General features: G+C 47.6%; 56 protein-coding genes. 29 read left to right on the top strand and 27 right to left on the bottom strand.

Annotation, left to right across the window (positions count from 1 at the left end):
- Positions 1-255: 255 nt before the first annotated feature.
- Positions 256-492: a hypothetical protein gene (locus ACKFKF_RS19420; RefSeq protein WP_446869216.1), complete on the bottom strand. Its 237-nt coding sequence runs from the start codon at positions 490-492 to the stop codon at positions 256-258.
- Positions 493-687: 195 nt separating this feature from the next.
- On the bottom strand, positions 688-1,449 hold the full coding sequence (locus ACKFKF_RS19425) for a response regulator transcription factor (RefSeq protein WP_446869217.1): 762 nt from the start codon (positions 1,447-1,449) through the stop codon (positions 688-690).
- 274 nt (positions 1,450-1,723) lie between these two features.
- Here ACKFKF_RS19425 and ACKFKF_RS19430 point away from each other — a divergent pair, with 274 nt between their 5' ends.
- Positions 1,724-1,966: a DUF6761 family protein gene (locus ACKFKF_RS19430; protein WP_446859997.1), complete on the top strand. Its 243-nt coding sequence runs from the start codon at positions 1,724-1,726 to the stop codon at positions 1,964-1,966.
- 74 nt (positions 1,967-2,040) lie between these two features.
- Here the strand turns inward: ACKFKF_RS19430 and grxD are convergent, their stop codons facing one another.
- From grxD to ACKFKF_RS19445, 3 genes are all read right to left on the bottom strand, one after another.
- Positions 2,041-2,364, bottom strand: coding sequence for a Grx4 family monothiol glutaredoxin (gene grxD, locus ACKFKF_RS19435; RefSeq protein ID WP_446859996.1), 324 nt, complete (start codon positions 2,362-2,364; stop codon positions 2,041-2,043).
- 50 nt (positions 2,365-2,414) lie between these two features.
- Positions 2,415-2,675, bottom strand: a complete 261-nt coding sequence (locus ACKFKF_RS19440) for a BolA family protein (RefSeq protein WP_446859995.1) — start codon at positions 2,673-2,675, stop codon at positions 2,415-2,417.
- Between the two features lie 75 nt (positions 2,676-2,750).
- Positions 2,751-3,590 (bottom strand): alpha/beta hydrolase, encoded by an 840-nt coding sequence (locus ACKFKF_RS19445; protein ID WP_446869218.1) that lies wholly within the window; start codon positions 3,588-3,590, stop codon positions 2,751-2,753.
- A 263-nt stretch (positions 3,591-3,853) separates the two neighbouring features.
- Between ACKFKF_RS19445 and ACKFKF_RS19450 the strand changes: the two genes are divergently transcribed.
- The gene (locus ACKFKF_RS19450) at positions 3,854-4,576 is read left to right on the top strand and encodes an intradiol ring-cleavage dioxygenase (RefSeq protein ID WP_446869219.1); all 723 of its coding nucleotides are present in this window, start codon (positions 3,854-3,856) and stop codon (positions 4,574-4,576) included.
- Positions 4,577-4,591: 15 nt separating this feature from the next.
- On the opposite strand, the gene ACKFKF_RS19455 is transcribed toward ACKFKF_RS19450, so the two are convergent.
- On the bottom strand, positions 4,592-6,277 hold the full coding sequence (locus ACKFKF_RS19455; protein WP_446869220.1) for a caspase family protein: 1,686 nt from the start codon (positions 6,275-6,277) through the stop codon (positions 4,592-4,594).
- 224 nt (positions 6,278-6,501) lie between these two features.
- On the opposite strand from ACKFKF_RS19455, the gene ACKFKF_RS19460 reads away from it, so the two are divergent.
- The 4 genes from ACKFKF_RS19460 to ACKFKF_RS19475 all read left to right on the top strand — a co-directional run bounded on the left by ACKFKF_RS19460 (position 6,502) and on the right by ACKFKF_RS19475 (position 10,369).
- Entirely contained in the window at positions 6,502-7,140 is a 639-nt protein-coding gene (locus ACKFKF_RS19460) for a hypothetical protein (protein WP_446869221.1), read from the top strand.
- 312 nt (positions 7,141-7,452) lie between these two features.
- Positions 7,453-7,650 carry a heavy-metal-associated domain-containing protein gene (locus tag ACKFKF_RS19465; RefSeq protein ID WP_446859990.1) on the top strand — a complete coding sequence of 66 codons (198 nt, stop codon included), beginning with the start codon at positions 7,453-7,455 and terminating at the stop codon, positions 7,648-7,650.
- 36 nt (positions 7,651-7,686) lie between these two features.
- On the top strand, positions 7,687-9,981 hold the full coding sequence (locus ACKFKF_RS19470) for a heavy metal translocating P-type ATPase (RefSeq protein WP_446869222.1): 2,295 nt from the start codon (positions 7,687-7,689) through the stop codon (positions 9,979-9,981).
- Positions 9,982-10,153: 172 nt separating this feature from the next.
- Positions 10,154-10,369, top strand: a complete 216-nt coding sequence (locus ACKFKF_RS19475) for a hypothetical protein (RefSeq protein WP_446869224.1) — start codon at positions 10,154-10,156, stop codon at positions 10,367-10,369.
- Here the strand turns inward: ACKFKF_RS19475 and ACKFKF_RS19480 are convergent.
- Positions 10,366-12,531: a PAS domain S-box protein gene (locus ACKFKF_RS19480; RefSeq protein WP_446869225.1), complete on the bottom strand. Its 2,166-nt coding sequence runs from the start codon at positions 12,529-12,531 to the stop codon at positions 10,366-10,368. The two genes, ACKFKF_RS19475 and ACKFKF_RS19480, sit on opposite strands and share 4 nt — an antisense overlap.
- Positions 12,532-12,796: 265 nt before the next feature.
- Between ACKFKF_RS19480 and ACKFKF_RS19485 the strand changes: the two genes are divergently transcribed.
- The 3 genes from ACKFKF_RS19485 to ACKFKF_RS19495 all read left to right on the top strand — a co-directional run bounded on the left by ACKFKF_RS19485 (position 12,797) and on the right by ACKFKF_RS19495 (position 14,837).
- Positions 12,797-13,027, top strand: coding sequence for a hypothetical protein (locus tag ACKFKF_RS19485; protein ID WP_446869226.1), 231 nt, complete (start codon positions 12,797-12,799; stop codon positions 13,025-13,027).
- A complete protein-coding gene (locus ACKFKF_RS19490) occupies positions 13,024-13,563 on the top strand; it encodes a Rieske 2Fe-2S domain-containing protein (protein WP_446869227.1) in 540 nt (179 codons plus the stop codon). Before ACKFKF_RS19485 ends, ACKFKF_RS19490 begins: the two co-directional genes overlap by 4 nt.
- Positions 13,564-13,661: 98 nt before the next feature.
- Positions 13,662-14,837, top strand: a complete 1,176-nt coding sequence (locus ACKFKF_RS19495) for an MFS transporter (RefSeq protein WP_446869228.1) — start codon at positions 13,662-13,664, stop codon at positions 14,835-14,837.
- Here the strand turns inward: ACKFKF_RS19495 and ACKFKF_RS19500 are convergent.
- The 7 genes from ACKFKF_RS19500 to ACKFKF_RS19530 form a co-directional block, all read right to left on the bottom strand.
- Positions 14,806-15,834, bottom strand: a complete 1,029-nt coding sequence (locus ACKFKF_RS19500) for a heme-dependent oxidative N-demethylase family protein (RefSeq protein WP_446869229.1) — start codon at positions 15,832-15,834, stop codon at positions 14,806-14,808. The two genes, ACKFKF_RS19495 and ACKFKF_RS19500, sit on opposite strands and share 32 nt — an antisense overlap.
- A 17-nt stretch (positions 15,835-15,851) precedes the next feature.
- Complete coding sequence (locus ACKFKF_RS19505; RefSeq protein ID WP_446869230.1) at positions 15,852-16,325, bottom strand: protein tyrosine phosphatase family protein; 474 nt, start codon at positions 16,323-16,325, stop codon at positions 15,852-15,854.
- Positions 16,326-16,516: 191 nt separating this feature from the next.
- On the bottom strand, positions 16,517-16,894 hold the full coding sequence (locus ACKFKF_RS19510) for a clan AA aspartic protease (protein ID WP_446859982.1): 378 nt from the start codon (positions 16,892-16,894) through the stop codon (positions 16,517-16,519).
- On the bottom strand, positions 16,891-17,163 hold the full coding sequence (locus ACKFKF_RS19515) for a hypothetical protein (protein WP_446869231.1): 273 nt from the start codon (positions 17,161-17,163) through the stop codon (positions 16,891-16,893). The genes ACKFKF_RS19510 and ACKFKF_RS19515 overlap by 4 nt, the downstream gene beginning before the upstream one ends.
- A 401-nt stretch (positions 17,164-17,564) precedes the next feature.
- Positions 17,565-19,574, bottom strand: a complete 2,010-nt coding sequence (gene speA / locus ACKFKF_RS19520; protein WP_446869232.1) for a biosynthetic arginine decarboxylase — start codon at positions 19,572-19,574, stop codon at positions 17,565-17,567.
- Between the two features lie 160 nt (positions 19,575-19,734).
- Positions 19,735-22,005: a CHASE2 domain-containing protein gene (locus ACKFKF_RS19525; protein ID WP_446869233.1), complete on the bottom strand. Its 2,271-nt coding sequence runs from the start codon at positions 22,003-22,005 to the stop codon at positions 19,735-19,737.
- 22 nt (positions 22,006-22,027) lie between these two features.
- A complete protein-coding gene (locus ACKFKF_RS19530) occupies positions 22,028-22,186 on the bottom strand; it encodes a hypothetical protein (protein ID WP_446869234.1) in 159 nt (52 codons plus the stop codon).
- Positions 22,187-22,297: 111 nt separating this feature from the next.
- On the opposite strand from ACKFKF_RS19530, the gene ACKFKF_RS19535 reads away from it, so the two are divergent.
- The 6 genes from ACKFKF_RS19535 (at position 22,298) to ACKFKF_RS19560 (ending at position 31,016) form a co-directional block, all read left to right on the top strand.
- A complete protein-coding gene (locus ACKFKF_RS19535) occupies positions 22,298-23,146 on the top strand; it encodes a response regulator (RefSeq protein ID WP_446869235.1) in 849 nt (282 codons plus the stop codon).
- Positions 23,147-23,416: 270 nt separating this feature from the next.
- On the top strand, positions 23,417-24,049 hold the full coding sequence (locus tag ACKFKF_RS19540; protein WP_446869236.1) for a hypothetical protein: 633 nt from the start codon (positions 23,417-23,419) through the stop codon (positions 24,047-24,049).
- A 343-nt stretch (positions 24,050-24,392) separates the two neighbouring features.
- Positions 24,393-26,570: a BON domain-containing protein gene (locus ACKFKF_RS19545; protein WP_446869238.1), complete on the top strand. Its 2,178-nt coding sequence runs from the start codon at positions 24,393-24,395 to the stop codon at positions 26,568-26,570.
- Entirely contained in the window at positions 26,570-27,136 is a 567-nt protein-coding gene (locus ACKFKF_RS19550) for a Rab family GTPase (RefSeq protein WP_446869239.1), read from the top strand. The genes ACKFKF_RS19545 and ACKFKF_RS19550 overlap by 1 nt, the downstream gene beginning before the upstream one ends.
- A gap of 147 nt (positions 27,137-27,283) precedes the next feature.
- Entirely contained in the window at positions 27,284-29,656 is a 2,373-nt protein-coding gene (locus ACKFKF_RS19555; RefSeq protein ID WP_446869241.1) for an ATP-binding protein, read from the top strand.
- Between the two features lie 196 nt (positions 29,657-29,852).
- Positions 29,853-31,016: a SpoIIE family protein phosphatase gene (locus ACKFKF_RS19560; protein ID WP_446869242.1), complete on the top strand. Its 1,164-nt coding sequence runs from the start codon at positions 29,853-29,855 to the stop codon at positions 31,014-31,016.
- Positions 31,017-31,233: 217 nt separating this feature from the next.
- Here the strand turns inward: ACKFKF_RS19560 and ACKFKF_RS19565 are convergent, their stop codons facing one another.
- The 11 genes from ACKFKF_RS19565 to ACKFKF_RS19615 all read right to left on the bottom strand — a co-directional run bounded on the left by ACKFKF_RS19565 (position 31,234) and on the right by ACKFKF_RS19615 (position 43,153).
- The gene (locus tag ACKFKF_RS19565) at positions 31,234-31,704 is read right to left on the bottom strand and encodes an ATP-binding protein (RefSeq protein WP_446869243.1); all 471 of its coding nucleotides are present in this window, start codon (positions 31,702-31,704) and stop codon (positions 31,234-31,236) included.
- A gap of 100 nt (positions 31,705-31,804) precedes the next feature.
- A complete protein-coding gene (locus tag ACKFKF_RS19570) occupies positions 31,805-32,791 on the bottom strand; it encodes a sugar transferase (RefSeq protein WP_446869244.1) in 987 nt (328 codons plus the stop codon).
- A gap of 92 nt (positions 32,792-32,883) precedes the next feature.
- The gene (locus tag ACKFKF_RS19575) at positions 32,884-33,393 is read right to left on the bottom strand and encodes a glycosyltransferase (protein ID WP_446869245.1); all 510 of its coding nucleotides are present in this window, start codon (positions 33,391-33,393) and stop codon (positions 32,884-32,886) included.
- A gap of 25 nt (positions 33,394-33,418) precedes the next feature.
- The gene (locus tag ACKFKF_RS19580) at positions 33,419-33,901 is read right to left on the bottom strand and encodes a hypothetical protein (RefSeq protein ID WP_446859750.1); all 483 of its coding nucleotides are present in this window, start codon (positions 33,899-33,901) and stop codon (positions 33,419-33,421) included.
- Positions 33,901-34,935, bottom strand: a complete 1,035-nt coding sequence (locus ACKFKF_RS19585) for a glycosyltransferase family 2 protein (RefSeq protein WP_446869247.1) — start codon at positions 34,933-34,935, stop codon at positions 33,901-33,903. The genes ACKFKF_RS19580 and ACKFKF_RS19585 overlap by 1 nt, the downstream gene beginning before the upstream one ends.
- 32 nt (positions 34,936-34,967) lie before the next feature.
- Positions 34,968-36,830 (bottom strand): hypothetical protein, encoded by a 1,863-nt coding sequence (locus ACKFKF_RS19590; protein ID WP_446869249.1) that lies wholly within the window; start codon positions 36,828-36,830, stop codon positions 34,968-34,970.
- A 210-nt stretch (positions 36,831-37,040) separates the two neighbouring features.
- Positions 37,041-38,321: a lipopolysaccharide biosynthesis protein gene (locus tag ACKFKF_RS19595; protein ID WP_446869250.1), complete on the bottom strand. Its 1,281-nt coding sequence runs from the start codon at positions 38,319-38,321 to the stop codon at positions 37,041-37,043.
- Positions 38,322-38,405: 84 nt separating this feature from the next.
- A complete protein-coding gene (locus ACKFKF_RS19600) occupies positions 38,406-39,398 on the bottom strand; it encodes a glycosyltransferase family 4 protein (RefSeq protein WP_446869251.1) in 993 nt (330 codons plus the stop codon).
- Positions 39,367-40,671, bottom strand: a complete 1,305-nt coding sequence (locus tag ACKFKF_RS19605) for an O-antigen ligase family protein (protein WP_446869252.1) — start codon at positions 40,669-40,671, stop codon at positions 39,367-39,369. The genes ACKFKF_RS19600 and ACKFKF_RS19605 overlap by 32 nt, the downstream gene beginning before the upstream one ends.
- A complete protein-coding gene (locus tag ACKFKF_RS19610; RefSeq protein WP_446869253.1) occupies positions 40,668-42,110 on the bottom strand; it encodes a GumC family protein in 1,443 nt (480 codons plus the stop codon). The genes ACKFKF_RS19605 and ACKFKF_RS19610 overlap by 4 nt, the downstream gene beginning before the upstream one ends.
- On the bottom strand, positions 42,110-43,153 hold the full coding sequence (locus ACKFKF_RS19615) for a polysaccharide biosynthesis/export family protein (RefSeq protein WP_446869254.1): 1,044 nt from the start codon (positions 43,151-43,153) through the stop codon (positions 42,110-42,112). Before ACKFKF_RS19615 ends, ACKFKF_RS19610 begins: the two co-directional genes overlap by 1 nt.
- 381 nt (positions 43,154-43,534) lie before the next feature.
- Between ACKFKF_RS19615 and ACKFKF_RS19620 the strand changes: the two genes are divergently transcribed.
- Positions 43,535-43,867, top strand: coding sequence for an STAS domain-containing protein (locus ACKFKF_RS19620; RefSeq protein ID WP_446859742.1), 333 nt, complete (start codon positions 43,535-43,537; stop codon positions 43,865-43,867).
- A gap of 69 nt (positions 43,868-43,936) precedes the next feature.
- Here ACKFKF_RS19620 and ACKFKF_RS19625 read toward each other — a convergent pair whose 3' ends face one another.
- Positions 43,937-44,584, bottom strand: a complete 648-nt coding sequence (locus tag ACKFKF_RS19625; protein WP_446869255.1) for a hypothetical protein — start codon at positions 44,582-44,584, stop codon at positions 43,937-43,939.
- A 773-nt stretch (positions 44,585-45,357) separates the two neighbouring features.
- Here ACKFKF_RS19625 and gvpA point away from each other — a divergent pair.
- From gvpA to ACKFKF_RS19680, 11 genes are all read left to right on the top strand, one after another.
- Positions 45,358-45,576, top strand: a complete 219-nt coding sequence (gene gvpA, locus ACKFKF_RS19630) for a gas vesicle structural protein GvpA (protein WP_446859740.1) — start codon at positions 45,358-45,360, stop codon at positions 45,574-45,576.
- A gap of 90 nt (positions 45,577-45,666) precedes the next feature.
- Positions 45,667-46,773, top strand: coding sequence for a hypothetical protein (locus ACKFKF_RS19635; RefSeq protein ID WP_446869256.1), 1,107 nt, complete (start codon positions 45,667-45,669; stop codon positions 46,771-46,773).
- 29 nt (positions 46,774-46,802) lie between these two features.
- Positions 46,803-48,089 carry a gas vesicle protein GvpN gene (gvpN, locus tag ACKFKF_RS19640; RefSeq protein ID WP_446869257.1) on the top strand — a complete coding sequence of 429 codons (1,287 nt, stop codon included), beginning with the start codon at positions 46,803-46,805 and terminating at the stop codon, positions 48,087-48,089.
- A complete protein-coding gene (locus ACKFKF_RS19645; RefSeq protein WP_446869258.1) occupies positions 48,086-48,496 on the top strand; it encodes a gas vesicle protein in 411 nt (136 codons plus the stop codon). The genes gvpN and ACKFKF_RS19645 overlap by 4 nt, the downstream gene beginning before the upstream one ends.
- Entirely contained in the window at positions 48,493-48,687 is a 195-nt protein-coding gene (locus ACKFKF_RS19650) for a hypothetical protein (protein ID WP_446869259.1), read from the top strand. The genes ACKFKF_RS19645 and ACKFKF_RS19650 overlap by 4 nt, the downstream gene beginning before the upstream one ends.
- Before the next feature lie 56 nt (positions 48,688-48,743).
- Positions 48,744-49,202 (top strand): gas vesicle protein K, encoded by a 459-nt coding sequence (locus ACKFKF_RS19655; RefSeq protein WP_446859735.1) that lies wholly within the window; start codon positions 48,744-48,746, stop codon positions 49,200-49,202.
- A gap of 18 nt (positions 49,203-49,220) precedes the next feature.
- Positions 49,221-49,958 carry a gas vesicle protein GvpF gene (gvpF, locus tag ACKFKF_RS19660; protein ID WP_446869260.1) on the top strand — a complete coding sequence of 246 codons (738 nt, stop codon included), beginning with the start codon at positions 49,221-49,223 and terminating at the stop codon, positions 49,956-49,958.
- A 14-nt stretch (positions 49,959-49,972) separates the two neighbouring features.
- Entirely contained in the window at positions 49,973-50,164 is a 192-nt protein-coding gene (locus ACKFKF_RS19665) for a DUF6888 family protein (RefSeq protein ID WP_446859733.1), read from the top strand.
- Positions 50,161-50,388: a DUF6887 family protein gene (locus ACKFKF_RS19670; RefSeq protein WP_446869261.1), complete on the top strand. Its 228-nt coding sequence runs from the start codon at positions 50,161-50,163 to the stop codon at positions 50,386-50,388. Before ACKFKF_RS19665 ends, ACKFKF_RS19670 begins: the two co-directional genes overlap by 4 nt.
- A 5-nt stretch (positions 50,389-50,393) precedes the next feature.
- Entirely contained in the window at positions 50,394-50,636 is a 243-nt protein-coding gene (locus tag ACKFKF_RS19675) for a gas vesicle protein GvpG (protein WP_446869262.1), read from the top strand.
- A gap of 31 nt (positions 50,637-50,667) precedes the next feature.
- A complete protein-coding gene (locus ACKFKF_RS19680; protein WP_446869263.1) occupies positions 50,668-51,318 on the top strand; it encodes a DUF2301 domain-containing membrane protein in 651 nt (216 codons plus the stop codon).
- Between the two features lie 18 nt (positions 51,319-51,336).
- Here the strand turns inward: ACKFKF_RS19680 and ACKFKF_RS19685 are convergent, their stop codons facing one another.
- Positions 51,337-51,534, bottom strand: a complete 198-nt coding sequence (locus ACKFKF_RS19685) for a hypothetical protein (protein WP_446869264.1) — start codon at positions 51,532-51,534, stop codon at positions 51,337-51,339.
- A 61-nt stretch (positions 51,535-51,595) separates the two neighbouring features.
- Here ACKFKF_RS19685 and ACKFKF_RS19690 point away from each other — a divergent pair, with 61 nt between their 5' ends.
- Entirely contained in the window at positions 51,596-51,724 is a 129-nt protein-coding gene (locus ACKFKF_RS19690) for a hypothetical protein (protein WP_446869265.1), read from the top strand.
- A 120-nt stretch (positions 51,725-51,844) separates the two neighbouring features.
- Positions 51,845-53,167, top strand: coding sequence for a vanadium-dependent haloperoxidase (locus ACKFKF_RS19695; RefSeq protein ID WP_446869267.1), 1,323 nt, complete (start codon positions 51,845-51,847; stop codon positions 53,165-53,167).
- The last annotated feature ends 243 nt before the right edge of the window (positions 53,168-53,410 follow it).

Consider the following 53,410-nt stretch of genomic DNA (forward strand, 5'->3'; position numbering starts at 1 on the left):
TACCAAGACTATTCCAATGCGGATCTGACCGTTTTTCTAATCATGCAACAAAGCCCTTATCATTTCTAGCTTTTTGCACCAGTAAATAATGGGTTATCTTGCCATCCGGGATAACCGCATCTTCTGGAATCTTCACCCTGAAATCTCTCCCTCCCTACTTAAACCAATTGCAAGACGAAAGGTAAAGCGTTATGGACATAACACCCCACTGACAACTTGCCAACTCCGCCAACCAGCACTATTTGGTAGCTATGATTAGAGTTTCTCTAAAACAACCACAACCCAACAACACCCAAGTCCAGTAACCCCACCAGCACCAATTCCACCACCACTAGCAACCCCACCACCACCAGCAGTAATTAGTTTGATTTGCCAGCCAGCAGCCAAAAAATCTCCTAAATGCTCTTCTACAACACCGTGGCTTTCACTGGGTGATTCCTTCCCACGTCGATAACCTTCTCGATCGAGATAAATTGTGACCAGCTTCTGCATGGAAAATCACCTTGTTTCTTTCAGCCACCACCTTAACAGGCTAATACTATTTAACCTGTTTCAACGGGCTTTGCACTCCTAGCTTCAACCTCTGGTCACACATGAAACTGCAATGGAGCGAGAATATTCATCAAAATAGTCTTAAAGAAATGAAAGATTCAGAAACAGCTTCATCCCTCATCCCTTTTTCCATCCCTAGATCCGCCGATCGCCCAGTGCCATTCGAGCCGCTACCGTTTTGCGATGTCCATTGCCATTCTGAATAGTTGGCGCATTCAGGACTTCTAGATTCAATCGATAGCCCACATTGCGAACCGTTTGAATCAGATCAGGCTGACGGGGATCAATCTCAACTTTTTTGCGAAGCGAGAGAATATGGGTGTCAACCGTTCGGGGATTGTCGATCGCATCCGGCCAGGCCCGTTGCAATAATTCTGGACGACTCAGCGGATTTCCTCCGGCCTGCGCCAAAACATAAAGCAAACTAAACTCCTGGGGCGTTAGCTCAATCAACTCACCCTTAAAGCGCACCCGCCGATGCACCAGATCGATCTTCAAATCGCCATAATCGAGATGGGCCGGAGGGGCCGCCACGCGACTTCGACGAGTCAACGCCTCCACCCTAGCAAGAAATTCCTGCATCCCAAACGGCTTTTTGAGATAGTCATCTGCACCCGCTCGCAACCCTTCTACAATGTCAGACTCCGTAGCCCGCGCTGAAAGCATTAGCACGATCGCCTGTTGCTGCCTGAGCCATCGACAAAACTCAATCCCGTCACCATCTGGTAACTCTGAATCAAGAATCACAAGATTGGGTTGTCGGCTGATAAAGACCTCTCGCGCTTGATGCAGGTCTGCCGACTGATGTACTTGATGTCCCGCCTGCTGTAGGTGCCAACCGAGTAGCGATCGCAGATGCGGGTTCCCTTCGATAATTTGGATATTTACGGCTCCCACGGGGGCTTAATCCTCAGACTGCTTGCTCTTCAGAGTATCAAAGCACTTGTCATGGATTTGTAACGACTGCTACCCAGACTTTCATAGACTTTAATAATCGGTGATCGCGGCTAGAAATTTCAATCCCTATCCAATAGATCCTCACAAAGGCAGGGAGCAGAGACCCCCTTAATGTTAAGATTAAACAATCTTTAGTTAACCAACTTAGACCTCTATCAGGCCTTTTAGACTCTATTCATTGGTTCGAGAATTATTTACGCTCTAGCACTTAACTATGCTGCAAGACACGCAAACGATTCGTTACTACCAGAGACTATCTGACAGTTTGGTAGAGTTGTGGAATCGAGGCTATCGGTTTGACGACCTCCGACTGTTTTTAGATGGTTATCTCTCAGCGCTCAGGCACAGCAATACGCTTGAGCCAATTCAGATCAATCGTTTAGAAGAAGAAATTACTCGATTCATATACGATCGCTCTAATTTTGACAATACTCAGACTCAGCCAGACTATCGATAAATAAAAGGGGTGCGTCGATCGACACACCCTTTCTTTTTGAGTCACGCTTTTTGAGGCGCAGATTGCTTCGGGGTTTAGGAAGCCAGGGCCACCTCGACCATCTGTTGGAGTTCGCCTTTCTGATATAGCTCGATCAAGATGTCAGATCCGCCCACAAACTCTCCATTCACGTAAACCTGGGGAATGGTCGGCCAGCTTGAGTATTCTTTGATGCCCTGGCGGATTTCGGGATCATCTAACACATCCACGGTTTCGTAAGGGACACCCAGCGTGTTGAGAATTTGCACCACATTGTTAGAAAAACCGCACTGGGGCATGAGCTTGTTACCCTTCATAAACACCATGATTTTGTTTTGCTTGACGAGCGTATCAATGCGATCGTGAGTAGCTTGAGTCATGTTCTCTCCTGAGAATGGGTGGATAGTCGGTAAATCAGAAGTTTAGAATTTTAGACCTTTTGCCCGGCGGCTGACCACTCTTCTGGGGTAAAGGTATTTAAGGCTAGGGCGTGAATGGCTTCGCTGGCCATGGCTTGATTGACAGCACCGTAGACTAATTGATGCTGCTGGACACGCCGTTTGCCCTCAAACAGAGACGAAACGACCGTAACCTGGTAATGGTCTCCACCGCCTGTCAGATCTTGCACCTGCACCTGAGCATCCGGCAAACCAGACTTGATCATTGCTTCAACCTGATCGGGGCTAATCATCCAGTCTCCTTTGGGTACTGCAACGCGATTCTTTTAGTCTAACTGTTTGGGGTGCTTCCTTTGGTGAATCAGACGTTAACGATCGCTCACCACCCGCTTGATAAAGTCTCGAATCACATTCAAATTTTCTGGCTGGTCAAACTCAGCTTCTACATGGTTGTGTCCGGCATTGGGGATCAGCAGCAGTTGTTTCGCCTGGGGAGCGGCATCGTAAAGGGTTTGCGCCATTGAGACGGGAACGAGCGCATCAGCCGTGCCGTGAATGAAGAGCGTGGGCATTTTGAGCCGTCGTACCTTGCCAAGCGAGTCAAATCTTTGGGTGAGAATCTGAGCGATCGGAAGCAGCCGAAATTTCCAATCCTGGGCAGCCATTTGTTGCATTGAGGTGAAGGTGCTGGAGACGATCAATCCTGCGAGGTTTGGAGTTTGGCTGGCGAGCTGGATGGCGATCGCACCTCCGAGCGAATGACCGTACACGACAATTTTTTTAGGAGAAATTCGCCGTTCTCGGACAAGGTAATCCCAGGCGACTTGAGCATCTTGATAAACCGTTGTCTCCGAGGGAAAGCTGCCCTGACTGCGCCCATAGCCCCGATAGTCAATCAATAAAACCGACAAGCCCAATTCATAAAAGCGTTTAGCCTTGACTTCGACTGTGATATTGCCGCCGTTGCCGTGTAGATAGAGCAGCGTGGCGAGAGGGCGATCGTGTCCAATCCACCAGCCATGAATGCGCTCGACGTTGCCATTTCCCACGGTGACAGGTAGCCAGACTTCTTGATAAGGCAAATTGAGGGCGGCTAGATTTTTGTAATCGCGATCGGAAGGAGCAAAGATGAGACGACTCTGTGCAAAGAATAAAACGAGGCAAATGGTCAGATAAGCGATCGCCAAAAACTTGCCAAGATGCAACATTTTGTGGAGATTGAACAACGGTCTGTATTCCTCGCCTGAGAATTACTCAATTTAACAATAGGCGAGTTTGATGAAGTTTTTTCGCTTTGGTGATTGGTGCCTCTGCCCCCACCCCCAAACTTTTGGATAAGATCTTTGGTTCATAGTTTCGTCACTGATGGGGAATTTGTGGAACAGTCCGACTCTGTAACTAACGCAAAAACTTTCGTGGAATTCACGCGATTTCACTCAACTCATTCAAGGGCATCAAAACTATGAACCTCATGAATCGTTTCATTCATCACAGAGTAAATCGTCGAAGCGCACTGCTACTGATGCGATCGGCGGCCACTGCTCTCCTCGTGGGCTGTTTACCTAGAAAAATCAGCGCTGCCTCATCCCAAACGACACCCGGCTGTGTTGTGCGCCCTCAGCAAACCGAAGGCCCATATTTTGTTGACGAAAAGCTGAATCGATCGGACATTCGCTCAGATTCTAAAACTGGTTTGGTCAGAGCGGGAGTTCCCCTTCGCTTAAACTTGCGCGTGACTCAGGTGAACGATCAGCTTTGTACCCCAGTCAAAGGCGCGATCGTCGATATTTGGCACTGTGATGCTTCGGGCATTTATTCAGATGTGGCTGATCCTCGTTTCGATACAAAAGGACAAAACTTTTTGCGAGGCTATCAAACCACCGATGCAAGTGGAAACGTTCAATTTTTGACGATTTATCCAGGGTGGTATCCAGGTCGAACGGTACATATTCACTTCAAAATTCGCACCGCTTCTGAGCAGAGCCACGAATTCACGTCACAACTGTACTTTGATGATGCGATTAGCGATCGAGTTTATGCCCAGGAACCTTATGCCAAAAAGGGAGCGCGATCGGTCAGAAACGATCGAGATGGCATCTTTCAGCAAGGGGGAACTCAACTCCTGCTATCGCTTTCTCCGATCGATCAAGGCTATGCGGCAACCTTCGAGCTTGGGCTGCAAAAAACCTCATAGCCTTGGGGCATTCATCTAACGAATACGTTTTTGCCACTCTGCGATCGCCTTCTGAGCCTCTGCATACACCTGGGGACGCTCTTTAGGAACCAATTGTGCCGCCGCGATCGCTTGTCTAAAAGATCTCTCAGCCGCCCGTTTTCTAGCAATCTCTAGAATGTCTCGACTCCAACGATCGATATCCTGTTGGGCTTGATCGTAAAGCGGATCGCCCGGAGGAATGCGCTGGGCCCGCTCGATCGCTTTGTTGGCATCCGAGGCTAAGGTGGGCTTGATCAGCGATCGGGCTTCATTCAACAGCGCTTGAGAATTTTGAGGCTGAGAGGGCGGTGCGGTAGTCGGCTTGGCAGTCGGAGAGGCGATCGCTTTTGCAGGCGTGACGGCAACAGGTTTTGGCTTGGTCGTCGGCTTGGTCGTTGGCTTAGGAGATTGGCCACCGGGAGTAGTCAGTTGAGTAGATTTGGGCGTAACGGATGGAGAAGGATTGTTTGCGGTCTGCTGCCCTGTAAACGTTTGCCAATTGCGAAACAGCACCCCCAACAACAACAGCAGCAAAACCGCCCCACCCCCAAAGAGAATTCGCTCCCAAAACATCTGATCTGGGGCAGGCTCAGCAGGAATCGATCTCTTCGAGTTACCCGCAAGGGGTCGCTGCTCGGTCGGCAGTTGGGGCGAATCGATCGCCAGATTAGGTTCAGCGTCCGAAAAGACTGGCTCCTCTAGTTCGAGATCGGGGACTGGGGGCGCTGGCAATTCGTCTGGCAGATCGTCAAACGGGTCGCGGTAGGCATTGATCGGCGCAGCGGGTTCTAAATTGGGTTCTAAATTGGGTTCTAAATTGGGTTCTAAATTGGGATTGGTAGAAGCCACGTCATCGTCGGGCAGCGGCGGCACAAAAAAATCAGCTTCGAGATCAAACGGATTGCTCTCAACATCATTCCAGGCTTCCATTTCTGCCCAATCGACAGGGGTCGTGACTTGATAAAGCTGATCAGGTGAACTGACCGCCAGAACGGGATCTTGAGGGGGACGATCGTGATGATCACACAATTCGGGCAGCCGCTCTTTGAGAAAATCCTCTAGATTAGCCAGGGTTGAACATTGATGCGATCGCAGCGCTTCGAGCAGTGCCGCTGTAAATAAGCCGTGTCCCAATGTCGATGACTCGTGAGAAAACTGTTCTGGCTGAGACGAGAAAACAGTCGGAATCCGAGACCCATTGGCCAATTCTGTCGTCTGAATGCCAAATTTTTCGCCCGACACGGCCGCCTGACTGCGATTGACATCCAGCAAAACTAGAATGCGATCGGTGGGCAAATTTTTCAAACTGTCGTAGAGCGATCGCAACGGAATTCCCGTCTCAGACACATTCACCGGATCGGCTTCGATCGGCATCAAATAATCCTGACCCTGCCAGCAAACCCCATAGCCACTAAAGAAAACCCACAACCAATCATCGGGCTGCACCAGATCTTTTTTGAGATAGTCTAGCCAGCCTTGCAGATTGCCCCGACTCGGATAGGTCGATCGGTTGAGCACTTCGGGCGAAGTATCGGTAAACAAAAGACAGCGATCGGGCAAAAACCCTGCCTCGCTAACCAAACACTCGCACAACTCCTGTGCATCCTGTTGGGCAAACTGTAAAGGCTGAAGAAACTGATAGTGGTCGATCCCAACTGCAACTGCCCAGTGATTGGTCATTACAGACACCTCAAACGAATTAGCAAATCTCACGTTTAGAACGCCGTGCAAACATAATAAGAAAAATCTGCTTTCCTGGAACTAATATTTTGGCAAGCGTGGGGAAGTTTGAAGTTTGAGTGTTGAATTTTGAGTTAAAAGTAAAAAGTTCTCAGACCAAGAATTCAAAAATCCCAAGCTTTAAAGTCTCAATCCCTACTCACCCCTTTAGAGGAGTCACTGAAATGATTGTCGATCGCCTGCTTCAGTTCCAATTTCGGCGCATTTTTTCGCTCGGCACCTCTGCAACCGGGCTGGCGATCTTGCTGGGGGGCGGCGGACTGTGGATGATCAACGCTGCGATCGTTCCGCAACAGGTTCGAGCCTATGAGACACGGGTGGATGTGGGACTCGATCGCTTACCCAATGAAGCCTACCAAACTTTGGTGCAGCGAGCCGAGCAGGTCGCCAGAGCAGCGGCCCAGAGGAGCTTCGATCGCGATATTCTCATCAGTCAGGTTTCTGTGATTGTCATTGGGCGCAATCAGGGGGCAGAGGCTCCGATTTTGACGCTGGATGTCAGCCGAGTTGAGTGGAAAAACCGCCCCGATACGCGACGTTGGGCGACTTATTACAGAACGGCTCCAGCGTTGTTAGGGTTTGATGGCTCCACGCCAACGGTCTTTAGTCCTCCAGCCCAACCTGTCCCTGCACCAGTGACCGCCCCCGTCACCCCACCTGTTCAGGCTGTCCCAAGCACTCCTCAATCTCCGGTGCCGCCGGGGGTCACACCTCCAACCCAACGAGTAACGCCCCCCGCACAGACGACGGACGAGAATGGGAATACGGATGAGGTGGAGCAGCCGGAGGATGAAGAGCAGTAAAGCCGGAGGATGAGGAGCAGTAAGAGGGATGGAGGATGAGGGAGAACTTCGATGATCTGTTCCCCCTTTGGGGGTAATCCGCTTCGCGAGAGGGATGAGGGATGAGGGAGGATTAGACAAGAGTTCTGAAGCGCTTGTGTGTCGATGATGCTGGCGATCGATTCGTGGGCATCAAGATTTAACAGTTCTCTAACAATCTTCCTTGACTCTCTAGTCTACTGGAGACCTAACAATAGGAGTCAGCAGATTGGTTTTCTCCAGATTACTTTTCTCCACATTACTTTTCTCTACATTGCTGAAGCTTAAATCCTCATGACTCTTCAACTGACTGTTCCCAATATGGCCTGTTCTGCGTGTGTTACGACGATTACTGAGGCGATCGCTCATATTGATGCTACTGCGACCGTCGAAGCTGACCCCAGAACCAAACAGGTCAAAGTCGAAACTCAACAGCCTGAAACAGCGATTAAAGCGGCGATCGTAGCAGCAGGCTACACCGTTACTCCGTAGTTCCATTTCAACCTAAAACTGAATCTGAGCAAACTCATGGAAACCATTACACTCAAGCTGCAAGGGATGAGTTGTGCTGCTTGTGCCAGCCAGATCGAATCGGCCATTCGAGTGGTTTCGGGGGTCAGCGTCGCGACGGTTAACTTTGGAATTGAGCAGGCGATCGTCACCTATGATCCTCAAAAAACCGATATAGAAAGCATTCAAAAATCTGTCAGCGAGGCGGGCTATTCTGCGTTTCCGCAACGGGACGAGGTTGGCGAAGACGAGTCCGAACAAGCCAATCGTCAGGCAGTTTCTCGACAGCTAAAGCGACAAATTTTAGTGGCAGGCAGTCTCAGTACGATCGTGGTGATTGGCTCGATTCCCATGATGACGGGGGTGCAGGTGCCCTTCATTCCGATGTGGCTGCACAATGCTTGGGTACAGCTTGTCTTGACCGCCCCGGTGCAATTTTGGTGTGGGAGCGCTTTTTTTGTCAATGCCTGGAAAGCCTTTAAACGACACACCGCTACAATGGATACGCTGGTGGCGATCGGAACGGGGGCCGCTTATCTCTATTCACTGTTTGCCACGCTGTTTCCTGGCTTCTTCGTCACACAGGGATTGCAGCCAGAAGTCTACTACGAAGCGGCTGCGGTGATCATTGCGCTGATTTTGCTGGGTCGGTTTTTAGAACATCGCGCCAGAGGAAAGACCTCGGATGCCATTCGTCAATTGATGGGACTGCAAGCGCGGGACGCTCGAATCATCCGTAACGGTCAGGAAATGCAGGTTCCGATTCAGGCGGTTCAGATTGGCGATATCGTCGTGGTGCGTCCGGGTGAAAAGATTCCGGTGGATGGGCAGATCGTAGAAGGGGCTTCGAGCCTGGATGAGTCGATGCTCACAGGCGAAAGTATGCCTGTCAAAAAGCAAGCTGGAGACGACGTGATCGGGGCGACCATTAATCAGACTGGGAGCTTTAAGTTTCGGGCGACTCGCGTGGGCAAAGACACGATGTTGGCTCAGATTGTCAAACTTGTGCAGCAAGCTCAAGGGTCAAAAGCGCCGATTCAACGATTAGCCGATCGTGTCACTCGTTGGTTTGTGCCCGTTGTCATTGCCATTGCGATCGCCACGTTCATTCTCTGGTTTGTCGCCTTCGGAAACTTGACGCTGGCTTTGATTACAACGGTTGGCGTGCTGATTATCGCCTGTCCTTGTGCTTTGGGATTGGCGACACCGACTTCGATCATGGTGGGCACGGGCAAAGGAGCCGAAAACGGAATTTTGATCAAGGGTGCCGAGAGTCTCGAACTGGCGCATAAAATCCAAATGATCGTGCTAGATAAAACCGGAACGCTAACGCAAGGAAGACCGACCGTTACAGACTTTATAACCGTGAAGGGAAGTACGGGCGAACTCAGGCTTCTACAACTCGCGGCCTCAATCGAACATCAGTCAGAACATCCTTTAGCGGCAGCCGTCGTTCGGTATGCTCAGTCTCAAGAGGTGGAATTGAACCAGGTAGAAAATTTTGCAGCGATCACGGGCAGTGGCGTTGAGGGAAGGGTCACAACGCTTTTGGTACAGATTGGAACCCAGCGCTGGATGGAAGAACTCGGCATTGAATCTCAACTGTTGCAGTCTCAAAAAGCGCAGTTAGAAGCGGCTGGCAAAACGGCGGTCTGGATTGCAGTCGAGGGCAAAATTGAGGGACTGTTGGGAATTGCCGATGCGCTCAAACCGTCTTCAAAACAGGTCGTCCGATCGCTCAAAAAACTTGGCTTAGAGGTGATCATGCTGACCGGAGACAATCGTCAAACCGCCGAAACGATCGCCCACGAAGTCGGGATTACGCGAGTGATTGCGGAAGTGCGCCCTGGTCAAAAAGCCGATCAAATTGCCGCCTTACAGTCAGCGGGAAAAATCGTCGCAATGGTGGGGGATGGCATCAATGACGCTCCAGCACTCGCCCAGGCACAAGTCGGCATTGCGATCGGAACCGGAACCGATATTGCTATCGCGGCGAGTGATATTACGTTGATCTCTGGTGATCTCCAGGGCATTGTCACGGCCATTCAACTGAGTCGCGCCACCATGAGAAATATTCGTCAAAACCTCTTTTTTGCCTTTGTTTATAACATTGCTGGCATTCCGATCGCAGCGGGTGTTTTATTCCCATTCTTTGGATGGTTGCTCAGTCCAATGATTGCGGGAGGGGCGATGGCGTTGAGTTCTGTTTCGGTGGTCACGAATGCGCTGCGTTTGCGAAACTTTCGGGTGAGGGAGGAGGGAGGAGGGAGGAGGAAGGAGGAAGGAGGAAGGAGGGATGAAAAAATATACTAATCGGATCTGTATGTCAGCATCGTTTTTAATATGAATTTGATGAAAGGCTTCGCTGCAATTCTTGTCTTTAAGTCTCCCAAAATTGGCAGCTTGGGGGACAGAAGGACAGCACAACGAAGCGAAGAAACTTCATCAAATTCACGCCCTTTTTGATAGCAGGAAACTATTTAGTATGAGCAGACGTAACGTTTTAGGATGTTTAGCAGGCTTGATGATGCTTTCTACTTCAGCAGCCAGGGCACAGATGCCACAGATGCCAATGGATTCGTCGAGTCAGTTTAAGCGGATCGAACAACCGATCGCTCTCAAAGCAGGAGTCATTGTGGGAGGCGTGGCGCTCATTGGACTGGAGCTTTGGTGGTTTTTGAGTAAGCCAGCTAATCGCTAATTATCTCCCAAGGTTTGACGAATGGGAATCTTGATCATAAATTCTGTCCCGTTGTCGGGAGATGAAATGCACTGTAATGAGCCTTTATGCTTCTCGGTGATGATCTGATAGCTGATAGACAATCCTAGCCCGGTGCCTTTGCCGATCGGCTTGGTCGTAAAAAATGGATCAAAAACTCGCTGTTTGGCGCTCTGTGACATTCCACAGCCGTTGTCAGCAATCCAAATGGTGACATCAGAGCAATCGATTTCTGTACGAATACGAATTACTCGCCAATCTCGATTGCCTTCGTTGAGCGCGTCGATCGCATTACTGAGAATATTCATAAACACTTGATTAAGCTGTCCCGCGTAGCATTCCACTAGCGGCAACTCTCCGTAGTCTCTGATGATTTGGATCGCAGAATAATTGGGTTGTTTTTTAAGTTGATTTTGCAGAATCATCAGCGTGCTGTCGATCCCTTCGTGAATGTTGACTGCTTTCATGTCAGATTCATCCATCCGAGAAAAAGTTCGCAGTGACAAGACGATCTCTTGAATGCGTTCTGCCCCCAGTTTCATCGAGGCCATTAGCTTGGGTAAGTCTGCCATAAGAAAATCGAGGTCGATCGCGTCTACTTCATGAGCAATCGCAGGGATTGGATCGGGATAGTGGGATTGATAAAGCGCAATCAGTCGCATCAGATCCTGAGTGTATTCATCTGCATGGTTAACATTGCCGTAAATAAAGCTAACAGGATTGTTAATTTCGTGAGCAACCCCAGCCACAAGCTGCCCCAGGCTTGACATTTTTTCGGTCTGGACGAGTTGGGCCTGAGCCTGTTTCAGGTCTTGCAACGTTTGTTCTAGCTGCTGGGTTTGCTGTCTTAGCTGAGATTCAGACTGACGAAGCGCGTCTTCTGCCTGTTGGCGTTGTTCTTCACCGCGCACGCGATCGGTAATATCGGTTGCAATGCCACAAATTCCATAGATCTGATTGTCATCATTGAGCAGAGGCACCTTGACTACAACGCTGGTATGAAGTCCATCAGCATGGGGAACCGTCTCCTCAATCTGAAACAGGTTGCCGCCTTCCATCACTTGTCGATCGTTGTCCCGCAGCGTTTTGGCAACGGAGTGAGGAAAGATATCATAGTCGGTTTTGCCATTGAGCCGTTTGCGATCGCAGTTAAATAGCGTTTCAAATTGACGATTGATTAATAGATAGGTGCCATCGGTGTGCAAATACTCTTTAACAAAAATGCAGGCACTGGTGTTGTCAATAATGCTTTGCAGAAGTTGTTGACTGTTTTGAAGTTGAGTCTCTGCTTTGGTGCGATCGCCGATTTCTGCCTGGAGTTGAGCAATTACCTGCTGCAATTCGACGGTGCGTTTTATAACGCTGGCTTCTAGTTTCTCATTGGCTTGCTGAAGGGTAATTTCTGCTTGTTGCCGACTGCTGACATCCACCACAAGCGAAGCGGCTCCGATCACTTGCCCAGCCGCATCAATGAGTGGAGTGTTGTACCATTCACAGGCGATCGTAGTTCCTTGTTTAGTAAGATTCTCATGGGTGCTGCGGTTGCCACCTTTTTGTGTGAGAAGCTGTTGCCAGTGATCAACGTGAGGTTTTGCCGTCTCAGTTAACAAAAATTCTGCGGTTTGCCCGATCGCTTCGTCACTGCTGTAGCCAAAAATCATCGCCGCCGCCAGATTCCACGCCACCACTTCAAACTGGGTGTTCCATTCAATCACACCGATCGGACTTTGTTGAATCAATAGAGCAAGCTTTTGTTGCGATCGTTGAAGTTCTGCTTCGGCTTGTTTGCGCTGGCTGATATCGTGCGCGACGACATAAAACAAGTGTTGTTCAGAAACGGCCGTTGCCGCCCAGGAGAGCCATTTATAGGAACCATCTCGACAGCGACAGCGGTTTTCAAACGAGACTGTCTCAATCCCTTGAGTGATTTTTTCCGCTTCTGCCAGCGTTGCAGCGCGATCGTCGGGATGCACAAATTCGATAAAAGGCGTTGACTGCAATTCCTCTAATGTGAAGCCCAAAGTCTTTTGCCAAGCTGGATTGAGTTGTTTCAGATATCCATCAAATCCGGCAATGCAGAGCAAGTCGATCGATAGCTGAAAGAATTGCTCTTTGGCGGCATCTGTCAATTTCTGAGTAGTCATGGGGCAGATCTAGAGAGAGCAAAAAGTTGAAAACGGGTGACTTGGGCTTAGCATAGATTCGAGACAAGGAGTTGCTGTGATGGTTTCTGAGTCAGAACACTTGCTCTAAAGTCGCTCAGAATGGGGAGTTAGAAAGCAAAAGTGCTGAATCGCGGACTCAGAATTTGTCGAATTCACATACCCTTAAAGTGCCCATCGTAGCTTAAAGGCTGACTAGAGAAAATATTTCAGGCGTTTTAACAAGCACTGATTTAAAGGTCTGCTGATGGTTTTTCAATCGATCGCAATGACATTGTTTTGGCGATCGCTGCATCTCCCGCAACAAGACAACTCCTATCTACACAAAGTCGGCGGCTTAAAATCCTGTCGGCTTACCACAGATTCAGCGACACTAGGGAGAGAGGGGTACATTTCGGACGCTGCAACCCTTCAATCTGGCCCGACTAAAAACTGCGTTACGCTACCCCTCGCAACTCTATCTTGGTTAAACCCTTGAATACTCTAAACCAGCGACGAAAATTTCTGAAGGCTCTCATTGGTGGTGGAATTGGCACGGTCACGATCGGCTTTCTCTTCCCCAAAACCAGTCAGAGTCAAACCGTGGGTCTTGAGACTTTATGTGCATCTTCCCCGCTCAATTCTCGCTGCAAAGATTATCTTCCGGGAGTGAGCGCCCTCGACCTCAAGGGCAAACCGATTCGCGCCGATGCTCTTTTGGCGACAAAACCCAATCAGCCGATTCCCGTCAAAGGGTTGAAGGACGATCTGGTTTATCTAGTTGTCACTCAGAAGGCAAAAATTGCAGAATACGCGATTCGGCCGGTCTGCACGCATCTGGGCTGCACAGTGGAATGGAAGTCCGATCGCCAGCAGTTTGTTTGCCCCTGTCACGGCTCACGGTTTGATGGTCAAGGTCGAGTCACCAACGGCCCAGCCCAGCGATCGCTGCCGATCGTCTCGGTGGTCGTCAAACAAAATCAGGTTCGACTAGTTGATCGCGCTCCAGCCATTGACCCTCGAAAAGCAGTGTAATCTGCCCCGATGAGAGCAGCGATTCTCACTCTTGGACAGAGGATGTAGACAGAGAATGCGTGGTAAGGTGCGTATGCCTTGTCATTGCTGCCCACTGTATGAATCGCACGTTTTGGATCACTGCTCTCATCTCTTTTATCAATGCGCTGAGTTTCACAATTTTAATTCCCGTTCTCTACTTATACGGGAGACAATTTGGGTTAACTGATTTTCAGACAAGCCTGCTGTTTTCGACCTATGCAGTCGCTCAGTTTTTTGCGACTCCGGTGATTGGGAAACTCTCCGATCGCTTTGGTCGAAAGCCGCTATTGATCATCAGTCTAGCCGGAACTGTCGTTGCGAATTTAATTGCAGGAACAGCGACAACAGCAGGGATTTTGTTTTTTGCGAGATTTTTAGACGGGATAACCGGGGGCAATGCGTCAGTTGCTCAAGCGATCATTTCGGATGTGACAACGCCTGCAAATCGGGCAAAAGGATTTGGCATTATTGGGGCAGCATTTGGGCTAGGATTCGTTTTGGGGCCAGCATTGAGTTTGTTGGCGCAGCAGATTTCTCTAGGCGCGTCATTTATGATGTCGGCAGCGATCGCGCTGATTGCTTTGGTGACAACGATCGTCTTTTTGCCTGAAACGCTACAAGTCAAAGCAGACACAGAACACAACCTTTTCGATTTGGGTTTAGAAAACTTGATCAAAGGATTGACAATTCCCAAAACTGGGATTCTTTTGATCATTAATTTCTTAACCGGAACGACGTTTACCATGTTTACTTATGCGTTCCAGCCTTATTTTTTGAGTGTTTTGAGTCAAGATAATCAATCTCTCACGATGATGTTCTTTTTGTTTGGCATTCTGGGTGTCTTTATGCAAACAAAAGGTGTTTCTCTTTTGACACGTAGACTCAATCTTGGCATGATTTTGTTTTTAGCGTTGTTTGTTCGCAGTCTTTCGTTTGTGATAATGCCAATCTGGTCAAACATTGTCTATTTTGTGATTGTCAGCGTATTCTTTTCACTGTTTAATTCTTTAGTTCAGCCGATGATTAGCACGTTGATCTCTCTAAATGCTAGACCTGAAGAACAAGGTACTGTAATGGGGTTAAATTCTTCTTATTTAAGTGTTTCTAATGCGTTTGGGCCAGTCATCGCTGGACTGATCGTAAATCAATCTCATCCTGAAACTTATGCTTACCCATTTTATCTCGCTGGTATTCTCACTTTTTCAGTTTTAGCGTTGGCAATTAAGACTCGCAGGCAATATCAGGTGACTTGAATTCTGAGTTTTTAAGCCAAGTTAATATCGCTTGCTGACTGTTAGACAATCCCTTGTATTCCAGTGACTGAGGACTCATGGAAGCGATCGCTGCTCTCAACTTTTCCCGCATTTCTCCATTCAACGACTGACAATCCCAAAAATAAGTACGAATCGTAAACAGGGCCGTCTCCAAATCTGGCAATCCCCAGATCACCTGCCGTTCTATTCTCAAATACAGCTTGGGGTCAGTCGGATCAAACTGCCTTCCCTGCCAGACTGCTTGAGAAATGTTAGGCGGCGGGATAGGGTGATGATTGAGGCGAGTATCGGTGGTCAGCCCCCAAGCAAAGCGCACCCACGGATCATGAGAGATCATCGTATTGACGATCGCCGCCGATCGCACATTCATTCGCTCCATGCCCGCCACAGGGGAATGAATTTCTGCAAATGTCTTCCCAATTTTTTGCTCTGCCGACCAATAGTTAGGGGCGCATAGATGAATCGCACTCAGCCAATCTCGATCACCTGTCCGACAAATCACCGCCACATCTTCTTGAATTTGAGCCGCCAGCGCATCGAGAGCAGAGACATAGGGAGGAGTGACAGAGGTGCGACTTGACAGTAATTTCAGATCTTGGTCAAAGTGCAAAGTCTCGTTTGTAAGAATGCAGTCTAGAGTAAATTCGTCTTCTGAAATTTGCAGATGGAACTGATCAGGATGTTCGTGAGTGAGACGATCAACCATCAAACGAGCGATCGCCGTGGCTACGTGATCCGAATAGTTACAGGTTTGATAATACTTTTCGAGGCGTTCTGAGCGATCGCGCAGCTTGACACATCGGTAGTCAGCAAAATTTTCGTCGAATTGAAACACCTGTCGATCGGCTTGCCCGTTACCAAAGTCAGTACCCAAGGGGAACAAACCAGGCTTAACTTCATAACGGCCGTTTGCAAGGGGAAAGTACCGCAGCGATTTTGTAACACCAATTTCCTGGAAGACTTCTTCTAGAATCATTGAATCAAAGTGTTAAATTACTGGTTCAAATTTTGGGCTTGATAGTGTTCGATCGCCTGTTGTATAAATTCCTGCCAATCATCATTCGGAGTCCAAATTTGGTATAAATCTTGTGATGCAGCTTCGTGGCTCATATGATCATTAATGCGACGATAAAGATACATAAAAGCTGACACTCTCATATTCATCGCACAGTGGACAAAGATGGGTTTTTCAGCGTTCGTATTCAGAATCGTAAAGAAGCGATCGAGGTCATCCAAAGTTGGCTCAGTCCAAATCACTGGAATGTGAACATATTCCATTCCTAACGATTGTACGATCGCAGGTTCATGGGCAATCGCGTTGGTGGATTCAGGCACCGCTAAGTTGATCACTACTTGATAACCCGCCTGAGCGATCGCCGGAAACTGTGCTTCGGTGGGCTGACCTGCTGTGGCGAGGCGATCGGACAGTTTGAGAAAGTTAAAAATCTCTTCAATTTGACCAGACATGCTGATTCTCCTTGAATTCTTCTCAGGTTTGCAGAGGACTTAATTCTACAATATTGTTCTATACCATTGGAGAAGTGAGCAATCGGCTCACCCAAACAAATCAACTTCTTTAGTGACAGTAAGCAGTGAAGAGGCTGTATCTTCTCAGACTCCGCAAAAGTGCTCAATAAGGTTGGTGTGCAGCGCACTTGTCAGACTGTTTTAACTTTGTAGAGTTCAACATGACCTCCTTCAAACACTTGCATCGTTAGCTGGTAGCCTTCCATAAGCAACATTCCCACCAGTGGTTCCGAATCAGCTTCATCAACTGGAATTGTTAGAAGGACTTTATCCCAAACAATAATTGCTTCGTAAACATTGAAAACACATTCACTCCCATCTCCAAGAATGGCTCGTCCTCGCCTTTTCCACTTCAGATCTAACTGGGCAATCAAATCTGAGGGGAGTGAAAGCCAACCGTTAAAACCTGTGTCTACGATCGCATCTTGGGCATGAACTTCTCCACTAAAGCCATAGACTGACAGTGAAATAATCGCTTCAAACTCCGCATTGACAATTCCCACAATCATAGAGATTTCTGGGTACGTCCGCCAAATCGACGAACATGGCGGGAACCAATGCGAACAATCCAGATTTGAGCATCAGGATGCCGAGTTTCGAGGCGATCGCAGGCAGCAATTTCACGAGCATCCACTTCAAAGTCTCCGGTTTCGATGTCGATCGCGACAATCTTCCCCTCGTTGCTTTCTTCAACTTGAGAGCGTACCTGGGACTCATAGATTTCGTCTCCTCTTTGAGCAAACTCCTCTTTACTGTAGCGAGGTTGTCGAACGGTCATAGCCTTAACCTTGAGTGTCTGCGCTATCTCATTTTACCTTGAACAGTTGGGTATCTGTTTCACCTTTTGAGATGAGCGATAAAGCCACACGGCTGCGCAGCGATGAGGATTGGTAGAGAGCGCTCCTTCTGTGCTGATTGATGAATAGCTCCATTTTAGGAGAGAATTAGCTGTCAGATTGGAACTGAGAGGATTAAGTCGAAATTGCTTAGGATCGTGAATTAAACAACCTGTAATTCTCGCGGTTTCGCTTCGTTTAATTCGGCTTCTGCCCCCTAAATCCCCCAAAATTTGGGGACTTTGAACGAGAAATCTTGCCCGAAAGTCCCCCAGAATTGGGGGGTTGGGGGGCAGAAGCGTTGAGTAACGAAGCGGAAAACCTTTGTCGAATTCACGTAAAATTAGGGCGACAGATAGGTATAGCCGCTCAAACTGCGCTCATAGTTTTGGAGTAGAAGCTGAGACTCCTCTAGCGTGATTCGGTGTTCCTCTAGCGCTTGCTCAGTTTGGCGGCGAATGCTCTCAATCATATCCTCCGCGTCATACTGCACATAGCCCAACACCTCCTTCATCGTGTCGCCTCGCACGACATGTTCAATTTGATATCCCTTGGGCGTGAGTTGAATATGTACCGTGTTGGTGTCGCCAAACAAATTGTGCAAGTTGCCCATAATCTCTTGATAGGCTCCGTTGAGGAACATCCCTAGATAGTAAGACTCACCTGGCTTTAGTTTGTGCAACTCCAATACCGACTTGACATCGCGCAGATCGATAAATTGATCAATTTTGCCATCACTGTCACAGGTCAAATCAGACAGCGTTGCGCGTTGGGTTGGCTCCTCATCCAGGCGGTGAATTGGCATGATCGGAAAGAGTTGATCGATCGCCCAGGCATCTGGCGCAGATTGAAACACGGAAAGATTCATGTAATACATCGATGCCATGATCTTTTCCAGGTCTTCTAAGTCATCGGGGACATAATCAAGTTGACGCGCGATCGCCAAAATCTTATGACAACAAGCCCAATACAATCGCTCGGCTCGTGCCCGTTCTGGCAAACTCAAATAGCCAAACCCAAACAAACTTACCGCCTCTTCTTTAAACTGGGTTGCATCGTGATAGGCCTCTTGAAAGTTTTCGGACGCGATCGAGCTATAGGTTTCATAGAGATTGCGAATCACCAGGTGTTCGTTTTCCTGCAAGGGTTCTGGCGTGTCAGAAGGGACTTCACTCGTGCCCAAAACGTCAAAAACGAGAACGGATTGGTGAGAAGCGATCGCACGTCCACTTTCACTCACCAGCGTCGGCACCGGAATCTTGGCACCCGTACAGGCATCTTTGATCGCAGCGACGACATCGTTGGCGTAGTTTTGAGTGTTGTAGTTTTTGGAGGCGTGAAAGTTAGTTTGAGAGCCGTCATAATCCACACCCAGACCGCCACCACAGTCAAAATACTGCATGTTTGCGCCGAGTTTTACCAGTTCGACATAAATCTGACCCGCTTCACGTAGGGCATCCTTAATGACGCTGATAGCAGAGATTTGGGAACCGATGTGAAAATGCAGCAGTTGCAGCGAATCCAACATGTTTGCGTCACGCAGTTGTTCGACCGCCCGAATGATTTCAGGAATGGTTAAGCCAAACTTTGCCCGATCGCCCGCCGACGTTCCCCAGCGGCCAATTCCTTTTGCACTCAGTTTTGCCCGCACGCCCAAAATCGGCTGCACGCCCAAACGTTTGCTGGACTCGATCGCTAATTCCACTTCTTCGACTTGTTCTAAAACGATAATCGGTGTTTGTCCTAATCGTCTCGCCAGCATTGCCGTTTCTATGTATTCTCGATCCTTATATCCGTTGCAGATCAGTAACGCACCTGGTGTTTTGAGTGATGCTAAAGCGATCATCAATTCTGGTTTTGATCCGGCTTCCAACCCAAACTGATGCGGTTGACCAAACCGAACCAAATCCTCGATCAAATGACGCTGTTGATTACACTTCGTCGGAAAAACGCCCTTATAAACGCCCGCATAATTGTAACGAGCGATCGCCCTCGAAAATGCTGCATTCAATCGCTCAATTCGATCTTCTAAAATGTCTGAAAAACGAATCAACAAAGGCAACCCTAAATTCCGGTTTTTCAGCGCATTCACCAACTCAAACAAGTCCAACGAACCGCCCCGATCGCCCTTGGGTGAGACCGTCACATGACCCGCCGCATTAATCGAAAAATACGGATCGCCCCAACCTTTAATCCGATAAAGTTCTTCGCTGTCTTCGATCGTCCAGGTTTTGGGTGGGTTGGCGATCGTGAGTGATGTAACTTTGTTGTTGAGTACGATCGACGAGTCTTTTTTCGGTGACTTCTCGTCTATCTTGGTGTCCGTTTTGGTTGTCGTTGGGCGTTCCCCCATCATCTTTTCCCCTTACAAAATCGGTTTGAGATGTCAGTGTATCGCATCCCTCCCAATCTTGTGAGTTCCCTAGGGTACCTCTTGCAGCAGTTGACAAATTGATTTGGCATAACGTCCCTCATTCCTCATCCCTCTCGCAAAGCGTGGCGAAGACAACCCCTTATCCCTCATCCCCCTCCTGCCGCAAATAATAAAGTAACGCCGCAACCTCTGGAGGCATCGCAGTAAATCGAATGCAAAAATGGTGAGAATTGTCGGCTGGCACCTCAACCACTTTGGCATAGACATCACCCAATCCTCTAGCCTTACTACTGCCTGCCAACAGATTGATTTGCAGATTTTTTAACACCTCTACCGAATGCTTAGAGTAAACAACGGCAGTATGCGTAGAGAGCTTAACGATCGTCGCCTGATAGAACGTTTCAGACAAGTGTTTTCCTTCCACAATTCGATATTGCAATGGAATCGTTTGACGCAAAGGAGTCAGGGTTACGGCTTCTTCTTTGGGTAGAAATAGATTAAACTCGCCGCCAATTCCACCAATTTCATAAAGGCTAATGGGGTCTTGAATGCCCTTCATCTGAACCTGCATCTGTCCATCGACCCGCACAATAGGAGCCACTTCTTTAAGCGTATCTTTTGAAATTAGAATCTGTCCGCCCACACTATAAGACTCAATCCGAGCCGTCAGATTCACATGGCTACCCACAACGGTATATTTAGCACGACGATGAGATCCAATATTGCCAGCAAGCACTTCACCTGTATTGATGCCAATGCCCATTTCTAGAGCAGGTAAATTCATTTCGATGATCTTTTGATTGACACTCTCCAACGCTAACTGCATCGCGATCGCACAGGCAATCGATCGCTGAACATCATCCTCTCGCTGAACGGGAGCGCCAAACATGACGAAAATACCATCGCCCATGATTTCGTTAATGGTGCCCTTATACTCGTTAATCACCTGCGTCATCGATTCTAGATACAGATTGATGAATGCAACAGCAGTTTCTGGCGAGACTCGTTCTGATATCGCAGAAAACCCTCTCAAATCGGACATCATAATCGTTACTTTGCGCCGCTCGCCGCCTAGCTTGAGACCTTCAGGCGACTCCAACAGGCTGGCAACGACTTCATCTGTAAGGTAGCGACCAAAGGTTTGACGCATTCCCGCCGCCGTACTCGCCACATAGCCCGTAACCACCACCGCCGACCCCACCATTCCTAACAAAGGCGGCACCACCGGAATCCACCAGCCTTGCAAAAACGCTAGAAAACTGCCTCCAACCAAGCCGCTCCCCAACAAAACAATGCTGACTAAATTTAACGGCAGCTTTTGGGTCAATCGACGACTCGCTTGCTTAACCGTACTGCCCTGATGACGCAGCCCCCAGCTAATCGTTGCCCCCACGATCGACCACACCGCCACCCAGCCAAACTCCACCGGGTCAGACCAGACTCGAAGCTGGTTGCGCCCATCTATTGCAGCACTGACAAGCTGACTCGCCACATCTGCATGAATTGTCACGCCACTCACCGCCTTCAGCGATCGATTCCCCAGTCCACTACTATAAGGAGTCAACAACGTATCACCCAAGCTTGCTGCGGTCACGCCAATCAAGACAATGCGATCGCGCGCAAACTCAGCAGGCATCCGACCTTCCAACACATCTGTCATCGAAATGGTGGCAAAGCCTTCTCTCAGATTGCGAAAGTTAGACAAGATCTGATAGCCGCCTGCATCGGTCTGCACATAGCCCCCATCATCTTTCTGAAACGGTTCAAAAATGGCTTTTCCTAGCTTGAGACGATTGTTGTCTGCATCGAGCATCTCAGGTTTGATGCCTTGAGTGTCAAGATAAGTGAGTGCGATCGCCGCTCCCAGTCCACCGATCGTTTGTCCCTGTTGATCTTTGACTGAGAGTAATGCACGCCGCACTTTGCCATCGGTATCCACAATCAAATCATTAGCACTTACTTGTCCCAGTTTGCTCAAGACAGGGGGAGGATTGACTGCAAATCCCGTTCCGCCGCCGACGATTTTCTGAATTCCTATTAAATTGGGCGTTGAATTAAACACTTTAACCAGATCAGAATATCCAGGCTGAACAGGCAAATCTCGATAAAGATCAAGTCCGATCGCTTTAGGTTGTTGCTGCTTGATGGTCTTCAATAGTTTTGTCAACACCGCATCTGACATCGGCCACTTACCCAGCTTTTGCACATCGGCTTCTGTAATGCCTACGATCGCAATTCGAGGGTCGATCGCTTCCGCAGGACGCAGCAGAAAGAACTGATCAAGTGCTGCCAACTCAAGGGACTGTAAAACACCCGTCAGGCGCAATCCCATCAAAACTCCTGCGACAGTGGGTGCAGTAATCAAGACCCCGCGCCACTGCCATAATGCTTTTCCTAGCTTTGCCCACATACGATCCGGTTATCGAGAGAGTTTAATTGGCTCTAAGATTCCCTCGATCAAGGCGAATTAACAGACCATCTGGAATCCAAACTAAAGTAGGACAGTAGACCGGAGACGGTAGACCGGAGACAGTAGAGACTGCTTTATCCATCCAACGTCCAATGTCTTCCAGTGTCTCTGCTTTTTTCACAAGTTTGTCACAAGGGATTTCTAGGATTGAACTGTTGAGTGCGAATGATTTTGTGGGTCGATCGCGCTCGACAGATATCAATTTTCAAAAGTTCAGTGTGCTTGCTGCCTTATGAATCATTCAATAGACGTTGACCTCGCCACTTTAGAGAAGTCTAAACCTTTACCATTAAGAGTTCTTTTAGTAGAAGACAATCCATTTAACCAGAAAATTGCATTGCGATTTCTATTACAGATGGGCTACCAAGCAGATATTGCAGAACAGGGTTTAGAAGCGCTAGAGGCTCTCCGGCGGCATGTTTATGATGTGGTTTTGATGGATGTGCAAATACCAGAAGTGAACGGATTAGAAACCACTCAACTGATTCGCCAAGAGTGGACATCTCATCGCCCCTGGATTATTGCTTTGACTGGAGATACTACACTTGGCGATCGTCACCTTTGTTTCAAAGCAGGCATGAATGATTATCTTTGTAAGCCACTTCGACCAGTTGAATTGGTTGCAGCTTTTAGCAAATATCTATTTAGTCAACAGGCAACTCCACAGCCCGCTCAATCAGACCTTTCTACAACTAACCTCAGCGCTCCACATTCAGATTTGCCCACCCTCGACCTGACGATTTTTCAATTTCTCAAACAGATGAGCGGAGACAAGGCTGCGATCGTGCTTTCAGATTTTGCTCGTCATTATTTGTCTGAGTTTTGTGAACGGTTACAGGTGATTCGTCTGGCGATCGAACTTGACGATACTCAAGAGGTTCGTAAGGTTGCAGGCATCCTCAAACTTAGCAGTACTGCTCTGGGTGCAACTCGCTTTTCTCGCCTTTGTCGAGAGCTAGAAATCGTAGCGCAAACCGAGTCTGTAGAAAAGTCTATCGAAAAAGTTTTGCAACTGGAAGTAGAACACCAACAGATTAAAGCCGAGCTTGAAAAACTTCTTGAAGGACTACGGCAAGCTTGAATGTCACACACTCAATTGAAATTGCACGTTCTTTAAAATCACTTGACAGAGAGCGCTCGATCGCTCTACCAAACCTCAGTAGAATCACGGTAAAAGAAAGTACGGGCAACGTGCTACTTCTTCATAAAGAAAGGGAACAGTAGAGGCTGTATGACTTAATTTCTCAGTAGATTCTGGCATACAGGCGTACTGATCAGTGATCCGGTTTGCTGATTTGAGCGCAACATCCCCGGTCAAAACAATCAGTTCTCACAACGTGAAGGTAAGACGATGAGTGATATCACAAAGGACGAAGTGCGGGAAAAGCTCGGCAACATTGACCAGATTCGAGACATCATTTTTGGGACACAGCTACGCGAATACGACAACCGACTCGGTAAAGTTGAATCGGACATTTCAATGCTGCAACAAGAGATGCGCGATCGCATTGAGCAAGTCAAGTCCGGCTTTTCATTAGAACTCAAGGCTAGTGTTGAGTCTCTAGAGAAAAAACTGAAATCATACAATTCATCCACTCAAGAAGAATGTATTGATCTGCGTCAACAAGTCGATCGGCTCAACAAAAAATTCTCTAATAGTGTGCAAATCTTGGACGAAGCGATCGATGCTCATACTTCCTCAATTCGCAGTGAGTTAGTCGAATCTAAAGCCAAACTTCAAGACGATGTGGGTGCCCTGAGAGATCTGGTGCTAGAAGAACTCGATCGCCGCTTTTCACAACTGCGAGAAACCAAGGTTTCTAAAGACGACATTGCAGAAACGCTGTTTGAATTAGGAATGCGCTTAAAGGGCACCGAGTTTATCCCCAAACTGCGAGAAGTTGCTAACGGCAATGGCAATAGAGAAGAACATGTTCCTCTTTTAGCCACGCGCAAACTTGCAGAAGAGTTAACTCATCATTAAAGCCTTCAAATAAATAGCCTACCGTGTACACACAAGTCGTTGTCGCTTTGTTTCAGGCGGCTTCAGCCCCCTAAATCCCCCAGTCTGGGGGACTTTGACCAAGGAAAGATTTCCAAAGTTCAAAGCCATGACGACGGCTCAAAGTCCCCCATTTTTGGGGGATTTAGGGGGCGAAGGATCTCAGCAATGACAGATCGATCAACGTGTGTGTACACGGCAGAAATAGATAGCTGGGGTGCAACAACCGTGCCCCAGTTTGTCTAATCATCGTCGCCCTACTTGCGCGTGTTGCAATTTTCTGCCTCAAGCGTAATGAGGAGCTTGGTCAAGGAGAAAGACAAACATGACTCAGGCAAAAGATTCTACCCCTGAATCGGCACTAACTCAGGATGAAGCGCTGCAAGTCGATCGCCTGCTCAGTCTACTGGTTGACCTCAAGATCATTGATTCATCTCAAACACACTCCATAGCTGCTCATAGCGACATTACAGAAGCGGAAGTTATCGAAGAAGTTATTGAAGAAGTTATTGAAGAAGTTATTGAAGAAGTTGAAGTTATTGAAGAAGTTATCGAAGCAAAAGCTAAAGAAGACAGTACAGACACTTTTATTAACTCCAATCTTGAATCATCCATTGAAACGTCTCCCCATTTACAAGATGAACAACTGTCGTTTGATTTCGATCGCCTCAATGACTCTGTGACACTTGAGCAACAGAAAATTGTGTTGAGCGAATCAGCCCGATCGCATCAAAACGAACCCTCAGAACTCCTGGATCTACTCATTCCCTGGGTTGCGGAACTTTTGAACCGTACCGTTGTCCAATCTCAGGCAGAAGTCATTCAGGCATTGTCGCCAATCATCGATCGTGTGATCGAAGAGCGGGTTGCAGAAAATCAAACCAGCATAGGGACGGCGTTAGCTCCAGCGATTCCTTCAGCAATCACTCAACAGATCGCAAATGCTCCCGAAGAGATGTCCACAGCGATCGCACCTACGATTGGTAAAGCACTCAAAAAGCAAATCGAAATTGAACAAGATTCTGTTGTCGATGCGCTGTATCCAATCATTGGCGGCACCATTTCTAAATACCTTGCGGAAACAGTTCGAGCTATTAATCAACAGGTCGAAGACACCTTAAGCGTAGATGGGATCAAGCGAAAAATTCGCGCCAAAATGCAGGGAGTTTCTGAAGCAGAGCTAATTTTGCGAGAGGCGATGCCTTTCACAGTGCAGGCAGTGTTTCTGATTCAAAAAATGTCTGGACTTGTGATTGCTGATATTCAACGCACCGACAGCGAGCGCCTAGAGTCTGACATGATCGCCGGGATGCTGACTGCAATTCGTAGCTTTGCTAATGACTGTATTGTGCAATCGATCGGCGTTTCAGAACTCAATGAAATTGACTATGGTGCCTCCAAAATTCTCCTTGAAGTAGCGGGACACTGTTATCTAGCGATCGTCGTGCGCGGTGAGCCTCCCAACTCATTCATGCCCACTGTCAGAAGAACGCTCAGTCATTTAATTCAAGATCAGGGAGGGGCGATCGAGCAGTTTGATGGCAATCCTGATGCAGTCCCCGCAGTCGTGAATACAACATTAGAAGCGCTGAGAGATACCCATGCAGAAAAGTCAGTAGCAGTCAAAAAAGGGGCTTCTCCTCTGTTGATGGTTGGATTGACTGTTGTGAGTCTAATTGTGATTCCTTTTGAGTTTTTTCAGTATCGCGATGGCGTTCATCGTCAGATTGCACAGACAGCCACCACAGCATTGTTATCAACTCCAGAATTAGCGGTCTATCGTCTCAATACTGAAGTCAATTCTGGCAAACTCAAACTGCTCGGACAGGTGCCCAACCTGGCATTACGCCAAAAAGCCGAACAAGTTGTCAGCCAAGTTACACCTAAAGAGTGGTCGATCGAGAATCAAATTCTGGCCGTCGAAGTGCCCCCTGATCCCATGCTCACGTCAGCAGAGGTCAAGCGAGTGGCGGCAAGTTTCAATAAAATCGCTGGCATTGCCATTTCGACCCAGTATCTCGCAAATCAGGTCACGATCGAGGGAACCATTAGCCAGGGTGCAGATGCCGCCGTGATCACTCAAGCCTTTGCGAGAATTCCAGGAGTCAAGTCGGTTTCTAATACAGTGCAGGTGCAGCCCGATCGTCTGGAAACTCGATTCTACTTTTCGTCTGGTTCGACCACGTTAAACCCAGATGATTTGAGGAAAAAAATCCCTCAAGTTCACGCATTTCTCAAGCAGCAAGCAAAGACTCGTTTGCACATCATTGGGCACAGTCAACCGAGTGGGAATGCGATCGCCGATCAGTCCCTGGCTCTAAAACGCGCTCAGTCCGTCCAGAAAGCGCTGATTGGTCTGGGCATTGATCCGCATCGTCTACAAATTGCGGGCACGATCGAGCCTCCACCGGGCGTTGACGCGACCCAGCCAGCCTGGTTAGGTCGGTGTGTAGTGTTGGAAGCAACCCCAATGACGAATCTCACAGCACAGAGAGAACAATAATGTTGACGCATCAAGCTACACTGATTCAGTCAAACGGTGAAAATCAACCAGTCATGACTACGATTTCTAAAAAGATCTGCCTTGTCGGTGATTTTGGGGTGGGTAAAACGAGTCTGATTCGTCGTTTTGTCGATCGTCAGTTTAGCGATCGGTATCTTTCAACGGTTGGGGTCAAAATTTCTCGTAAAACAATCGAGTTTCCTGCCCAAGACCTACAGCTTTTGATTTGGGACATTGAAGGAAATACTCGATTTAAGGCGATCGCACCTACCTATCTCCAAGGCGCAAAGGGAGCAATCATTGTGGCTGATGTGACGCGCGAAGAAACTCTAGAGCATTTGACTCAACATATTCAACAGTTTCTCATGGTCAATCCTCAAGGCGCGATCGTCGTGGCTTTGAATAAGTCTGATTTGATTGAGGCTGACACGCTGACTAGACTTCTACAGCTACACCAATTTGCTGAACAATCCCACATTGTGGGCGCTTATCCGACCTCAGCAAAGACAGGTGGACAGGTAGATGAAATTTTTCAACAGTTGGCTCAGTCGATTTTTGAAATGTAGCAAGTCTCAGTTCAATAACTTCGGATTCGATAAAACACTTCAAATCATATACATCATTGTTAATTTAATATTCAATTAATTTAATATTCATCTAAATCCACTTTTGAAGCGATCGCTCTTTAACGCTGCTCTATTGATTTTTGATTTATGACGTTACCTCACTCTCAGCCCAATCTTTTGAGCAGATTTCTCACTCCTAGCCATATGGAATGTCTGGTTATTGATCGCGATCTGACGATCGTAGAGGCCTCTGTGGGCGCTCAGAGATTTGCAGACTGTCCTGACCAAGTGAGTCCTGGTGGCGATGTCCGTCATGGATTTCCTGAGCTAGTCGGATTAGAAGACACGTTGAGCGCGATTTTGCAAAAACAACACGCCACTTTTGAACTTAAAGGAATCCTGCGGGCACTTCAAACTGACGGATATCAGCCCGCTTCGATCTACCTGGATTTACACATTCTCGAACGTCAGGTCGATCGTGACTTTGAAGACAAGCTGATCATCCTTCTCGAAGATGTTACAGAACGAATGATTTTAGAACAAGCACTCGTCCAAAGTGCAAACGAGTCTAATCTATTTCTAAAAACGCTAACCGCTTCCAAAAATTATATCGATCAAGTCATCAACTCAATGCCAGACGCATTACTTGTGACAACGCTATCAGGAACGATTAAAACCATTAATCCTGCTGCCCAAGCGCTATTTGACGATCGTGACTCTGCCTGTGTAGGCCAGCCCATTTCTACCCTTTTGCCAGACGAATATTTTACCCATCCTGGCACTCAACTTTCTGCGACTCCTCTTCCGATCAGTGACTTATTTACAGATGTAGAAGCAGTCTGCCAAACCAAAACTGGCAAAAAGATTCCGATCGCCGTTTCTTGTGCAATCACTCAAGGAGAAATTGAAGATTTTCAGGGCTTTGTTTATACCATTCGAGATATCACCGAGCGCAAACAGGCGGAACTTGCTAAGAGTGAGTTTTTGGCCATGATCAGTCACGAAATTCGCACCCCGATGAATGCCGTGATTGGCATGACCAGTTTACTTTTAGAGATGATACTCACCCCCCAACAGCGAAATTATATTGAAATTATTCGCAGCAGCGGCGATGCATTACTAACCATTATCAATGACATTCTTGACTTTTCTAAAATTGGTTCTGGCAAACTAGAGCTAGAAGAATACCCCTTTAATGTCCGAACTTGTGTTCAAGAAGCAGTCGATTTACTGACCCTCAAAGCCGCAGAAAAAAATCTGAGCCTTCGCTTTTTAGATTCACAATCATTGCCGTCGATCGTCGTAGGAGACGTAACACGACTGAGACAAATCCTGGTGAATCTGTTAGGAAATGCAATTAAATTTACCAGAGCAGGCAGCATATCTATCTCAGCGATCGCCCGTGAAACCAGTGATTTGAATCTGGTTGAGATTGAGTTTGCAGTCAAAGATACCGGAATTGGTATTTCATTAGAGCAGCGCGATCGTTTGTTTCAAGCCTTTAGTCAGGTTGATTCTTCGATCACTCGACAATATGGAGGAACGGGGTTAGGGTTGGCCATTAGCAAACAATTAAGTGAGTTGATGGGTGGTCGCATTTGGGTCGAAAGTCAGCCCAATCAAGGCAGCACATTTTACTTTACGATCGTCGTTAAAAGAGTTTTAGAAGTCACCTCAAAAGCAACCGTTTCTACAGCCAGAAGTGTTGAAGAATCTCTACAAACTGACCTAAAGTTTGCCCAACATCCTCTGAGAATTTTGTTGGCAGAAGACCATCTGGTTAACCAAAAAATGATGGTGCTAATTCTGCAAAATATGGGTTATCAAGCAGATGTTGTGAGCAATGGGCTAGAAGTTTTGGACGCGCTACGCCGACAGCCCTACGATGTCGTTTTGATGGATGTGCAGATGCCAGAAATGGATGGACTCGCCGCCACTGAGCAGATTTGTCAAGAATGGACGCTCCAGACTCGCCCACGCATTATCGCCATGACCGCCAACGCCATGCAGAGCGATCGTGAAGAGTGTCTCGCGGCCGGTATGGATGACTTTTTGAGCAAGCCAATTCGAGTTGAGCCGTTGATCCAGGCGTTAAAGCGGTGTCGTAGACAGATCAATTGTGAGGAGGGAGGCGGAAGCCGAGAGGAGATAAGTCAACCTGCATCTTCGATTCTTGAGCGTGAGGCACTGGAATCCATTCAAAGAATGTTAGGAGACGATGCTCAAGAAGTGTTGTCAGAACTGATTGACTGTTATTTGACAGAGGCTCCCAAACTGCTGCAAGCGATGAGTGACGCGATCGCTCAAGCCGATTCGGTTGCGCTCAGACGCGCTGCTCATACACTCAAGTCAAGTAGTGCTTCTCTGGGCGCGGTCTCGCTAGCTCAACTTTGTGAAAACGTGGAAGCGATCGGTAAATCAAATACTTTTATCGGAAGTGCAGACAAGGTGTTGCAACTACAGATCGAATATGAACAAGTTAAAGTTGCTTTGAATCACCTGCAAAAAAAGTCCTGCTAAATCTACATTTCAGCATTATCTCGGCTGACACTGTACCTTCGATAACCCTTAATAGAAAGTGACATTGGTCTGATCAAAGATTTAATTCACTAAAAGCAGTTCTGCTGGCTAGATTAACTTTGCAAGTTATGTCATCCACAGTTCTATTCACGATTTACTCTCTAATCTTCAGCGCATAACGCTGCTAATCCTCTCCATGTTTCGGATTTTAGTTATTGATGATGATCCTTTTACTCGACTCCTGTTACAAAAGACGCTTCAGGGTCAGACCTATGATGTGATTTTGGCGGATAGTGGGGAGGATGGCATGACCAAAGCTCTCAAGTTTCGTCCAGCTTTGATTATTTGTGATTGGCAGATGCCAGGAATGGATGGACTGGAAGTTTGTCGCTGGGTCAAGACGACTCCTGAGTTGGCCCACACGTTCTTTATTTTGCTCACGACTCGCACCGCTGTTCAAGATCGGGTCACAGGGTTGGATGCAGGGGCCGATGATTTTCTCTGCAAACCGATCGAAGGGATTGAGCTACACGCCAGAGTTAGAGCAGGATTGCGCCTCTATCAAGTTTTTCATGCCCTACAAAAGTCGTCTCAAGAATTACAAATTCAAAAGCAGATTTTAGAAGCCCAGTTTGCCGAAGCTGCGGAATATGTGCGATCGCTCCTTCCAGAACCCATGACCGGAGAAGTGACGATCAACGCTCGTTTTTTGCCGTCCAAACAGTTAGGGGGTGACTGCTTTGACTATTACTGGCTTGATCCTGATTTTTTGATGATCTATTTGATTGACATGTCTGGACATGGGTTAGGGTCAGCGCTGCCTTCAGTATCGGTGCAAAACTTATTGCGATCGCAGTCCTTACCGGGCGCAAACTTTTATCGGCCTGACATTGTACTGCAAGCGCTCAATGAAGCCTTTCAAATGGACAATCAAAACGATCAATACTTCACCATCTGGTATGGCATTTACAATCGACCTAAGCGACAGCTTTTTTATGCCAGTGCGGGCCATCCTCCTGCGATTTTGTTGTCCAATGTGGAAGGGGCAGCCCCTCAAGTCAAGCAGCTAAAAACGCGCGGCAACCCGATCGGTATGTTTCCAGATGCAAAATATGTCAGCGATCGCTGTGTTGTCGATGAATCCAGTACGCTCTATATCTTCAGTGATGGCATCTATGAAGTCACTCAACCCGACGGCAGCATGTGGGGGTTAGATGGCTTTATTGATCTGTTGATAGACCCTGATATCGCCATCCATAACAATTTGGATCACCTTCTACAAAAAGCCAGAGTCATGAATAACAGCGAACACTTTCAGGATGATTGTTCTGTGTTGCAAGTCAAGTTTAATGGCGGTTAACTCTCGGCGGCTGAAGTTAATAAGTAGATTGCAAATTGATATTGTTGCATTGAGCGCTCAACCTCGAACTTCTTTAATTAAGAGGACGCATATCAAATCAATTTCCAAGTGCAACTGATCCTTCTTCCTCAGCCCTTCCCTAGTTAGACGGAACTAAAAAATTTATCCACACTCTACTGAACCGATGTGTAGAAGATGGTGTTTTATCGGGCAGGGTTTAAGAAAATGCTTTTTGTATTGATAAACAGTTGCGATGAGTTGCAAGATCAGCCGGACATCGGTAGTTAATTGTCCAGTGGTGTTTCTCTCTCAACTTTCGCATCAATACGCCGCCCCAATGCGCCTCACGCTCTAATGGGTGAGAAAATTGTCGATCGACACTCTCCAACAGGGCTTCAAAATCAAACGGACACCCCTCATCCCAAATCGAAATGTCTAGCTGATTTGAGAAAAGCTTGACGGTCAGGTCGATCGGCGTTGAGACAGGCAAAGATTTGTGAGCATGACGAATGACATTAGTTAGTCCTTCCATTATGGCAAGCTTTCCCTGCATCCACAGATCACACGGAAGGGGAGGTTGGTTAAATTGCTCAAACCACTGCATCACTTGATCGACTTCATTTAAGTCTGTCTTAACCTGAATATGAGCCTCTCGAATCAGTTGGTGATGTTCCTCAAAATTTGGCATGACCCGCACCTGAACCAATATCACAATTCGACTAACCGTGCCACAGCACCAAAATTTAATGAAGCGTTAACTCTCGCCTTCATTATTCTAGATATCTCGACTAAAAAGCACCCTTGTTCTTTGTAAAAATCACTAGAATGGTCTGCAAAATTAGCTTCAAGTCATAGACTAAATTCCAGCGTTCTTGATAGCGTAGATCCAGTTGGATCACGTCTTCAAAGTTAGAAACCTGCGATCGCCCATTCACTTGCCATTCCCCCGTCATCCCAGGTTTTACATCTAACCGCTGCCAATTGGGAACTTCGTAGCGATCAACTTCATCAGCCGTCGGGGGGCGCGTTCCAACTAGGCTCATATCGCCAAGTAGAACATTCCAAAATTGGGGCAGTTCGTCTAAGCTCGTCTTGCGTAAAAATCGCCCCGCTCTGGTAATTCGGGGATCTTGAGCATTCTTGAAAAATGCACCTTCGACCTCATTTTTGACCTGTGATTTGAGCGCCTCAGCATTGGTGACCATCGATCGAAACTTCCAGAGTTGAAAGCGTCTGCCCATCCAACCACAGCGGGTTTGTCGAAAAAAGATTGGGCCAGGACTATCTAATTTAATGGCAATCACAATCGGCACAAACAACAGCGCCGTAATGCCCAAACCAACCAGCGCACCAAGAATATCAACGATTCGTTTTACTTTCGATCGCACAGATGGATGCGTAATCGGGGGACGATGCTGCGATCGACAAGTAGCAGTAGGCGCAAGGGCTTGAGTCGCGGGTTCGATTTTGAGAATATCATCCAGATCGGCCAGAGAAAACGCCATTCTCACTTCAGGGTGAACGCTCCACAAAATCACCTCAGCGGGAATCGACTGGGCTAATCGCAGACAGCTAATCAAACTGCCAATCCCACTACTGTCGATAAAGGTGGTGTGACCAAAATCAAGAATCATTCGAGTAGGGTTTTCTTGCATCAGTTGTTTGCATTTTGTCTTAAAGGCGATCGCTTCCGTCACCGTCAAACGAGAGGGCAACTGTACAAGATGAGTTCCATTTGTGATCGTGACCGGAAATTCAATAGGTTGACTAGCCATAGTATCAAGATAAAAGGGGGTGAATGATCAATACAAAATGATCAATACAAAGTGAATGATCTAGCCTTCAGGTTCAGGACTCCCACAGCGAATCAAGTGCTACAGGTTTGAATGTCCATCGGGTGAGGTTGATTAAAGCGGGTATGGAGTCGATCGCATAAAGCGACAGCAGCCGTAGTCGATAAAGCAGACAAGGAGGCACTTTGAGGAGACTCTAGAAATCGAGTTAAATCTCCAGGTGACCAGGCAACCGTTGCACCCGCTTGTGACAGGGCAGTAGCTAACTCAACTTGATGATCGTCAACATGCTCTTTAAACCGATGGCTACGCGGAACTAGAATATAAGGCCTGCCAATTTCTTCGAGCAGTAAAATCGAGCCTTCTCCACAGTGACTAATCACCAGTCTCGCTCGGTCAATCAGTTCTGCAAAACGATCGCTTCTCAGAGATTGATAGACCAAAACGCCTTGAGGAAGATTAGTACAAGATCCATATTGCACAATCACTTCTTCTTGAATAAATCCATGAATTAGTAATGTCTCAACCCAATTCATCAAACGGTTAAAGGGATATTGCTCCGTTCCAACAGTGACAAAAATCATCGCGATTACCTATTCTCCTGAATATTTAAAACTCGACAGGTGCCATTCCTTCAGGCGTGACTTTTTGAGGATTGATCAATTCTGCTTGAGGGTAGCGCAGTTGCAATTCTGCCCAATGAACATACAGCACACTGACAAAAGGGCGTGCAAGTTTGGCAGACAGACTCAAGTCAGTGACCCGCGTGATCGATTCGACAAAGACCGTTTGACTCCCCAACAGTTTAGCGATCGCTAGAAAAGGCACCGCAACCCCAGCCCCCGTCGAAATCACCACATCCGGTCGATCGCGCCTCAATACCGTCCACGCTAAAACTAGATTTTTCAACAGATTGGGAAAATTGCGATTAGTCGGACTCCAGGCCCAGTCTACTTTTTCGCCCTCTAGAGACGCTTCTGTAACGGGCGTGCGAAAGGTCACCCATCGGCGATCGCAAGTTTCCCAAAATGATCGCAGCTGATAAATTGCTTTGAAATGTCCGCCTGCCGAGCACACCAATAAAACTTTCATTAACCTGACACTCCTGATACCTGTTCTTGTAAGATTTGCCGTTTTTGGCTGGCCCCTGAGATTTTGAGGGCGATCGTTTCACTCCAGCGATACAGCGGTTTGGGTAGTAGCCAGAGTAGATAAGCCGCCACCAGCGTGATCAAGGTTTTGCGCGGTTCCTCTAACAAGATCTGCCAGCGAGTTTGCAGCGATCGATGAAACAGTTTGACAGCCATCGCTCCATTTTGCATTCGGACACAGCGACGGGCGAGATAGCGCAGTTGGTAGGCTCTAGCCGTGTTTTCCCATTGAGCGACTACTTGAGGGGCATAGGTGCGCGTTTTGGCGATGACCTTTTCCCAGGAGTCAAGCTGCCTCATCACATTGGCCGAGAGGCTTTCAGAATTAACTCGATAGAGGGTCAGCGCGTCGGGAATGCCTTCGATCTGCCACTGCGTTTGTAGGACAATCCGAATCCAACATTCAATGTCTTCTGACTGACGAAACTGATCATCAAAATAAAAGTCTTCTACATGACCATAGAGATTAGCCGCATATTTAATCTCTTCAAACACCTGACGACGAATCAGAGGAGCCGATCCATTCCCGATCGGGTTGCGACACATTAAATAAGGAGCCGTGATGCCCCGCAGTTTAGGCATTTGATAAGTCCCCAACGGCTTGCCCGACTCGTCAATAAACGCAGAGCGACTAAAGGTAACGCCTACATGCGGCGATCGTGCCAAATGACCCACCAGCTTTTCTAGTTTTTCAGGCAACCAGAGATCGTCACTGTCAAGTAGAGCAATATAGTCGCCTTGAGCATTGCGAATTCCAGTATTTCTCGCGCCTGCCAATCCACGATTTTTTTGGTGAATGATCCGAATGCGAGGGTCTTGGAACTGGCGACAAATCTCAACACTGCGATCGGGCGACTCATCATCAACAATCAAAAACTCAAAATTCGTGTACGTCTGCGCTAACACTGAGAGAATCGTCTCAGCAACATAGTTTTCAACGTTATAGACAGGCATAATGACAGAGACTTTGTTCATAAGAGATTGGGATAGTGATTAATCTGGAATTACTAGGTAGAACGCTGAATAGACCAGTGATTTAGCAGTGTGAGAATGCGAAACAATCCATAAGGAGAATGAGTGTGACACATTCCTTTTGCGGTCAGGGTTGCAGGTTTTGCCCAGTCACTGAGAGGAATGCTCCAGGGATCGCTCCCCCATAAGGCGGTAATCTGTTGGCGATCGTCCTCAGAAACGCTTTCCCATAACTCTCTCAGCGTCGGACTGTGAACGGCATACCAACCCAAGTTGCTCCAGGAGCCGTCAGTGGCAGGACTGTTTTGCACTTTTGGAGATTTGACCCATCGCCGCTGTATCCAGTCACTTGCAAAGATCAGCAGTTTCTCAGTATGAGAGGCACCCGGCCGCCAGCCCCGATTGGCATCGACGATCGACGTTCCACAAATGCGAGCGACGACTTGGCTCCAGAGAGTGGCGTTAATTTTCCATTGAGGACGAGTTTGGCTGTAGCAGTCGGCGATCGCGCGATCGGCAAGAAAAATATCATAGGGTACGATGCGAAACATCATGTTGTCAGATAGTCCTGGTTGATAGCACCCTGGTCGGACTCGTCGATCTTCTACTTGCAGACGCTGTTCATCGGTGCGAAGTTTTTGAGGTAGATCACCAAACCAGTTTTGTAAACGCTGGTCGATCGCTTCTGCAAATTCAGGCGGGGCAGGTCGAGGCGGATCTTCCATTAGGAAACCTCTAACAGCAGTTTCATCAAACTGAAAAAACGGAAGATTGCGCCCTAAAAATTGCACATAGCGCTGCTCAAGACAGGCTCCCTTAAACAAATCGTCTACTGGAAATGCAGCCAATACCGTTTTGGCTCCCAGCTTTTGTATCGTCTCTAAAGTGCCTAAAAAATGATTGTCTTCGACCGACCACATCGCACCCGAAATCTCGACTCCCTGACGCATCCAGCGGGGATAGTAATCTTTATCCCTGGCATAGCCTACATACTCGACACCCGCAGCCTCACAGAGTTGTTGAGCGATCGCAGACTCCCGATTTGGAACGTCATAGAGATTAACTCCATACATACTAGAGGAATCATTTGCAGCAAAAGGAATCACGCGAGAATCCATACCGCCACTCACATAAGTCACAACGGGAGAAAGATGAGGTAGCGTGCGGATTTTGATTGCAGTTTGAACGGCTTCAGTCAAGTTATCTACTGCATGATCGAAGCTAGAAGCGAATCCAGTTTGAAAGGGTTGCCAGTAGATCCGATGACAGGAAGTAGAATCCTTGAGTTGCCAGCACCAATGGCTCGCAGCACCTGCATATTTGATTTCGTTGTAATAGGTGTGAGGAGGCGTAATTTTCCATTCCCGCAAAAACTCTGCCATCGACACACGATCAGATGTTGTATGAGTTTGAGAATCATTAGTGATCGCATCGGGGAACGTCGAAACTATACAGTTCTTAGCTGACTCAGCACGATATAGAAATGCTGGATAGAAACCAAAATGATCAGTTAGTAAATGAACAGTTTGCTCCCGTGGATCGTAAATGAGGACAAGTGCAGAGCCATTAAATCGTTCGATTGCAGCAACACCACCAGATAAGTAGCGATCGAGCAGCAGACGATTACTCAAACCTCCCGTAAATTGACTTAGCCCTTCAGCCCGTAACCAGTCTGACTCTTCCCAAGCGACCCGCCCCGACGTAATGACACGCACCCCCGTTTCAGCATGATAAGCAGGCGCAAACAAGTCAGAGGGATCATGGCTCACCCAAGCGATCGCTAAATTTTCCTCAACGATCGTCTCCACCGATTCCCCTGGAAAACAGATTAGACGATCAACAGATTGTTGAATGCGATCGCGATCAGAATGACCCAACATTGCATATAAGCCTGCCATTTCTCTAACCTTACTTCCGTTTACCTGACACTCTTAATCAACCGACACCTGATGCGGCATTTTTTACGCGACTGATTGACTCAACTGATACACTTTACGCTCGAAAAAGTTAACCTAGCTGACTGGTAAAAGTTGACTGGTAAAAGTTGACTTTCCAAATCCTGCAAACCCGCCCACAGCAAATTTTCTCAGGTTCTCTGCTAGATTTACTTACACGACTTTAATGCTTTCAAATCGCCTAAAGACATAGCGAGTTGTCCACAAGGTAAATAAAGTCTGAAACACAACGTGGGTCACTAAAACAGAAATTGCAACACCCAAAACATGCCAGTGAACTCCAATCAGCAAACCTGCTGCAAAAATACCTGTAAACATACAGCTTGCTAATAAATCTAAACCTGGCTCACCTACTGCCAGCAACACCTGAGAAGCCGCATCTGCAAACGGGCGCGTGATAGCTGATAAACAGATTAAAATTAAAATTGGAATCGCTGCAATCCACTTTTGACCGAATACAAGCGGAACATAAATAGGAGCCAAACTAGATTGCAATAGGACGACGGGAATGATAATTAATGCGATCGTCCTAAAGCTGCTCAGATAACGCTGGCGAAACTGCAACCAATTCGATCGCACTGCACACAAATGAGGAAACAGCGCTGAGTTGATGGCATTGATAAAACTCAAGCTAATTCCCAACCCCGCATTAAAGGCAAAGTAGTAAACGCCCAACTCTTCGATACTAATAAACCAGCCTACAATCAAATAATCTAAATTGTTGCGGAGGGTTTTGAGAAGCTCGATGCCTAAGACGCTGCGCCCAAAGCGAGCAATCTCCCCCCAATACTGAGTCGAAAAGCCTTGAGTCGGCCGCCAGGGGTGACTTCTGTAGTAAATGATCACCCAAATGGGAGCCACTAAAAGTTTGGGCAACACGATCGCCCACATGCCCCATCCTAAAGCCGCAAAGCAGGCAGTTAATAAATTATCTAATGAAACCTGCAATACATTGGTAACGGCTGTGACCTTCAGTTTATTCTCACGCTGGATCAGGATCGACTGTATATAGGCAATCGGAACGATTAAATAAACAAGTGCGATCGTGCAAATGGGAAGAATCAAGCGATCGTCACGGTAAGACCATGCAATTAGAAACGCTGCGATACATTGAGTGATGAATAGACTGAGATAGATAATCCAATTGAGCCAGTAGGCCGCGATCGATAGCTCCTCCAACCGTTCTTCTTCGACTTGAATGAGTTTTGAACCAATCCCAAACTTAGTAAATACTTGAACAAATTCATTAGTCGTCAACACAACAGCCGCTAGACCATAATCATAGGCTGTTAAGAAATGAGCCAGCGTGACAGTCGTGCCCAGACGAAACACTCGAATGATTACTTCTGAACCACTCAGCCAACTCAAATTACGAATAAATTGGCTCGAAAATTTCTGCTTAAAAAAACTAGTTACGACTTTAAGAGCGTTCACGGGAGCATCCCCACAAGTTAAAAATCTGTCTGAGGTATTGCACCAATTTGAATTTAGAATTCCCAACTTATGGGAATGATCACCTCAAGAATTCAAGGTTTTTTTGAGCAACCCTTCCCAAGAACTGACATACATTTCCCAGGCATCTCTCACGGATTCGCGCCCATTATTTCCCCAAGTTTCTAATGTCTCGGCTGGGAGAGCCGCGATCGTTTGTATTGCATCTGCTAGCGATCGTGGATCATCTGGTGAAACCAAAATTCCACAATTCTGAATCTGCTCACTGAGTCCATCCACATCAGAGACAATCACAGGTTTACCTGCCGCTTTGGACTCGACGCAGACATTGCCCCAAGGCTCCCAGCGAGAAGGAATCACCACAACATCACAGGCAGATAAAAAGGCAGGAACATCTTGAACAGTGCCCCAAAATTTAACGTTGGGTTGCCCTTGAGCGAGTTGTCTGAGCAGGGTTTCATCTTCACCATAGCCCCCTAGATTGAGTTGCAGATTGAGGTCGGATACGAGACGAAATGCCTGCAACAAAACATCAAATCCCTTCTGCTTAGAAAAGCGACCATAGGCACCCAAAACGAATGGCTGGTTAAGAATTTTTGAGGGCACTGTAAAGTTCTTCTGACAAACACAGCACTGATTAATTAACGTGAGTTTTTTAGGGGAAACCAGGTGGTTTTGCTGCATCCATTTTTGCTGCCCTTCAGAGATAGAAACTACTTGATCGACCACTCCGTAACAAAGCCTGAGCATGAATCGAAATCGAGCTAAATTTTCAACATTGTGCGCTTCAAATCCAGCCGAGTAGTGGTGTTCGTGAATGACTAAGTGTTTGGTGTAGAGCTTGATTAGAGATAGATTGAGCGATCGCTTCCAGGAACACGGATTGCGAAAGATCACAATGTCAGGATGATTGGTTTGCAGAATAGGTAACACTTCATGCGATCGCACTACTCTAAACTCAAACTCATCGCCTAATCGAGACTGTGACAAACAGCGCATCGTTTGGGTGACACCGCCGATACTATGGTCATCCAGTACTTGTAAGATTTTTGGTTTCATGATCAATTTCAATAGGGGCAAAAATTTTAACGGGTTCCTTAAAGGCAATCCCCATGATGATGAGAGCGGGGTAAAAAAGGTAAGCCAAAATTTCTAGGTTCTCGCCAAAGGTGTAGAGAAATAGAATAAACACCATACTCAACCCCAGTCTGGCTACTCTACTAGATTGAGACTTCACCGCCAAATCAACAAAGCTATAAGCCAGTGGAATCGCCAGCGCAGCAAACCCAACCAGCCCTTTGACATAAAGCAACCCAAACCAGGAATGATGCGACCCGATCGGCATAAATTCAACTAAATGCGGCCCCGGTTCAACAATGCCATGTCCCCAAATCGGGGCTTCTGTTTGCCATCGTTCGACCGCAATTCTCCCCAAAGCTTCTCGAACTCGCGAAGAGGCGGCTCTAGCGGATTTGAACTTTTCTTTGAAGTCCTGTAAGGCTCCTAAAATAGTTGGTGAAACGATTCCGCCAATCCAAGTGAGAACGCCTAAACCAATTAGGGGAACCGGACGAGACAAACTTGATAATGTGCGCGTGATTACCAGTACAACGGGAAACGCCAACAACGCTAAACGAGACACCGAAATTACACACATAAAAATTGATCCAGCGATGCCTAAAAACCGCCATTTGGGATCTTTTTCCTCAAGCGCTAAGAAGAAGTAGACATTACCCATAAAGCCGAGTGCAGGGGCCCAGGGGGTAAACAGTCGCCACCGGGGTTGACCATTACTGGGATCAATTTCATAGAGGCTGGGCGCAAAAAATTCGGGGCCGGGGCCACCAATCAACCGGAGTGGTGACACATAAGGAGACGGTGGTAAATGCGCCAGATACGCTAAAAAGAATAGCGGGAACAACACAAGCGTTTGCAATCCAATAATGCAGGCGATTCGATAAAGTAACTGCGGTCGGATCTTCATCGCGCCCACTAAAGGAAACACAGCTAACAATGCCCAGCCCTTTGCCCACCCGATCGACGACTTGATGATCATGCTGGTTTCTAGATTGAAATCTAAATGACCCATAACCAGGGCCACTTCCATCATCAGCATTCCAGCAATCCACACCCAGGTCGCCCACGGGATGCGAATCTGATCTTCTGGCGGCGTGTCATCGGTCTGGTTCCACAACTGACGAATTAGATCGCCAAATAAAATCCAGCCGACCACCGATCCGACGACATACAATCCTCCAATAATAAAGAACCCATACGTCCACAGCAGGCAGTACCACAGAACTTTCTCAGAAAAATTTTCTGGTTTGATCATGCCTTTTCACTGCCCAACGTGGGATCGATCGGCAACGCAGGTAGAGAAGAAACCGAGGACTTTGGACTACGCGCGATCGCCATCAGCCGCTTACGCCACCAGAGCAGAGCAAACCCCCCACTAGAAAAAATAGACCCGATTACCGCCCCGGCAATCACGAGAGACTTTTTGGGAGCACTCGCTTTGTCGGGCAAACTCGGTTCTTGCACCATTTGAATCAGTGGATAAGCTGTAAAAATATCGGACTTGCCCAGATCCAATTTCGCCACTGTAGACGCAAAAACCGCTTCTGCCGTCTGCATTTCTCGCTTCATATTTTCCAGGGTCGTTTGTCCCTGAGCCAGCCCGTTGAGCCGTGATTCTAAAAGCTTGATTTGCTGGTCGATCGATTCAGCTTGGGCGGTCAATCCTTGAAAGTCAGCCTGCACAGCCACCAGATCCCGAAACAACCCAGCCCGGCCCGATTCGTTAGCCGTTAGCTGAATCGCCCCCAGCATTTGTGGATCGATTGCACGACCAAGGAGCGATCGACTGCGATCGGACACTGCCGCTTGAGACGCTTCTAGTCTGGCTTTCTCCTTGATCACACTGGGATGGTTGTCTCCCCACTTTGATAACAAAACGGATAACGTCGCGCTGGCTTCACTGTAGTCTTTTAAGTTTTGCTGAAACAGTTGGTCAGCCTGCAACACAAAAGCACTGGCAGCTTGCTGAGGCGAAATTTTTAGACTGGCAGACAGTTGTTGAAGCCGATTGCCCACTTGCTGCTGTTGGGCGATGACTTCAGCCCGTTGACGACGCAACTGTTCTACGTTGACCGAGAGATTGTCGATCTGCCCTGGAAAACTCAATCCAGACCTCAACTTAAACTCAGAAAGTCCTTGCTGGGCCTCAACAAGTTTAGCTTTCGCTGACTGCAACGTGGACTGAATGCCATCATCGCGTCGGGCTAATTCCTCAACTCGCAGTAGGGTTAACTGACTGACCAAGGCTTTGTAGAGCGCTCGTGACTTTTGTTGAGCCTCTTGAGCGCTGCCCCCCGTCACCTCAAACTTCATAATCGTGGTGTTGTCGAGCAGCTTAATCTTAGGTTCTCCAAACTTCTCAGGAGGAAGGTTGACGATCGCCGCCGCCTTTTTGATCACCGTTTCACTGGTCGCGATGAACTGATAGTTCGCTCTAGGATCTTGAGTCGGGCCGCCAAACGGCGAACTACTCGAAGAACTCGCTTGACCAATATCTGGCAAATTCACGCTTACCCCCGGCCCCGACCCTGGAAGAATTAACGCCCACTCGCTGATGTAAGTTGGTTTTGCGACCTTAAGAAAAAACAGCGTTGCGCCCCAAATCGCAGAATTGACGACGAGACCCATAAAGACATAGCGTTGCCATCGTCCTTTTTTGGCAGGCTTTAGGAGGGCTTGATTGGTTGCATTCATCATTTTCTAAGCAGATTCAGCAATAGCGAGAAGGGAGAAAAGATGGCACCCAGAGTATCCGCAACGCTTCTCATGTTGGTGGTTTTGGAGTCATAGCAAGCGATGCCATCGTCCGGCATCAGAAAAGGATTGGTCGCATCGTCGTTGGTTTTTCGCAGCAGATCTTCGATCGGGCGTTCCATGACTTTCGTTTCTCCGGTCATACGATCAGTACGAACTAGCAGCGCTCGACGTTTGGCATTTTCGGTGCTGCCCCCGGCGCAGTTTCCTGCAATGACCGCCTGAGACAAACGAGAACCATAGACAAAAGCCGTCGCATCTTTGTTCACTGAGGCACCCGAATTGCTGCTGGCGGGCTGCGTCAGATTGGATAAAAATACGCGCACGCCCGGAATCGTGATCTGAGAGGGGCGAATTAGCTCAGGATGCACTTTTTGAGTATCGGGCACAATAATCTGATCACCCGCCACCAAGGGAATGTCTTGAATGATTTCTCCAGAAAAAACGCCAGAAAGGTCGATCGTCGTGGCTTGTCCGTTACGAATCAGGCGAATGTTCTTCACATCGGCGTTGGGCATGACACCTCCTGCTTCTCGGATAGCCGCAATCAAAAACCGCTCTGGGGGATAGTCTCCGGATGCTTGGGTGATGCGGGCCCGCGCTTCGGGACTACGCTGATTGAGCAAGAGACGACCCGGCTCAAAGGTTGCACCTGCGACACTAACTTGAATGGCTGACCACTCTACAGGCTGTATGGTGACTTGCAAAAAACGGGGATTAAACAGTCGCTTTTCGAGCAGGGTTTGGGACAGCGTTTGTTCGATTTGAGCAGGTTCTAGTCCGGCAACGCGAATCGGCGGTAAATAGGGAATCTGAAGCGTCCCATCAATATTGACCTCGTAAATACCATTAAACAATTCGCCTTCAGGAATCGAAACTTTGAGGCGATCGCCGGGTGAGAGCGGCAAACTCAAGCAAGGTTTAGAAATTAGCGTGACGATCGTACCCGTGAGAATACTTAAAAATATCAATTTCTTTTTCATTTTCAATTCCTCAAGCTAACAGCAGGGCAAACTGGCTGACGCGATCGCGCAGAGCTTGAACAAACAGTTTCAGATGGTAGACATGCTAGAAATACAAATAATCTTAGAACTCCGATTGCTGTCAAGATAAAACAGAACTCATCTTCCTTCTCTGAGTGAGATTACTTAAAAAGCTCTTTTACTTCTGTAACCTAGCTCAGGGCTAAGTTAATCTACTGAAGTAAGACCAGTCGCATAAAAAGCACGCTGTAGAATACACTCAAGTTATTAATACAAGTATCAAGGGTATGTTAACCACGTTAGGATAGTGCGGATAGCACGGATTGTTGCCTGAATATTAAAGTGTTCTATCTCAACCTTGCTCTTGACAGGTATACCCTTATGAACCCCACAATCAAAGTTCTTTATCCTTCTGGAATCTTAAACAGCACTCAAGCTGACCTGTTTAACCAGGAAATTAATAGTAGTCTCAGTACTGGAGTACGAAATATCTTAGTTGACTTTAAAGAGGTCAGCTTTATGGATAGTTCTGGTTTGGGGCTGTTGATCGTTGCCCTCAAAACCGTTAAAGCAGAGGGAGGCAAGCTTTCTCTTTGTTCAGTTTCTAATGAAGTCAAAATCGTGTTTGAACTCACTGATGTTGAGCAATTTTTTGAAATCTTTTCCGACCGAGACAGCTTTGAGCGATCGCAGCCATCAAGTTTAATTTCTTAAAAAACTAAATAAAAAAATTCCCCCGTCCTAGAAGAACAAGGGGAAAGAGAGGATGGTCAAACAACCAATTTATCGAACCGTCGGCTCTGTGTAAGCAGTGGTCGTTGTGCGAGGACTCCGTGCACCAGCAGCGGCCCCAATCAAGGAAGCTACCAAGCCTAAGAGAGAACCGATCGCAAACGACCAACCCGCTCTAGCCGCACCACCCGCAGCATCACGGGTTTGATCAGCTGTCACGCCAGGGCTAGGAACCACATTGGGTGCATTGGCCGCGCCCCCTGGAATGACTTGATTGGCAACCTCGCCTGCATTAGAAGCAATAATCCCAAACGCACCCGAAACGCCACTTGCTAGCAGGTAAGCACTCAGCGCCAACGTAGTTGCCCAAAGAATGGCTCCATTCAGCATCGCGGTTCCCCGATTCATGGGGCCACAAGCCCGCGCCATTACCCAGCTACCGATAAACAGCGAAATTAGCAGGCTGATGATCGACCAGATACCAACGGCACTGCCGACTTCATCCAAGTTTGAGCGAGGAGCACCCGAATTGGCGATCGTGGTTGCGCCGATGGCTGCCCCAATCCCAGTGAGAATCAATTGAGAGGCTAATGCAACAACCAGTCCAGAAATGATCGGGCCCCAACGAACGCGATCATGGTAGTCAGCAACAGGTTGGATTGTCGTAGCGTCAACAACAGGTCTATTAGCGTATGCCATGTCTTTAACTCCCCAAGAACGATAGTCTTTTGATAAGGATTTACACTTGGCATCACTTTAGAATCTGCTAACGGTATTTTATCTCTATCAGCAGAGTGAATGACACTATACCGTTAGAATGATTAAAAAAAAATTATAGAAGTTTTACTAGACGATCCAGATGGGGATCAATAAAACTATCCACTATAAGGTTGTCCATAGCTTAGTTTCTTCAAAAAAAGAATTAGGATCGTGAATTAAACAACCTGTAATTCTCGCGGTTTCGCTTCGTTTAATTCGGCTTCTGCCCCCTAAATCCCCCAAATTTGGGGGACTTTGAACCGCGAAACTGCCTTAAATTCTAGAATGTCTGCTTTCTCAAAGTCCCCCAGAATGGGGGATTTAGGGGGCGAAGCAACTAGGCAATCATCGATCTTATTCAATTCACGATCCTTAGCCAATATCTGTCAATCTCTTCTCGATAGCGAGTGGAGCAAAAGCTCACCTACAGTGAATTCGCATAGGGTTATCGACCAGGTTTGCCGGAGTCCATCTTTTGCCTTTCCTGGTTACTATCTTCCATTTCTAGGGGTTAATGCTGAAACTTTAGTCAAAGGGTCAGTAATTTCTCTAGCGGTTTAAATAAACGACATTTGATCTTCCGTGTTTGCGCTAATCAAATTCAACTTGTCCGAAGCGTACCTTGATACAGAAGCCGGAAACTCCGAAGCAAGTCTAAACCAAGAGATTCGGCAGACTGAAATCTAATCACTCATGTTCAGGGAATTACAACAATGGCTGTTGAAAAAGTAAACTCCTCTTCTAGCTTGGCTGAAGTCGTCGATCGCATTCTCGACAAAGGGATCGTTATTGATGCCTGGGTTCGCGTTTCGCTCGTTGGGATTGAACTGTTAGCGATCGAAGCTCGCATCGTTATCGCTTCTGTTGAAACCTATTTGAAGTATGCCGAAGCAGTTGGTTTGACCTCTCAAGCTGCTGTTCCTTCTGCTTAGAAGTTAGATGCTGGGGGGTTAAGTCTGGCGCTCCCCAGTTTCATTGTTTACTCAGATAGATAAATCTCCTCTGCAAAAACGCTTTTAATCATGGCTTTGAAAGACTCCTGGCAACAGCAAAAACAGCAGCGCCAACAAGAAGCAATCCAGCGTCGGAGACAGGTGAGTGAAGCTTTAACGTTGACTCAGAAAGACCGTCAGGAAAAAGCCTCTCAGCTTCGTAGCGACCTAAGTTTATTTCGAGAAACGCTGCTGAGTAACGATCGTGTTCGCAATGCAGAGTTTCAAGCCTTCTATTCAAAATTGCAGGACAAAACTCAATCTTTTTTGACCGAGGCAAAAGAGCAGCGTCAAAAGCAGTCTCAACAAGTTGCCCAACACTTAAGTGAATTTGTCCAACGTCTTCAACAGCAAACCGCGAGTTTTTTGACAGTTACAGAAGTTGAAAGAGGATTAATGGCACAGCAGTTGGCCAATGATCTTCAGAGCTTTCGAGTTGCTCTAAATGAAAGCGTGTCTTCTCTACGTCAAGATATTCGATCAGAGCTTCAAGACTTACAGATCGAAACAGACCTTTTGCTTCATCAGAGCCGACAACAGCGCCTCAAAACGCAAATTCGTCTGACTCGACATCTAGCTGCTTTTACAGAGACCTTGCGATCGAATCTCCAAACCTACTTATCAGAAGTCAGCGCTACCCGACAACAACAAGCAGCACAATTGACCGAAAGGCTGCACCAAAATCAAGTCGATCGCACCACCGAAATGAAGGCTTTGTTGGCAAGTCTGGCAGAGTTTCGAGTGCAAATTCAGCAATATCACGCGAGTCTAAAAAGTGCTGTTTGGGGAGATGTTTCGATTGAGGTGCCCACGATCGCTCAGAAGTCTGCCGCTCCGCTAAAGGCTTCTACCCCTCTTCCTGCAACGGTTTTAGAGACTTCCCCAGTCCAGGTCAAAATAGCCCAACCGACTAGCGCGATCCTGCCCAAAATCGCTGCTCCCATTCTCGAAGCCGACTACGAAGAAAAAATTTATCAGTACATCGATTTGATGGAAGGTGCGCGGCTCACGGAAATCGAGTCGTCGTTGGGAATCAGTCGGTTTCAAGCGGTGGATGCCTTGCGATCGCTGATTCAAAAAGGGTTAGTGACCCAGCGCGATCGTGTTTACCGCATTCAAGAAGATTTCACTGTTTAATTCCACTGTTTAGTTGAGGATTCATCACCGTGACGACTGTTCTTCGTGCCAGCCCCCGCCGATTTGTCAGTACACCCTCGATCGAGCGAGTTGCTGTTAGAGCTTTGCGCTATTTGCAATCTGGATTTTCAGTACATCTGCGCGGCCCAGCCGGGACGGGTAAAACCACATTGGCGCTTCATCTAGCTGATCTGTTGACTCGTCCAATCATGTTGATCTATGGAGATGATGAGTCCAAAAGCTCTGATTTGATCGGCAATCAGTCTGGCTACACGCGCAAAAAAGTAGTCGATAACTACATTCACAGCGTTGTCAAAATTGAGGATGAACTTAAGCAAAACTGGGTTGATTCTCGGTTGACGCTGGCTTGTCGAGAAGGATTCACGCTGGTCTATGACGAATTTAATCGATCGCGTCCAGAGGTGAATAACGTTCTGTTGTCTGCTTTAGAAGAGAAGCTGTTAGTTCTTCCCCCCAGCAGCAATCGGACGGAATATATTCGCGTCAATCCAAACTTTAGAGCAATTTTTACCTCTAATCCAGAAGAGTATTGCGGCGTTCACTCGACTCAAGATGCGCTAATGGATCGGTTGGTGACGATCACGATGCCTGAGCCAGATGAGTTGACTCAGCAAGAGATTTTGGTACAAAAAACTGAAATCGATCGCGCCAGTGCCCTGATGATTGTTCGCTTGGTCAAAGCCTTTCGAGTCAAAACCAAAGGTGAAAAAATTTCGGGACTGCGATCGTGCCTGGTGATCGCCAAAGTTTGCCAAGAACATGAGATTCCCGTCTCTCCCATGAATGCAGACTTTCGAGAAATTTGCTCAGACGTGTTGCTGTCTCGGATTGGCATAGCGATCGACGATGCAACTAAGATTCTCTGGCAATCGCTCAATGACATGTTGCACAACGATTTACTACAAACTCCCGTTGAGACGTTAGCCTCTGATGCCATTCCGTTTGCCGAGGTCGCTACAGAACTGGAAGAACCCTCAGAATTGACCGTCAAAGAACAGCTAGTCGAGCTATTTCGCGAATTGACCGAATCCGCTGAAGCAGCATTACCAGAAGAATTGCCAGAAGCGTTACCAGAAGAAGCGCCTGTTACCGAAGCCAGCATTGCCCACGAGCAAGAGATTTATGAGTATTTGCTGAAATCAGGTGCCGTGAGAATTGCCCAGATTGAGAGTGATTTGGGCTTGACGCGAGTGCAAGCATTGGATGCCATTCGGACATTGGCGAAAAAAGGATTGGTTGTGCATCGCGATCGGCTTTTCTCGGCTCAATCAGTTCCTGCCGAGGTTGAATCATGACAACTAGCCCCATGCGCTCTGCGGTTGGACGAGACGCTGCGAGAGGCATCACCACTTCGACTCCCGGCTCAACGCTGGCAGATGTTTTAGAAAGAGTGCTAGATAAAGGCATTGTGATTGCTGGAGACATTTCTATTTCTGTTGCGACGACAGAGTTGATTAACATTCGCATTCGTCTACTCATTGCATCAGTTGATAAAGCGAGAGAAATGGGCATCAACTGGTGGGAAAACAATCCTCACTTTAGCCAGCAGTCTCAGGGCTTGATAGAGGCCAATCGCCAACTAATAGAGCGCGTTGAGAGCCTGGAAACCGAGTTAAAAGCGCTTCGTCCCGCTTCGACTCCAGAGCTATCTAGTTCCGAATCTCTTCCCAACTCCCTAGAAACGCTTTTAGATGACTTATGATTACCGTCAAAACGATGAAGCAAATTGCGACGAGCCGCGTGATTCCTGGTTGTCGGGCTGCCAATCATTTGGGCGGGCTGTTATCAAACAGCGACGATCGTGCCAGAATTGCGTCCGGAATGGGTCGGATGCGATCGAGTCAAGCCCGTCGTCAGTGGCTTAACCGCCTGTATCAAACGAGAACTCTCTAGCATAAAAGCTAACCGCAACCTTCTACAATTGAAGCAACCTTCAGCCGAGTGACCCAGTGTTTTCTGAACCGCCTGATCTCGCCATTATCAATGCTCCCAAATCCACCAAGGACAGGGGGCTTGCTCCGTTGTTGTTGACCATTGTCGAGCTAGTCAAACAACTGATGGAGGCTCAAGTGATTCGTCGAATGGAAGAAGGAAAACTCAGCGACGAAGAATTAGAGCGAGCGGCAGAAAGTTTGCAAAAGTTGGCGGAACAGGTGGTTGAAATCTGCAACATTTTTGAGATTGATCCTGCTGATTTGAACATTGACCTAGGCGAAATGGGCACGCTATTACCGAAAGCCGGAGGATACTATCCCGGTCAAACCTCTGCTAGTCCTTCTATTTTAGAATTGCTCGATCGTCTGCTTAATACAGGCGTAGTTGTCGAGGGCAGCGTTGACATCGGAGTGGCCCAACTAGATTTGATTCACGCAAAACTTCAGTTGGTTCTGACGGCGAAACCTATCTAATCGCCCCCCATTTTTCTTATGAGTTACGGACTCTACCTATACGGGATTTTTCCTACCCCTGGGCCGCAAAGTTTGGAGCTAGAAGGCTTAGACAAACAGCCCGTTCACAGTCATACCGTTGATGGATTTGCCTTTCTCTACTCAGAAGCGCAGCAAGAACGGTATTTAGCCAGTCGTCGCAATCTGTTGGGGCATGAAAAAGTTCTCGAACAAGCCATGCACGCGGGACATCGCACCCTACTACCGCTACAGTTTGGATTGATTATCGAAGATTGGGAGGCGGTGACTGAGCAGCTAACGGCTCCCCACAGCAAAAGTTTGGAGCATTTGTTTGACAAGCTGGCTGGACGACGAGAAGTAAGCGTCAAACTATTTTGGGATGCCGCTGCCGAACTGCGAACCTTAATGGACGAGGATGAAATTCTTCGCAGTCAGCGCGATCGCTTAGAGGGCAGGTCTCTCGGTATGGAAGAAATTGTCTCGATCGGACAGTTAATTGAGAAGGCAATGAGCGATCGCAAACGCACTGTGATTCAAGCCTTTCAAGATGCGCTCAATCCGCTAGCAGAAGCGGTGGTCGAAAACGATTCACTCACTGAGTCCATGATTTACAACACGGCTTACCTGATTTGTTGGGACGACGAGGCAACCTTTAGCGCTCAGGTCGAAGCTTTGGATCAACAGTTTGATCAACGCTTAAAAATCCGCTACAACGACTTCACAGCACCTTACAATTTTGCTCAACTCGATCGATAGAGAATTAATACTTCATGGAACCCACAATTGCCCAGGCACAAGGACTCTATCGATTATGCTATCGTTTAACCAACCAGATTTATCCAGGATGGCAATTCAAAACAATCGACCTCGTTCGTATTGATGAAAGAACCGGAAACATCTGTGTTCTTGCTGGCGAAGGTTTGGATTACGAAGTTAAACCGAGCGGAGGGTATGAGCCATGACATCAGTCAACTATGACGCAATGGACTTAGATGAACTGCGCCGATACATGTTGGAGCATCGAGAAGACATTCCAGCCTTTCATGCTTATGTCGATCGCTCCAAGGCTGCGGGACGCATGATCACGATCGATGTCAGTGACCCAAATTGGGAAGAAAAACTCGACGATCGGCTGCGTCAATCAGAACTCAATCCAGACCACCCAAACAACATTCCTGAGCAATAAAAATCATGGTTCTTCGCTTATTGTTTGCCCCAATCACTGGACTCAACTGGATCGCCGAACAAATTCAAGAGCGCGCTGACACAGAGCTTGACGACACAGAAAACTTGAGCAAACGGCTGCTGACGCTGCAACTTGCGTTTGATATGGGCGAGATCCCTGAAGAAGAGTTTGAGGCGCAAGAAGAAGAATTGTTGCTGGCGATTCAGGCGGTCGCAGATGAAGAACGACTTGCCGCCCTAGAGCAGTAGGATAGGGGCAGATGTGATTCATGCCTGACCTATGATTGAGCAAGCCACACAGCCCGAAGTTTATCAAGGACAGTTTGGAGATTTTACGATTACGGAGCGCGATCGCCAGGGAGTTGTGATCTATCGAGGCGGTCTGATGGTGGCAGCGCTGAGTTTTGCGATCGGGACTGGACTCGTTCTCTCGCAAGGCAGTCAAGCGATCGGGTTACTGACTCCGCTTTATTTCTGCTTTTGGGCGGCGTTGGGCGTTAGTTTGTGGATGATTCACATTTACTTAAAGCCACTGCATTTGGCGCTCCAGGCATTTTGGGCGATCGGGGGCGTTGCTTCACTGATTCTGACTTTTGGCAAGAGTGAACCGTTGGCTTTGCAGGTTTATCAGCATCCAATCACAATTTTGGGCGTTGGATTCACCTTTGCTGCGCTGACTGGAATCTTCTTTAAAGAGGCGTTTTGCTTTAACCGATTGGAAACTAAACTGCTGGTGCCGATCGTTCCGATGCTGCTTTTGGGGCATTTGTTTAACTTGTCTGGCTCGTGGGAAGCGACCTTATTGGGTGTTTGGGCGGTTTTGTTTGTGGTGTTCGCAATTCGTAAAGCGATTCAACAAATTCCTCCAGATATTGGCGACAAAAGCGTATTTGAGTACTTGAAAAATCAATCGAGCGCTCAGTCTCTTTGATTGGAGTGATTTTTTAATTCAAAGATGCTCCTCATAAGAATTGATTTCTGATGGGTCAAAAATGATTATGTAGGTGCGGGTAGGATGGCTGCGCTGCAAGACTTGTAGGTGTCCTTCGACATCCCTGCGACGACGAAAGCGATCGACGACAATTCTCTGCATTTTTGGCAACAGCAAAATCAGACACCCTGGCGAAAGTTGGTTCTGCGAGGTCATTGCTTTTGATTGATCAAAGAAGCTGTTGATTTGCGATCAACTGATTCTATGATCTTGGAAAATGGCAGAGCTAGAGAATATTACCCGATCGGTTACTGACGACGGGCGATCGCAGTTCATACAGTTGAGAGAAGTCAGCGCAGGGACACAAACAATCCGTTCTCTCTCAGGCGTTGATGTGACCTTTTGATCCTGCGGTTGGCTCATGGTTTATTACAAAATCTGCTTTCGGGCGCTATGGAGCAGGCTGTTTGGGCGCTCTACCGATTCTGAGCAACATCATTCCACTCAACCCATCGGAAATTTCACTATGTCTGATATTGTCATTCACTGGAACAACGTTTATTTGGAAGCGATTCGTCGATCTAAGGACGAGTTGGCCAGTCCGACTCGGATCACTCGGATCGGGGCAATGATGCACGCGGCGATGTATGACGCGATTAACTCGATCGCTAAAACTCATCAGCCTTATCTTATTAGTTTGCCGACTCCGATTGACACTTCTCCCGAAGCTGCGGCGGCCTATGCGGCTCATCAAGTTTTGAGTGCAATTAACCTGGAATTGATGACCACTCATTCCACGATGCAGCCTGTGTTGAACGATCTAAAGATTCTCTTTAAAGAGGGTTTGGCGGAGTCTTTGGAGCAAATCAAAGCTGGCGCAACGGAACTAGAGATTGAGAATGGACGCATTTTGGGACAGGCGATCGCCAATGTCGTCATCGCCAAACGCAACAAAGATGGGTCTGAAAATATGGCTCCTTATGTGTGCGGCAAAAATCCGGGAGATTGGCGACCGACAAGCCCAGGCACGATGGCAGTTACGCCGAATTGGGGAAAGGTGCGTCCTTTTACAATGACCAGCGGTTCTCAGTTTCGACCGATCCGACCGGGCGGGTTTGCCACTAAAAATGAAATGCTGCGGAGTGCCGAATATGCTGTGCAGTTCAATGAGGTCAAACGGCTGGGATCAGATGCATCATGCAGCGATCGCACTCCCCAACAAACCGAGATCGCGTTCTTTTGGGCCAATGACCTTGACGGCACCTACAAGCCACCGGGACATCTTTTTCGCATGACGCAGCTTGTTGCTGAACAACAGTTACTGTCTCTAGCGGAGAATGCGCGACTGTTTGCGCTGGTTGCCCTCGCCCTTGCAGATGCTGGGATTGTTGCCTGGGATGCTAAATATTCTACAGAAATCGACCTGTGGCGGCCCGAGACAGCCATTCAGATGGCGGACGAAAACAACAATCCTGCGATCGATCGCGATGAATCCTGGGCCCCTCTATCTGTGAATCGAGACGGCAGCCGCTTTTCGCCGGCCTTCCCAGCTTATGTTTCAGGACATGCCACCTTTGGCGCAACTCATGCAGGCATTCTAAGAAACTTTTTTGGGACTGACGACATCACGTTTGAGCTTGATACAGAAGATTCGTCTTTGGAAGGTCAATCGATCACGCGGACGTTTGACAGTTTCTCGTCTGCCGCTTTGGAGAACGGGAGAAGCCGGGTTTATCTGGGCGTGCATTTTCAATGGGATGCAGACAATGGCTATATTTCGGGGACTCGTCTGGCTGATTATGTATCCGCCAATTTCTTGAAGCCTCTGCCTAGCTGTGTTCAGGTGTAGTCGATTCAATCCATTCAAAAAGCCTGTATCAGTAGGGACGTTGTACACTCATAGCGCCCCTACTTTTCTGTTTGAAAAAATTATCTGATAGATTCAGTAGATTGAGGATCGACAGTGTTTTTTTGATTACCGACTTTCGATCCCCTGACTCCCTTTCAAAAGGCTGACTTTGAATCGGCTCCTCCTTGTTTAACGTGAATTCGATGGAGTTTTCTCGCTTCGTTATTGGGCACTTCTGCCCCC

This window comes from Phormidesmis sp. 146-12, assembly GCF_052939495.1.

Excerpts from the sequence above, each read along its gene's own strand:
- ACKFKF_RS19695 (WP_446869267.1), top strand. The coding sequence starts at position 51,845 with ATGTCTGATATTGTCATTCACTGGAACAACGTTTATTTGGAAGCGATT.
- ACKFKF_RS19525 (WP_446869233.1), bottom strand. The coding sequence starts at position 22,005 with ATGTGGGCAAAGCTAGGAAAAGCATTATGGCAGTGGCGCGGGGTCTTG.
- ACKFKF_RS19535 (WP_446869235.1), top strand. The coding sequence starts at position 22,298 with ATGAATCATTCAATAGACGTTGACCTCGCCACTTTAGAGAAGTCTAAA.
- ACKFKF_RS19585 (WP_446869247.1), bottom strand. The coding sequence starts at position 34,935 with ATGAACAAAGTCTCTGTCATTATGCCTGTCTATAACGTTGAAAACTAT.
- ACKFKF_RS19510 (WP_446859982.1), bottom strand. The coding sequence starts at position 16,894 with ATGATTGTGGGAATTGTCAATGCGGAGTTTGAAGCGATTATTTCACTG.
- ACKFKF_RS19685 (WP_446869264.1), bottom strand. The coding sequence starts at position 51,534 with ATGACCTCGCAGAACCAACTTTCGCCAGGGTGTCTGATTTTGCTGTTG.
- ACKFKF_RS19500 (WP_446869229.1), bottom strand. The coding sequence starts at position 15,834 with ATGATTCTAGAAGAAGTCTTCCAGGAAATTGGTGTTACAAAATCGCTG.
- ACKFKF_RS19515 (WP_446869231.1), bottom strand. The coding sequence starts at position 17,163 with ATGACCGTTCGACAACCTCGCTACAGTAAAGAGGAGTTTGCTCAAAGA.
- ACKFKF_RS19665 (WP_446859733.1), top strand. The coding sequence starts at position 49,973 with ATGGAACCCACAATTGCCCAGGCACAAGGACTCTATCGATTATGCTAT.
- ACKFKF_RS19645 (WP_446869258.1), top strand. The coding sequence starts at position 48,086 with ATGACAACTAGCCCCATGCGCTCTGCGGTTGGACGAGACGCTGCGAGA.
- ACKFKF_RS19615 (WP_446869254.1), bottom strand. The coding sequence starts at position 43,153 with ATGAAAAAGAAATTGATATTTTTAAGTATTCTCACGGGTACGATCGTC.
- ACKFKF_RS19555 (WP_446869241.1), top strand. The coding sequence starts at position 27,284 with ATGACGTTACCTCACTCTCAGCCCAATCTTTTGAGCAGATTTCTCACT.
- ACKFKF_RS19680 (WP_446869263.1), top strand. The coding sequence starts at position 50,668 with ATGATTGAGCAAGCCACACAGCCCGAAGTTTATCAAGGACAGTTTGGA.
- ACKFKF_RS19460 (WP_446869221.1), top strand. The coding sequence starts at position 6,502 with ATGATTGTCGATCGCCTGCTTCAGTTCCAATTTCGGCGCATTTTTTCG.
- ACKFKF_RS19590 (WP_446869249.1), bottom strand. The coding sequence starts at position 36,830 with ATGGCAGGCTTATATGCAATGTTGGGTCATTCTGATCGCGATCGCATT.
- gvpA (WP_446859740.1), top strand. The coding sequence starts at position 45,358 with ATGGCTGTTGAAAAAGTAAACTCCTCTTCTAGCTTGGCTGAAGTCGTC.
- ACKFKF_RS19440 (WP_446859995.1), bottom strand. The coding sequence starts at position 2,675 with ATGATTAGCCCCGATCAGGTTGAAGCAATGATCAAGTCTGGTTTGCCG.
- ACKFKF_RS19420 (WP_446869216.1), bottom strand. The coding sequence starts at position 492 with ATGCAGAAGCTGGTCACAATTTATCTCGATCGAGAAGGTTATCGACGT.
- ACKFKF_RS19670 (WP_446869261.1), top strand. The coding sequence starts at position 50,161 with ATGACATCAGTCAACTATGACGCAATGGACTTAGATGAACTGCGCCGA.
- ACKFKF_RS19580 (WP_446859750.1), bottom strand. The coding sequence starts at position 33,901 with ATGAAAGTTTTATTGGTGTGCTCGGCAGGCGGACATTTCAAAGCAATT.
- ACKFKF_RS19650 (WP_446869259.1), top strand. The coding sequence starts at position 48,493 with ATGATTACCGTCAAAACGATGAAGCAAATTGCGACGAGCCGCGTGATT.
- ACKFKF_RS19545 (WP_446869238.1), top strand. The coding sequence starts at position 24,393 with ATGACTCAGGCAAAAGATTCTACCCCTGAATCGGCACTAACTCAGGAT.
- ACKFKF_RS19560 (WP_446869242.1), top strand. The coding sequence starts at position 29,853 with ATGTTTCGGATTTTAGTTATTGATGATGATCCTTTTACTCGACTCCTG.
- ACKFKF_RS19465 (WP_446859990.1), top strand. The coding sequence starts at position 7,453 with ATGACTCTTCAACTGACTGTTCCCAATATGGCCTGTTCTGCGTGTGTT.
- ACKFKF_RS19610 (WP_446869253.1), bottom strand. The coding sequence starts at position 42,110 with ATGAATGCAACCAATCAAGCCCTCCTAAAGCCTGCCAAAAAAGGACGA.
- ACKFKF_RS19475 (WP_446869224.1), top strand. The coding sequence starts at position 10,154 with ATGAGCAGACGTAACGTTTTAGGATGTTTAGCAGGCTTGATGATGCTT.
- ACKFKF_RS19450 (WP_446869219.1), top strand. The coding sequence starts at position 3,854 with ATGAATCGTTTCATTCATCACAGAGTAAATCGTCGAAGCGCACTGCTA.
- ACKFKF_RS19540 (WP_446869236.1), top strand. The coding sequence starts at position 23,417 with ATGAGTGATATCACAAAGGACGAAGTGCGGGAAAAGCTCGGCAACATT.
- ACKFKF_RS19470 (WP_446869222.1), top strand. The coding sequence starts at position 7,687 with ATGGAAACCATTACACTCAAGCTGCAAGGGATGAGTTGTGCTGCTTGT.
- ACKFKF_RS19455 (WP_446869220.1), bottom strand. The coding sequence starts at position 6,277 with ATGACCAATCACTGGGCAGTTGCAGTTGGGATCGACCACTATCAGTTT.
- ACKFKF_RS19575 (WP_446869245.1), bottom strand. The coding sequence starts at position 33,393 with ATGATTTTTGTCACTGTTGGAACGGAGCAATATCCCTTTAACCGTTTG.
- ACKFKF_RS19565 (WP_446869243.1), bottom strand. The coding sequence starts at position 31,704 with ATGCCAAATTTTGAGGAACATCACCAACTGATTCGAGAGGCTCATATT.
- ACKFKF_RS19570 (WP_446869244.1), bottom strand. The coding sequence starts at position 32,791 with ATGGCTAGTCAACCTATTGAATTTCCGGTCACGATCACAAATGGAACT.
- ACKFKF_RS19605 (WP_446869252.1), bottom strand. The coding sequence starts at position 40,671 with ATGATCAAACCAGAAAATTTTTCTGAGAAAGTTCTGTGGTACTGCCTG.
- ACKFKF_RS19495 (WP_446869228.1), top strand. The coding sequence starts at position 13,662 with ATGAATCGCACGTTTTGGATCACTGCTCTCATCTCTTTTATCAATGCG.
- speA (WP_446869232.1), bottom strand. The coding sequence starts at position 19,574 with ATGGGGGAACGCCCAACGACAACCAAAACGGACACCAAGATAGACGAG.
- ACKFKF_RS19690 (WP_446869265.1), top strand. The coding sequence starts at position 51,596 with ATGGCAGAGCTAGAGAATATTACCCGATCGGTTACTGACGACGGGCGA.
- ACKFKF_RS19505 (WP_446869230.1), bottom strand. The coding sequence starts at position 16,325 with ATGTCTGGTCAAATTGAAGAGATTTTTAACTTTCTCAAACTGTCCGAT.
- ACKFKF_RS19625 (WP_446869255.1), bottom strand. The coding sequence starts at position 44,584 with ATGGCATACGCTAATAGACCTGTTGTTGACGCTACGACAATCCAACCT.
- ACKFKF_RS19620 (WP_446859742.1), top strand. The coding sequence starts at position 43,535 with ATGAACCCCACAATCAAAGTTCTTTATCCTTCTGGAATCTTAAACAGC.
- grxD (WP_446859996.1), bottom strand. The coding sequence starts at position 2,364 with ATGACTCAAGCTACTCACGATCGCATTGATACGCTCGTCAAGCAAAAC.
- ACKFKF_RS19430 (WP_446859997.1), top strand. The coding sequence starts at position 1,724 with ATGCTGCAAGACACGCAAACGATTCGTTACTACCAGAGACTATCTGAC.
- ACKFKF_RS19675 (WP_446869262.1), top strand. The coding sequence starts at position 50,394 with ATGGTTCTTCGCTTATTGTTTGCCCCAATCACTGGACTCAACTGGATC.
- gvpF (WP_446869260.1), top strand. The coding sequence starts at position 49,221 with ATGAGTTACGGACTCTACCTATACGGGATTTTTCCTACCCCTGGGCCG.
- ACKFKF_RS19550 (WP_446869239.1), top strand. The coding sequence starts at position 26,570 with ATGTTGACGCATCAAGCTACACTGATTCAGTCAAACGGTGAAAATCAA.
- ACKFKF_RS19600 (WP_446869251.1), bottom strand. The coding sequence starts at position 39,398 with ATGAAACCAAAAATCTTACAAGTACTGGATGACCATAGTATCGGCGGT.
- ACKFKF_RS19445 (WP_446869218.1), bottom strand. The coding sequence starts at position 3,590 with ATGTTGCATCTTGGCAAGTTTTTGGCGATCGCTTATCTGACCATTTGC.
- ACKFKF_RS19485 (WP_446869226.1), top strand. The coding sequence starts at position 12,797 with ATGGTTTTTCAATCGATCGCAATGACATTGTTTTGGCGATCGCTGCAT.
- ACKFKF_RS19480 (WP_446869225.1), bottom strand. The coding sequence starts at position 12,531 with ATGACTACTCAGAAATTGACAGATGCCGCCAAAGAGCAATTCTTTCAG.
- ACKFKF_RS19635 (WP_446869256.1), top strand. The coding sequence starts at position 45,667 with ATGGCTTTGAAAGACTCCTGGCAACAGCAAAAACAGCAGCGCCAACAA.